At 50.7% G+C, this 57,421-nt stretch carries 57 protein-coding genes and 1 other annotated feature; of the genes, 41 read left to right on the top strand and 16 right to left on the bottom strand.

Annotated features, from left to right (window positions below):
• Window positions 1-109 precede the first annotated feature (109 nt).
• Both AC0LWF_RS06365 and AC0LWF_RS06360 read right to left on the bottom strand, forming a co-directional pair.
• Complete coding sequence (locus AC0LWF_RS06365) at window positions 110-442, bottom strand: DUF1980 domain-containing protein (RefSeq protein ID WP_474650717.1); 333 nt, start codon at window positions 440-442, stop codon at window positions 110-112.
• A 21-nt stretch (window positions 443-463) separates the two neighbouring features.
• Window positions 464-1,384, bottom strand: coding sequence for a permease (locus AC0LWF_RS06360; protein WP_474650716.1), 921 nt, complete (start codon window positions 1,382-1,384; stop codon window positions 464-466).
• A gap of 248 nt (window positions 1,385-1,632) precedes the next feature.
• Here AC0LWF_RS06360 and AC0LWF_RS06355 point away from each other — a divergent pair, with 248 nt between their 5' ends.
• The 3 genes from AC0LWF_RS06355 (at window position 1,633) to trpS (ending at window position 7,221) form a co-directional block, all read left to right on the top strand.
• Window positions 1,633-3,645 (top strand): hypothetical protein, encoded by a 2,013-nt coding sequence (locus AC0LWF_RS06355; RefSeq protein WP_474650715.1) that lies wholly within the window; start codon window positions 1,633-1,635, stop codon window positions 3,643-3,645.
• A 4-nt stretch (window positions 3,646-3,649) separates the two neighbouring features.
• Complete coding sequence (locus AC0LWF_RS06350; RefSeq protein ID WP_474650714.1) at window positions 3,650-5,617, top strand: beta-propeller fold lactonase family protein; 1,968 nt, start codon at window positions 3,650-3,652, stop codon at window positions 5,615-5,617.
• A 323-nt stretch (window positions 5,618-5,940) separates the two neighbouring features.
• Window positions 5,941-6,183: a binding site (T-box leader), on the top strand.
• 51 nt (window positions 6,184-6,234) lie between these two features.
• Entirely contained in the window at window positions 6,235-7,221 is a 987-nt protein-coding gene (gene trpS / locus AC0LWF_RS06345) for a tryptophan--tRNA ligase (RefSeq protein ID WP_474650713.1), read from the top strand.
• A 63-nt stretch (window positions 7,222-7,284) separates the two neighbouring features.
• Here trpS and AC0LWF_RS06340 read toward each other — a convergent pair whose 3' ends face one another.
• Window positions 7,285-7,473, bottom strand: coding sequence for a DUF5325 family protein (locus AC0LWF_RS06340; protein WP_474651210.1), 189 nt, complete (start codon window positions 7,471-7,473; stop codon window positions 7,285-7,287).
• Window positions 7,474-7,603: 130 nt separating this feature from the next.
• Between AC0LWF_RS06340 and AC0LWF_RS06335 the strand changes: the two genes are divergently transcribed.
• Window positions 7,604-7,834 carry an alpha/beta-type small acid-soluble spore protein gene (locus AC0LWF_RS06335; RefSeq protein WP_474650712.1) on the top strand — a complete coding sequence of 77 codons (231 nt, stop codon included), beginning with the start codon at window positions 7,604-7,606 and terminating at the stop codon, window positions 7,832-7,834.
• A 126-nt stretch (window positions 7,835-7,960) separates the two neighbouring features.
• On the opposite strand, the gene AC0LWF_RS06330 is transcribed toward AC0LWF_RS06335, so the two are convergent.
• Window positions 7,961-8,947 carry a metal-dependent hydrolase gene (locus AC0LWF_RS06330; RefSeq protein WP_474650711.1) on the bottom strand — a complete coding sequence of 329 codons (987 nt, stop codon included), beginning with the start codon at window positions 8,945-8,947 and terminating at the stop codon, window positions 7,961-7,963.
• A 165-nt stretch (window positions 8,948-9,112) separates the two neighbouring features.
• Here AC0LWF_RS06330 and AC0LWF_RS06325 point away from each other — a divergent pair, with 165 nt between their 5' ends.
• Window positions 9,113-9,412 (top strand): hypothetical protein, encoded by a 300-nt coding sequence (locus AC0LWF_RS06325; protein ID WP_474650710.1) that lies wholly within the window; start codon window positions 9,113-9,115, stop codon window positions 9,410-9,412.
• On the opposite strand, the gene gerQ is transcribed toward AC0LWF_RS06325, so the two are convergent.
• Entirely contained in the window at window positions 9,390-9,941 is a 552-nt protein-coding gene (gene gerQ, locus AC0LWF_RS06320) for a spore coat protein GerQ (RefSeq protein WP_474650709.1), read from the bottom strand. The genes AC0LWF_RS06325 and gerQ overlap by 23 nt on opposite strands.
• A 47-nt stretch (window positions 9,942-9,988) precedes the next feature.
• Window positions 9,989-10,411, bottom strand: a complete 423-nt coding sequence (locus tag AC0LWF_RS06315) for a cell wall hydrolase (RefSeq protein WP_474650708.1) — start codon at window positions 10,409-10,411, stop codon at window positions 9,989-9,991.
• Between the two features lie 215 nt (window positions 10,412-10,626).
• Here AC0LWF_RS06315 and cyoE point away from each other — a divergent pair, with 215 nt between their 5' ends.
• The 3 genes from cyoE to AC0LWF_RS06300 are packed head-to-tail and all read left to right on the top strand — an operon-like array spanning window position 10,627 to window position 13,057.
• Window positions 10,627-11,487 carry a heme o synthase gene (gene cyoE, locus AC0LWF_RS06310; protein ID WP_474650707.1) on the top strand — a complete coding sequence of 287 codons (861 nt, stop codon included), beginning with the start codon at window positions 10,627-10,629 and terminating at the stop codon, window positions 11,485-11,487.
• 13 nt (window positions 11,488-11,500) lie between these two features.
• A complete protein-coding gene (locus tag AC0LWF_RS06305) occupies window positions 11,501-12,121 on the top strand; it encodes an SCO family protein (protein WP_474650706.1) in 621 nt (206 codons plus the stop codon).
• A gap of 12 nt (window positions 12,122-12,133) precedes the next feature.
• The gene (locus tag AC0LWF_RS06300; RefSeq protein ID WP_474650705.1) at window positions 12,134-13,057 is read left to right on the top strand and encodes an AEC family transporter; all 924 of its coding nucleotides are present in this window, start codon (window positions 12,134-12,136) and stop codon (window positions 13,055-13,057) included.
• 12 nt (window positions 13,058-13,069) lie between these two features.
• On the opposite strand, the gene AC0LWF_RS06295 is transcribed toward AC0LWF_RS06300, so the two are convergent.
• The 3 genes from AC0LWF_RS06295 to AC0LWF_RS06285 all read right to left on the bottom strand — a co-directional run bounded on the left by AC0LWF_RS06295 (window position 13,070) and on the right by AC0LWF_RS06285 (window position 15,026).
• On the bottom strand, window positions 13,070-13,447 hold the full coding sequence (locus tag AC0LWF_RS06295; RefSeq protein WP_474651209.1) for a toprim domain-containing protein: 378 nt from the start codon (window positions 13,445-13,447) through the stop codon (window positions 13,070-13,072).
• A 122-nt stretch (window positions 13,448-13,569) separates the two neighbouring features.
• Window positions 13,570-13,689, bottom strand: coding sequence for a YjcZ family sporulation protein (locus AC0LWF_RS06290; protein ID WP_474650704.1), 120 nt, complete (start codon window positions 13,687-13,689; stop codon window positions 13,570-13,572).
• A gap of 128 nt (window positions 13,690-13,817) precedes the next feature.
• Window positions 13,818-15,026 (bottom strand): MFS transporter, encoded by a 1,209-nt coding sequence (locus AC0LWF_RS06285; RefSeq protein ID WP_474650703.1) that lies wholly within the window; start codon window positions 15,024-15,026, stop codon window positions 13,818-13,820.
• Between the two features lie 186 nt (window positions 15,027-15,212).
• On the opposite strand from AC0LWF_RS06285, the gene AC0LWF_RS06280 reads away from it, so the two are divergent.
• The 13 genes from AC0LWF_RS06280 (at window position 15,213) to AC0LWF_RS06220 (ending at window position 30,003) form a co-directional block, all read left to right on the top strand.
• Window positions 15,213-15,656, top strand: a complete 444-nt coding sequence (locus AC0LWF_RS06280; protein ID WP_474650702.1) for a hypothetical protein — start codon at window positions 15,213-15,215, stop codon at window positions 15,654-15,656.
• 44 nt (window positions 15,657-15,700) lie between these two features.
• The gene (locus AC0LWF_RS06275) at window positions 15,701-16,879 is read left to right on the top strand and encodes a transglutaminase domain-containing protein (RefSeq protein ID WP_474650701.1); all 1,179 of its coding nucleotides are present in this window, start codon (window positions 15,701-15,703) and stop codon (window positions 16,877-16,879) included.
• A gap of 24 nt (window positions 16,880-16,903) precedes the next feature.
• Window positions 16,904-19,018: a peptidoglycan D,D-transpeptidase FtsI family protein gene (locus tag AC0LWF_RS06270; RefSeq protein ID WP_474650700.1), complete on the top strand. Its 2,115-nt coding sequence runs from the start codon at window positions 16,904-16,906 to the stop codon at window positions 19,016-19,018.
• 786 nt (window positions 19,019-19,804) lie between these two features.
• A complete protein-coding gene (locus AC0LWF_RS06265) occupies window positions 19,805-20,557 on the top strand; it encodes a Cof-type HAD-IIB family hydrolase (RefSeq protein ID WP_474650699.1) in 753 nt (250 codons plus the stop codon).
• A gap of 8 nt (window positions 20,558-20,565) precedes the next feature.
• Window positions 20,566-21,042, top strand: a complete 477-nt coding sequence (locus tag AC0LWF_RS06260; protein ID WP_474650698.1) for a DUF456 domain-containing protein — start codon at window positions 20,566-20,568, stop codon at window positions 21,040-21,042.
• A 27-nt stretch (window positions 21,043-21,069) separates the two neighbouring features.
• Window positions 21,070-21,792, top strand: a complete 723-nt coding sequence (locus tag AC0LWF_RS06255; RefSeq protein WP_474650697.1) for a ThuA domain-containing protein — start codon at window positions 21,070-21,072, stop codon at window positions 21,790-21,792.
• Between the two features lie 27 nt (window positions 21,793-21,819).
• Window positions 21,820-23,463 (top strand): putative polysaccharide biosynthesis protein, encoded by a 1,644-nt coding sequence (locus AC0LWF_RS06250; protein ID WP_474650696.1) that lies wholly within the window; start codon window positions 21,820-21,822, stop codon window positions 23,461-23,463.
• Between the two features lie 71 nt (window positions 23,464-23,534).
• Window positions 23,535-25,187, top strand: coding sequence for a copper amine oxidase N-terminal domain-containing protein (locus tag AC0LWF_RS06245; RefSeq protein ID WP_474650695.1), 1,653 nt, complete (start codon window positions 23,535-23,537; stop codon window positions 25,185-25,187).
• 32 nt (window positions 25,188-25,219) lie between these two features.
• Complete coding sequence (locus AC0LWF_RS06240; protein ID WP_474650694.1) at window positions 25,220-25,564, top strand: thioredoxin family protein; 345 nt, start codon at window positions 25,220-25,222, stop codon at window positions 25,562-25,564.
• A 164-nt stretch (window positions 25,565-25,728) separates the two neighbouring features.
• Window positions 25,729-26,670, top strand: a complete 942-nt coding sequence (locus AC0LWF_RS06235) for a COX15/CtaA family protein (RefSeq protein WP_474650693.1) — start codon at window positions 25,729-25,731, stop codon at window positions 26,668-26,670.
• Window positions 26,667-28,433, top strand: coding sequence for a UbiD family decarboxylase (locus AC0LWF_RS06230; RefSeq protein ID WP_474650692.1), 1,767 nt, complete (start codon window positions 26,667-26,669; stop codon window positions 28,431-28,433). The genes AC0LWF_RS06235 and AC0LWF_RS06230 overlap by 4 nt, the downstream gene beginning before the upstream one ends.
• Before the next feature lie 39 nt (window positions 28,434-28,472).
• Entirely contained in the window at window positions 28,473-29,177 is a 705-nt protein-coding gene (locus tag AC0LWF_RS06225; RefSeq protein WP_474650691.1) for a Cthe_2314 family HEPN domain-containing protein, read from the top strand.
• Between the two features lie 28 nt (window positions 29,178-29,205).
• Window positions 29,206-30,003, top strand: a complete 798-nt coding sequence (locus AC0LWF_RS06220) for an SDR family oxidoreductase (protein WP_474651208.1) — start codon at window positions 29,206-29,208, stop codon at window positions 30,001-30,003.
• A gap of 82 nt (window positions 30,004-30,085) precedes the next feature.
• On the opposite strand, the gene AC0LWF_RS06215 is transcribed toward AC0LWF_RS06220, so the two are convergent.
• On the bottom strand, window positions 30,086-30,331 hold the full coding sequence (locus AC0LWF_RS06215; RefSeq protein WP_090578360.1) for a NifU family protein: 246 nt from the start codon (window positions 30,329-30,331) through the stop codon (window positions 30,086-30,088).
• An 89-nt stretch (window positions 30,332-30,420) separates the two neighbouring features.
• Between AC0LWF_RS06215 and AC0LWF_RS06210 the strand changes: the two genes are divergently transcribed.
• A complete protein-coding gene (locus AC0LWF_RS06210; RefSeq protein WP_474650690.1) occupies window positions 30,421-30,693 on the top strand; it encodes a YuzB family protein in 273 nt (90 codons plus the stop codon).
• Window positions 30,694-30,754: 61 nt separating this feature from the next.
• Here AC0LWF_RS06210 and AC0LWF_RS06205 read toward each other — a convergent pair whose 3' ends face one another.
• A complete protein-coding gene (locus AC0LWF_RS06205) occupies window positions 30,755-31,822 on the bottom strand; it encodes an NAD(P)/FAD-dependent oxidoreductase (RefSeq protein WP_474650689.1) in 1,068 nt (355 codons plus the stop codon).
• Between the two features lie 128 nt (window positions 31,823-31,950).
• Window positions 31,951-33,054 (bottom strand): aminofutalosine synthase MqnE, encoded by a 1,104-nt coding sequence (gene mqnE / locus AC0LWF_RS06200; protein WP_474650688.1) that lies wholly within the window; start codon window positions 33,052-33,054, stop codon window positions 31,951-31,953.
• Window positions 33,055-33,505: 451 nt separating this feature from the next.
• Between mqnE and trhA the strand changes: the two genes are divergently transcribed.
• Both trhA and AC0LWF_RS06190 read left to right on the top strand, forming a co-directional pair.
• Complete coding sequence (gene trhA, locus AC0LWF_RS06195; protein ID WP_474650687.1) at window positions 33,506-34,150, top strand: PAQR family membrane homeostasis protein TrhA; 645 nt, start codon at window positions 33,506-33,508, stop codon at window positions 34,148-34,150.
• 126 nt (window positions 34,151-34,276) lie between these two features.
• Window positions 34,277-34,639, top strand: coding sequence for a HesB/IscA family protein (locus AC0LWF_RS06190; protein ID WP_474650686.1), 363 nt, complete (start codon window positions 34,277-34,279; stop codon window positions 34,637-34,639).
• 73 nt (window positions 34,640-34,712) lie between these two features.
• Here AC0LWF_RS06190 and AC0LWF_RS06185 read toward each other — a convergent pair whose 3' ends face one another.
• Window positions 34,713-35,237 carry an ankyrin repeat domain-containing protein gene (locus AC0LWF_RS06185; RefSeq protein WP_474650685.1) on the bottom strand — a complete coding sequence of 175 codons (525 nt, stop codon included), beginning with the start codon at window positions 35,235-35,237 and terminating at the stop codon, window positions 34,713-34,715.
• A gap of 340 nt (window positions 35,238-35,577) precedes the next feature.
• Entirely contained in the window at window positions 35,578-36,525 is a 948-nt protein-coding gene (locus AC0LWF_RS06180) for an aldo/keto reductase (protein ID WP_474650684.1), read from the bottom strand.
• Between the two features lie 146 nt (window positions 36,526-36,671).
• On the opposite strand from AC0LWF_RS06180, the gene AC0LWF_RS06175 reads away from it, so the two are divergent.
• The 3 genes from AC0LWF_RS06175 (at window position 36,672) to sda (ending at window position 38,506) form a co-directional block, all read left to right on the top strand.
• A complete protein-coding gene (locus AC0LWF_RS06175) occupies window positions 36,672-37,199 on the top strand; it encodes an accessory gene regulator B family protein (protein WP_474650683.1) in 528 nt (175 codons plus the stop codon).
• A gap of 233 nt (window positions 37,200-37,432) precedes the next feature.
• A complete protein-coding gene (locus AC0LWF_RS06170) occupies window positions 37,433-38,107 on the top strand; it encodes a YheC/YheD family protein (RefSeq protein WP_474650682.1) in 675 nt (224 codons plus the stop codon).
• A gap of 255 nt (window positions 38,108-38,362) precedes the next feature.
• Entirely contained in the window at window positions 38,363-38,506 is a 144-nt protein-coding gene (sda, locus tag AC0LWF_RS06165; protein WP_474650681.1) for a sporulation histidine kinase inhibitor Sda, read from the top strand.
• Window positions 38,507-38,885: 379 nt separating this feature from the next.
• Here sda and AC0LWF_RS06160 read toward each other — a convergent pair whose 3' ends face one another.
• Window positions 38,886-39,887 carry an NAD(P)/FAD-dependent oxidoreductase gene (locus AC0LWF_RS06160; RefSeq protein ID WP_474650680.1) on the bottom strand — a complete coding sequence of 334 codons (1,002 nt, stop codon included), beginning with the start codon at window positions 39,885-39,887 and terminating at the stop codon, window positions 38,886-38,888.
• A 331-nt stretch (window positions 39,888-40,218) separates the two neighbouring features.
• On the opposite strand from AC0LWF_RS06160, the gene AC0LWF_RS06155 reads away from it, so the two are divergent.
• Window positions 40,219-41,412 (top strand): NAD(P)/FAD-dependent oxidoreductase, encoded by a 1,194-nt coding sequence (locus tag AC0LWF_RS06155; RefSeq protein WP_474650679.1) that lies wholly within the window; start codon window positions 40,219-40,221, stop codon window positions 41,410-41,412.
• Window positions 41,412-41,666, top strand: a complete 255-nt coding sequence (locus tag AC0LWF_RS06150; RefSeq protein ID WP_474650678.1) for a hypothetical protein — start codon at window positions 41,412-41,414, stop codon at window positions 41,664-41,666. Before AC0LWF_RS06155 ends, AC0LWF_RS06150 begins: the two co-directional genes overlap by 1 nt.
• Before the next feature lie 225 nt (window positions 41,667-41,891).
• Here AC0LWF_RS06150 and hemQ read toward each other — a convergent pair whose 3' ends face one another.
• Window positions 41,892-42,638 carry a hydrogen peroxide-dependent heme synthase gene (gene hemQ, locus AC0LWF_RS06145; RefSeq protein WP_474650677.1) on the bottom strand — a complete coding sequence of 249 codons (747 nt, stop codon included), beginning with the start codon at window positions 42,636-42,638 and terminating at the stop codon, window positions 41,892-41,894.
• Window positions 42,639-42,796: 158 nt separating this feature from the next.
• On the opposite strand from hemQ, the gene AC0LWF_RS06140 reads away from it, so the two are divergent.
• From AC0LWF_RS06140 to AC0LWF_RS06085, 12 genes are all read left to right on the top strand, one after another.
• Window positions 42,797-43,102: a YuiB family protein gene (locus AC0LWF_RS06140; protein ID WP_474650676.1), complete on the top strand. Its 306-nt coding sequence runs from the start codon at window positions 42,797-42,799 to the stop codon at window positions 43,100-43,102.
• Between the two features lie 103 nt (window positions 43,103-43,205).
• The gene (locus AC0LWF_RS06135) at window positions 43,206-44,081 is read left to right on the top strand and encodes an alpha/beta fold hydrolase (RefSeq protein WP_474650675.1); all 876 of its coding nucleotides are present in this window, start codon (window positions 43,206-43,208) and stop codon (window positions 44,079-44,081) included.
• Between the two features lie 118 nt (window positions 44,082-44,199).
• Window positions 44,200-45,747: a replication initiation and membrane attachment family protein gene (locus AC0LWF_RS06130; RefSeq protein ID WP_474650674.1), complete on the top strand. Its 1,548-nt coding sequence runs from the start codon at window positions 44,200-44,202 to the stop codon at window positions 45,745-45,747.
• Between the two features lie 24 nt (window positions 45,748-45,771).
• A complete protein-coding gene (dnaI, locus tag AC0LWF_RS06125) occupies window positions 45,772-46,725 on the top strand; it encodes a primosomal protein DnaI (RefSeq protein ID WP_474651207.1) in 954 nt (317 codons plus the stop codon).
• A 189-nt stretch (window positions 46,726-46,914) separates the two neighbouring features.
• Entirely contained in the window at window positions 46,915-48,537 is a 1,623-nt protein-coding gene (locus AC0LWF_RS06120; RefSeq protein WP_474650673.1) for a response regulator transcription factor, read from the top strand.
• 27 nt (window positions 48,538-48,564) lie between these two features.
• Window positions 48,565-50,358 (top strand): sensor histidine kinase, encoded by a 1,794-nt coding sequence (locus tag AC0LWF_RS06115; protein WP_474650672.1) that lies wholly within the window; start codon window positions 48,565-48,567, stop codon window positions 50,356-50,358.
• A gap of 228 nt (window positions 50,359-50,586) precedes the next feature.
• Entirely contained in the window at window positions 50,587-51,798 is a 1,212-nt protein-coding gene (locus tag AC0LWF_RS06110; RefSeq protein ID WP_474650671.1) for an ABC transporter substrate-binding protein, read from the top strand.
• 18 nt (window positions 51,799-51,816) lie between these two features.
• A complete protein-coding gene (locus tag AC0LWF_RS06105; protein WP_474650670.1) occupies window positions 51,817-52,806 on the top strand; it encodes a Gfo/Idh/MocA family protein in 990 nt (329 codons plus the stop codon).
• A gap of 339 nt (window positions 52,807-53,145) precedes the next feature.
• Window positions 53,146-54,597 (top strand): ABC transporter substrate-binding protein, encoded by a 1,452-nt coding sequence (locus AC0LWF_RS06100; RefSeq protein WP_474650669.1) that lies wholly within the window; start codon window positions 53,146-53,148, stop codon window positions 54,595-54,597.
• Between the two features lie 99 nt (window positions 54,598-54,696).
• Window positions 54,697-55,653, top strand: a complete 957-nt coding sequence (locus AC0LWF_RS06095; RefSeq protein WP_474650668.1) for a carbohydrate ABC transporter permease — start codon at window positions 54,697-54,699, stop codon at window positions 55,651-55,653.
• Window positions 55,654-55,669: 16 nt separating this feature from the next.
• A complete protein-coding gene (locus AC0LWF_RS06090) occupies window positions 55,670-56,506 on the top strand; it encodes a carbohydrate ABC transporter permease (protein ID WP_474650667.1) in 837 nt (278 codons plus the stop codon).
• Between the two features lie 6 nt (window positions 56,507-56,512).
• Entirely contained in the window at window positions 56,513-57,403 is an 891-nt protein-coding gene (locus AC0LWF_RS06085; RefSeq protein ID WP_474650666.1) for a sugar phosphate isomerase/epimerase family protein, read from the top strand.
• Window positions 57,404-57,421: the final 18 nt, after the last annotated feature.

Genomic DNA, 57,421 nt, shown 5'->3' with positions numbered 1-57,421 from the left:
TGCCGTTCTCGTGTATCTCACCGTCGTTTCTTCTTGCGTTTAGTATGGTTGCTATGGCGGTTTCTATACGAAAACGGATTCAACTATTTCAATGTAATTTTTTCCAATTTTATAGAAGGAAGCCAAGCGCTAGCGGAAGAACGAATAGACTGTAAATACCGAGATTCGCGAGCAGTGATGCAGAAGGCTCATGATTGCAATCGCAGAGAGCAGCAGTGACACCTTGCCATTCCTGCAAGGCAGAATGGAGCTGATAGATGGCAGTGGCAAACAGTCCAATTGCTGATAGCTTCACATACACGGACAAGTTAGGCTCGACATATTGCGCTAGCGTATGGGTTTGAACGAGAAAAATAATATAAAGCCCGAAGCCGGTTAATATGCCGCTCCGAACAAGATGGTGAATGATTGCTCTGCGCTGAGCGGTAGAAAGTGTCCGCATGACTCGTATACCTCCTTCAGGTTAGAGATGGAAAAAGAGCTTCTCCGTTAGGATGGATAGCGCCCAGACACTGACGACCAGGAAGAGTACGATGCCAATCACGACTTTGCTGCGGAACGTAGAGAAGAGCATGAGCAGGCTCTTCACATCAACCATGGGTCCGAAGACGAGGAACGCGAGAAGGGCGCCAGGTCCGAAAATGCCGTGAAACGATGAAGCGACAAAAGCATCCGAGGTGGAGCAGAGCGACAGCGCGAAGGCGGCACCCATCATGAACAGATTGGCAATGCCCGGATGGCCGCCAATGGACATGAGGACATCCTGCTTCACGAGTGATTGCACAATCGCTGTAATGAAGGCGCCGATAATTAAATATTTGCCGATATCGAAGAACTCGTCCGAGGCATGGTTGAAGGTTGCTTGAATCCGTCCGCGGATGCCGTCATTCATGCTGCCATAATTGTAGTTATGACCGTAATCGGATTCGCGCGAGCGTCCGGATAGCGAGTGGATGCCGAGCTTCAACGGACTTCGCTTCATGAATCGGTACATCAGGAGCCCAAGCAGGACGCAGACCACAAGTGCAAGTCCCATTCGCGAGTATGCGATAAGGGGTTCGGACTGAAAAGCGCTGTACGTGGATGTGAATACGACGGGATTAATAATTGGACCTGCAAAAATAAACACCATCCCGATATATGGCGGCATCCCTTTGCGAATCAGCCGGCGTACGACCGGAATCATTCCGCACTCGCATAGCGGCAGCAGCAGACCGAGCAAGCTGCCGAACAGGACGCCTGCAATAGGATTTTGAGGCGTAATCCGGTCGATCATCGAGTCCGAGACGAATACTTGCAGAAGCGCCGAGATGAGGACGCCAAGCAGGATGAACGGGAATGCTTCAACGATGATGCTTATAAAAATATGCTGAAAGTCATGCATGACTGCTCTTGGTCTCCTTTCCATGAAAACAAGTGCCCGATGCTGTTTAGGTCAAGCTGTTCGCGCTATGTATTAAGTTATGCGCGCGTGAAGCGAGGCAGGACAGCCCAGTTATTAATTTTATGAAGAAACGTATAAAACCATTGCCAACATTTTAGTAAAGGAGTAGAATTCGCAATATGTGATATTTTTTTGATAATGATTCTCATTATTACTGCAGTTGGGAGATTGTGGAGATGAAGTGGGAAATGGGGAAAAGAACAAGAAGCGCCGCTGCGTTATCAGCCGTTCTTGCATGTTCGGTTGCAGTAACAGGCTGCGGCTCTGAAGCACAGGTGAAAGTAACGGATTATAGCTTCGACACAGCCGGAAATATGTTTGCATATGCGGAATTTGAGCTTTCGGGCGAACCGCTCGCGGAATCCCTTGGTGCTGATCTGGACGTTCTGGATGCAGGCAAGCCGGATTCACCGACAGCGTTCGATTACATAGCTGGCATTGAGTCCTATGAGTACTCTGAGGAAGCGATGTACGAAGTAGTGGAGAAGTCCGGTCTAGGGCTTCATCTCGTGAACGGTCCTGCTGTTGCGGAAGAAGCGCAGAAGGCCGGCGTGAAGAATAACGAGCTGCTTGCGTCACGTTTTGTGAAGATGGCAGACAGTGTAGGTCAACCTGCGGATCAGATCCAGCAGAACATGTATCCGACTTTTATTGAGTACTCCGCAGGCGATCCGCATTACGTACAGAAGCTTGCGACAGATAAATTCGCCGATGGCGAGGATGGCGCATATATTCCGAAGATTCAAGTGGATTTCGGCACGCTTCGTTGGAGCCGTGACAAGATGAAGAAGCAGCTCATTCCAGCAGCTTATGGCGGCACGATGCTGAAGCAATCGCTGTGGGCAGGCGACTTCCTTGGCAACCTGCATGACGCGAAGTCCGACGAGGAGGTCGACGCTTCTACTGCAACGGAAGGTCCTGAAGGCGACCAAGGACTGAAGCTCGGCGTAAGCTCCAGCGACGGGATGCAAGGGATGATTTTGACAGAGGAAGTGTGGAATAAGCTCTTATTCGTACGCGATCATCTGTTCTACAATCCATCGGCGAAGTCGCTTGGCACGCTGGCAGCAGGCGCGTATTTGCCGCATGCCGTTGATGTAACGGAGGATGGAGATAAGGATTACCCGAATTTGAAAAGCATGAGCGTATCCGATGGACGCAGCTTGCTGCAGGATCAATGGCTGATGCTGTGGCCGGCGTCCGAGTTCTTCGGCATGACGGATCAGCGGGCTGCGAATCCGAGCCGCAATCCGGCGTTTGCACGTGTATTTGACGGTGATCCGTTCCCGGCAGCACCGGCAGTAAATACGGATGCAGATGCTTCGAACGATGTCGCGTCCAGCGATCCTTACACGGTTTCCCGCGATGTCTTGCTCGGCGTCTTCGATAACGTGAAGACACGTCACTGGAATGAGAAGGCTGGCGCTTTCGTGACGGAGTCGGACGGAGATAAGCAGGGCACGACGGTTGATACGTTCCAAGCGGGCTATACGATCGAGGCGCTGCGGATGTTCGAGCGGGCGATCGACGGCTTGCCAGTTGGCTATGCAAACGGGGATGCGGCGGAAGGCATGGGCACAAAAGAAGGCGCAGATGCAAAAACAATGCTGGTGAAGCAAGCGGATTTCATCTTGCAATCGTTAATTAATAAAAACGGCTTGGCAGTCGACAGCTACGATACAGCGAAGGGCGAGGCAAGCTCGAAGACGACGCTGCAGGCGCAGATTGGCGCCATCCGTGGTTTAACGTCCGCGTTCCTTGCGACTGAAGATGAGAAATATCGCGATGCGGCACGTAAGCTGTATACGGCAATGGATGAGAAGCTGTGGGATGATGGCCTTAAAGCATACAAAACAAGCGGCAAAGATGCAAAATATGACGCATTCACGGTTGGCGGCGTGTCTGCTGTGCTTCGTCTTGCTTTGTCCAACTTGAAAAATACGAGCGAAGACACAGACTCGCCGAAGGCTCTGGATCAAAGCGCGATTCAGGAGCGCTATGTGACGTTCTTCCGCCAAGTGGTGGACGGTCCGACCCTTGAGGAAGGCATGCAGGCGAGCGAATTCTGGGATACCGGCGACGTATACAAAGTAGGCGACGATTCCGGCAACACAGACGGCGACAATGTACCACAGCTCCAGAAAGGACATGGTGAGTATGGCATTGCTCCAATCCTTTTACCGGTATCGGTGTCCAAATAAAGGTTTGAGAGGTTTCAAGCTGGCGGCGAGTGCAATTGCACTTGCCGCTTTGGCTGCGTTTACGACAGGCTGTGGATGGTTTGGAGATCGGCATGAGGCGACGCCTGCGCCGGTCTCCGGCAGCAGCATTGTAGCTTCGCCGGACGGGAAGCTATTGTATGTAGCGAATGGAGATACGAATACGGTGTCCGTCGTTGATGTGGCTGACCGCAAAGTGGTGAAAGAGATCGCAGTCGGCAAGGAGCCGCGTGAGCTTGCGGTTTCACCGGACGGGAAGACGCTGTATGTGACTTGCCGTTATGCAGGCAGTGTCGAGTGGGTCGCATTGGGAGAGGGAAAGGTCATTGGCACGGCGAAACCGGGCATTGAACCTTACGGCATTGTGGAGAGCCCGGACGGGAAGCGCCTTTATGTGAGCAGCTATCGCTCTGGGACGGTCTCCGTCATTGATGCTGTGAGCCGCAAGGTGTTGAAGCAAGTGAAGGCTGGCGATAATCCGCGTGCATTGGCGCTGACGGCAGATGGCGGGACATTGTATGTGTCCGATTATTTGCATGCGCGGACGATGCGGTTCCGCACGGATACGATGGAGCAGCTTGGAGAGAGCCAGCTTGCGGCGTCACCGGATATGAAGGATAGGAAGAAGAGCCAGGGAACCCCGAATACGGTGGAACAGCTGCGGCTGACGCCTGACGGCAAGTCGCTCTGGGAGACTCATCTGCTGACGAATACGGATACGCCGATCCAGTTTGAGGAAGTGATCTTTCCAGCATTGTCAGTTGTGGATGCAGGGAGCGGCGCGGAGGATACGCGGGCGCGCAAGGAGCTGTTTAAGGGGATTGATGTGAAGGATAAATTTAGTAAATCAACCATCGTCTCGAATCCAACCGATATCGTGTTCACGCCAGAAGGCAAGAAGGCATATGCGCTTATGGGCGGCAGTGAAGACTTGATCGTGTTCGATCTGGATCGAGGCGGCAGGGCGAGTCAGATGATCCATCATTTGCCGGGAGATCTTCCGATTGGGATGGTTATGGCACCGGATGGTCGCGAATTGTATATTCATAATTCGAACTCGCATGATTTGACTTATGTATCGCTGCCGTCTCCTGATGAGGAAGGCGGGCGGGCTCAGGTGAATGGCAAGCCGCTGCGCTTGATCGCGGCGGACCGGCTGAATGCACAGCAGCGTCTAGGCAAGACGCTGTTCTACAGCGCGAATAGCGATGATAATCCGCTCGCGGGCAACAATTGGATGAGCTGCGCTTCTTGCCACTCCGACGGCGAGGTGGACCAGCTCACGCTGACGACGGGAAAAGGGCCGCGGAACGTGCCGAGCAACGTGCTGGCTTTTGAGACGGGGCTGTTCATGTGGGATGGCAGTCGGGACGACTTTACCGACTACATCCATACGGTACAAGGCGAGATGGGCGGCTTGCCCTCCGTAGATCCAGCGAAACCGATGCCTGCGGATAAGCAGAAGCTGTTCGATGCGCTGGAGGCGTATATGCGGATGCCGGATGCTTTTCCGGTGCCGCAGAGCCCGTACCGGACAGCGGACGGGAAGTTGACCGCCGCAGCCGAGCGAGGCAAGGCGCTGTTCGAGGGCAAGGCGATGTGCATCGCGTGCCATGCGACCGATGCCTTGACGGATAGCATCAAGGCGGTGGGCGGTGACGGCAAGCTGACGACGGCGAATACGGACTATCTGCACGACGTCGGCACGGTGAGCAAGACGGACACGGACTATGCGGGCGATGCGCGTGGCAGCTTCTTGAACAAGCGTGTCCGCGGTCTGTACGACACGCCGACGCTGCGCGGCATCTACGCGACCGCTCCGTACCTCCACGACGGCAGCGCAGCCACGCTGGAGGACGTCATCAAACGGGCAGGCGACCAGCACGGCCACACATCCGAGCTATCGGATAAGGAAGTGCAGGATTTAGTAGCATATTTGATGCAGATTGAGTAAGTATATTACTGCCGGGAGTCGATCGTGACTCTCGGCTATTTTTGTTGTTTGGAGGTATAGTAGCGAAAATCCGCAGGGACGAAAACGAGGATACGTTCGAAAGAATGCTATAGCGCCGCTGTAGCAGCTCAAGACAAACCTTCCGGTGTCCAGAGGGTGGAAACCCTCGGGGTCCCCATTCTAGGGGGATTTAGGGGGTGTCAGTGCGATTTAGGAGGTTTTAAAGGTATAAAGGGAATTAACTGATCTAAAGCTGTTTAAACGAGGGTACAGTCATAGGGCACCAGCCCTTGACAAATCCCCCGGAGGGAGTATAATCGGTTGCAAATGCAATGACGGGAATAAGTAAGCTTGGATTGTACGCTTCAGAGAGCCGGTGGTTGGTGGGAACCGGCGCAAGCATCCGATGCCGAATGGGTCCCTGAGCCGCGATGAGGAAAGCCGCCCTTCTGGAGGACTGCCGTATATATCGCCGATTCGCTCCACGTTATGGAGCTTGGAGATTTGCTTGTTATTTACTCATCAAGCGAATAAATTAGGGTGGCACCACGGTCCTCGTCCCTTGCGACGGAGGGCTTTTTTTGTGTTCAAAAAAGTGTATTTGAGGAGGAACTCGCATGCCACGCGTACTATCAGGCATTCAGCCTAGCGGTCAGCTGACGCTAGGCAATTACATCGGCGCGATTCAAAATTTCGTCAGGCTGCAAGAAACTCATGAGTGCTTCTTTATGGTCGTAGACTTGCACGCCATCACGGTTCCGCAGGAGCCAGCAGCACTTCGCGAACAGACAGAAGCGGTAGCTGCGCTGTTCATCGCAGCAGGCATCGATCCGGCGAAAGCGAGCGTATTCGCGCAATCCCACGTTGCCCCGCATGCGGAGCTTGGCTGGTTGTTTACGACGCTTGCTTATATGGGTGAGCTGGAGCGGATGACGCAGTTCAAAGATAAATCGAGCGGCAAAGACTCGGTTGGCGCAGGCTTATTCGTCTACCCGACGCTGATGGCTGCGGACATCCTGCTATATAACGCAGATCTCGTTCCTGTCGGCGACGATCAGAAGCAACATTTGGAGCTGACACGCGATCTGGCACAGCGCTTCAACCAGCGCTATGGCGACATGTTCACTGTTCCACAGCCTTACATTCCGAAGGTCGGCGCACGTATCATGTCACTTGATGACGGCACCAAGAAGATGAGCAAGAGCAATCCGAACCCAGCGAGCTACATCGCACTGCTTGACCCGCCGGACGTGATCCGTAAGAAGATTAGCCGCGCGACAACAGACTCCGGCCGCGAAGTGAAGTTTAACCCAGCGGAGAAGCCGGAAGTGAGCAACCTGATGAGCATCTACGCGCACTGCGCAGACTTGACGCTGGAAGAGATCGAAGCGCGTTACGATGGCCAAGGCTACGGCGCGTTCAAGAAGGATCTTGCGGAGGCAGTCGTATCGAAGCTCGAGCCGCTGCAGAAGCGCTATGCGGAAATCCGCAGCTCCGGCGAAATTCATGATATCTTAAAGCAAGGCGCGGAGAACGTATCTGTTATCGCGCACCAAACGCTTCGTGAGGCAAAAGAGAGAATGGGCTTCCTTCTCCCTCGCTAACCGATGCCCCGTGGGCAGCAAGCTCACGAAACTAAGAAAAAAGGAAGTATAGCCGCGTAGCAGCTATACTTCCTTTTTTTCTTCCCCATTTTGCCCGTTAAGCCGTCTCGTTCTGGCTTTCACAATAAAGCCTGATCCGATACAACATATCGTGAGCAAGAAGAACAGCACGGTGAGCCACCCACTATAGCTTATGGAAATAGCTGTCGCACACATCAGAAGCACCGACAAAACCGCGAAAAACAAGGACATTAGCTTGGACATAAAAGAACCGTCTCCTTAACCTGATAAATTCTTGATGAATGTTAGCATATTCTTCTCGCAAACGAATCATAATAAGTTTGCAACACACCATCGTAAGAGATGAAAGGAGAAATACCACATGGCAGGACAACAATCTCGAAGCAGCAATACGCTGGTCGTACCGCAAGCAACAGCAGCACTTCAACAAATGAAGTTTGAGGCGGCGCAGGAGCTCGGTATTCAGATCCCTCAAGATGGTTACTACGGCAATGTCTCGACTCGTGATGCAGGCTCACTCGGAGGATACATCACACGAAAACTCGTCCAAATTGCTGAACAGCAACTGTCGGGTGGCTCGTCATACCGCTAAGCGGCACACCAATCTCCAAAGAGTAATGGTCAGAAGCTCAAGGGCAGCCTTGAGCTTCTGCTTTTTTGCTTTAAGATAAGCCCGAAGAAAAACCTCTTCTATTGTGCAAGAAGAGGCTTCTTCAAGTCAATACGTATTCATGCGCAGCCGTTTCTGCAGCCGATCCTCGCTCAGCCAGCCGACGTAAGAGCCGAGAGTCTTGAACTCGGTATCCATGAGCAGCACGCCGACGAACGGATACTGCTTGCGATGCCTGTAGCGAACATCCGACCAGCGCACCTCGTAGCCCCAAGGGTGCTCCTGTACCTCTGCGCAAGCGAAGGAGGTGAAGTAGAGAAAAGCGCGGATCGAATGGTCATTCTTCGATTTCTCGACGGCAGGATGATTGGAGCACTTAGCCCGATCCATCCAGCGGAGCTTGCCGTGCCGGAAGTCGCCGATATAGAAGGAGCCATCTGATCTTCGTTTCACAACGTTCCAATCATAGAGCGAGATGGTCGGGATCAATATATATTGATCGCCTTCCTCATGAACGGAATCCAGCCGGATCATCCTCGTGCTAAGCGTGCGATGGACGACGGTTCGCCAGATGTAGTAAACAATAAGGAACGCATACAGCGAAGGGAAAATAAACGTCGGATCGCCGATCCGCAGCGCCCATAGCACGATAGCGATGAGGTGGGAGACGAAGATGACCGGATCAAAGATGTGAATAATGTTCCAGGAGATCCATTTTTCCGTAAAGGGCCGCGCTGCTTGAGTACCGTACGTGTTGAACAAATCCGAGAATACGTGGACGACGACTGCCAAGAGCACCCAGCCTCCAACATGCAGCCAAGGCAGGTGGAATCCGAATATAAGCTCGAGTACGGCAGTTATGAGCACCGTCCAGATGAGAATGGCTGGAATGGAGTGAGACGCGCCGCGATGGTTACGTATATACAAGGCGTTGCTTTTGAGCCTGAGCACCCCATCCAAATCCGGGGCTTGAGAGCCGACGACCGTGCCGATTAATACGGCAGCATGCAGCGTCTGGTCTGTTGCGAGAACGGGGTCAACAGAGGCAAGCCCCGCAAGTCCAAGTCCCATGACTAAATGCGTTCCGCTATCCATGTTAGGGGGACCTCCTCGTGAAGTTAAACATAAATGTGCGAATGCGGTTATACTCCATATATGTACGCTTAAGTATTTTCTGAATCGTGGGCGTTTATTACGAAAACTTCGCTCTGCGCAAATTTAGGCGGGGCTGCTAATTGTTACAGGGAGGACGAAGCTGACATGTTTATCTGTTTTGTGGAATATCACATCGCACCGGCCTTTGAGGACAAGTACCGGAGCTGGATGGCTAAGAAGCAGCACGATTTTAATGGGGCATTTCAATTGTACGAAGGGACGGACCAGCCGCTTCTCTTCGTCGAGGTTTGGGAAGCTGCGACGGAGGAAAAGGCTTCCGGCATAAAAAAAGAACGCTGCGATGAGCGTTCTTCTTGGTATGAAATGTCGGACTGGGTGCCTGGAGGAAGCGCCAAAGTCCATGCATGGACGTTTAAGCCGATTAGCGGCCCATTGGGGCTGTAGCTGCCGTTGGATTCATAGCTGTTGTATTCGAGATCGTGACGCCGTTAAACGTGTATTCGTAGTTGATTGGACCATCGAACGTAACATAGTCGAGGTTCAGCGTGAGCAGTAAGTAGCGCATGCCAGTCGAAGGATCGCTAATGATGATATGATCGCGTCCAGCTGCTTCGATGATGCCGCGGAATACTTTCGCATTCCATTCGCGGTTGTTCTCGTACGTCATATAAAACGTAGCCATTTTGCCTCTGTTCAGACGGAGGATGTTCTCTACATAGGACTCCTCTGTTGCCGGAACCGTAACGACGTTACCGCCCATCGGTGTTACAAAAGAACCGCTTGGTACGCTAGGCGGCATTGTGGAAGCGCCAGCTACGAATGGCGTTGGCACTGGAGCCGGGAGCGGAGTTGGCATTGGCATTGGCATTGGCATTGGCATTGGTTGTTGCTGCGGATAGTAGCCATAACCACCGAATGCTGGTCCTGTGTTTGCTGGACTTACCGCTGTTTTGTACCCGTAACCGTTTGACATAAGTTTAAATTCCTCACTTTCAAAAAATGATTCAATTTAAGTTGAAGTTAATAAACCGCTGGACATTCACCAGGCTTCGGCACGTAGAAGCAATGAGCCTTGAACTTGCCTTCGAACCGTTGGTCCCACCATGTAGGCGGACAGCTGCCGGCCGGCCGGAAGTACCATAAAGCATTACTCGAAGGCCACAAGCGTTCACCGTTGATGACGCGCTTCGCAAGTGCAATCTCATTGTCTCTGGCAGCCTGATAGAAGTAGCCTTTCTGCGTAGCTTCGAATCCTCCGGGGCTTTGGTACACCATTTGCTGAATGGTACGGATGTTTTTGAAATCGATACAGTTACCAAGGACACGGTTGACGCCGACGTTGCCGACCATCAGCATGCCCTGGTTGCCTTCGCCTTCAGCTTCCGCACGGAGAAGCCTAGCGAGCAGCTTGACTTCCTCAGAGTTCGATTTAATGGCTGCCATGTCTCTGACCTTCACTTCCTTTCATCCACTTGGGCCAATAACCACATTGCTAGTGTATTGATAAATGGGCAAAATGGTTCCAAAGGGTGTCAAATTCATGAACTGGACCCGCGAACATTGTCAACAGCTTGTTTTTTCGGTATGATTAAGAGCGATTTTAACTCAGAAAATGGGCGAAAGAAGGCTCATGCAGGAGTGGAACGGGGAGGCTCGCTGTGTTTAAAGAATATGTGGCCCTGACGAAACCGAAACTCATACGATTGAATGCTTTCGCAGCGTTCGGCGGGTTCTGGGTCGCTTCAAAATGGGATATTGATTGGGTGCTTATGATCTACATGCTGATTGGCTCGGGTCTAGTAATGGCGTCAGCTTGTGTCATTAATAACTACTGGGATCGCGAGCTGGACAAGAAGATGGAACGGACGAAGAACCGGGCGCTGCCGACGAATCGGCTGAAGCCTGCGAATGTGCTGATCTACGGCATCATTCTAGGGATTATCGGATCGGTCATTCTCTTCACGCTCGTCAATCCGCTGAGCGGCTGGCTTGGTTTGCTTGGATTCTTTGTTTATGTTGTGGTATACACGATGTGGCTGAAACGGACATCGACGTGGAGTACGTCCATTGGCGGTATTTCCGGCGCAATGCCTCCTGTCATCGGATACTGTGCAGTAACAGGCTCTGTAGATGCAGGCGCTTGGATTCTATTCGCGCTATTGTTCCTGTGGCAGCCTGCGCATTTCTGGTCTCTTGCCATCCGCCGCGTAGAAGAATACCGTGAAGCCGGGTTCCCGCTGCTTCCGGTCGTGAAAGGCATTAAGCGCACGAAGCTGCAAATGCAGCCGTACATTCTGCTGCTCATCCCGACTGGGATTTTGATGTTCACTTACGGTTATGTCGGCTATGCGTTTCTCATTATTTCGCTGCTAGGCAGCGTGCTGTGGCTTGTTCATACGCTTGCTGGCCTTAAGACAGCAGATACGAACAAATGGGCAAGAACGAATTTCTTTATCTCGATTAACTATTTGATGATCGTGTTCCTCGTTATGATTGTGGATACGAACGGTGCAGTGTAGGAGGGCGGAAGTTATGCCTGTAGTACGTAAATACGGCTTTACCATTGCGGTGCTGGCGCTATGCGCGGTAATGGCGGTATATTTATACTTATCGTCTTCGAAGGGTACGAAGGTGAACTTGGATCAGAACCTGAAGGCGCCTAGCTTCTCGCTGAGTGATCTGGACGGCAACGATGTGACGCTTGAGAATACGAACGGCAAAGTGCGCGTGATCTATTTCTTCTACGCGAACTGCCCGGATATTTGTCCGCCGACGACTTATCTGATGACGCAGGTCCAGAACAAGCTGAAGGAGAGCGGCAGCTTCGGCAAAGACGTGGAATTCATGTCGATTACGTTCGATCCGAAGCGAGACACGCTAGATGCGATGAAAGAGTTCGCCGGCAAGTTCGATATTGATGCGAGCGGCTGGAAGTTTCTGCGCGAGGACAGCGAGGAAGCGACTGCTCAGCTGATGAAGGATTTTGGGCTCGGCCTTGCAAAAGACCCGAGTACGAACCTGTTTACACATACGGACACGATTACGTTCGTAGATAAGCAAGGCGTTGTACGAAAATATTTAACTGGCTCCATCGATGAGACACAGAATGCAGACAAGATTACGAAAGTCGTGGATGCACTGTTGGAAGAGTAGAGGACGAATCAGGTGGCCATATTTTTATCTATACTATGGAACAACATTATCCCGCTTGCGGTCATGATTGCTTTAGGCATCACGCTGCATCGGGCTTTTTCTTTAGATATCAAGACATTATCCAAGCTGAATTTCTATCTGTTCTCGCCAGCAATTATGTTTAAATTATTGTATACGACTGAGGTTTCGCTGCAATCTGCGGTTCATGTCCTGCTGTTCTTCGTCGTATTCATGCTGCTGCTCTACAGCTGCGTGGAGATTGCCATTCGGGTACGGGGGATCGAGAAGGGGCGGCGCGGGGCGATGCGCAACAGCGTGTTGTTCTACAACAGCGCGAATTACGGCATTCCATTGAATGAGCTGGTGTTCGCTTCGAACCCGTTTACGCTGTCGGTGCAAGTGCTGATTATGATGATGCAATCGCTCCTGCCGAACACTTACGGGATCTATAGCGTGAATGCGCATCGCATCAACGGCAAGCAGATTGTGCGGACGATATTGAAGCAGCCTGTTATCTACGCCATTCCGCTCGGGTTTCTGATGCGCGGGTTCGGTGTGCCGATTCCCCATCCGCTGCAGGTGCCGCTCGATTATTTGGCGAATGCTTTCATCGGCGTTGCGCTCATCACGCTCGGCGTTCAGCTCGGCAGTATGAAGATATCGCTGCGCAGCCTCATGCTCGGAGACGTGCTGCTATCATGCAGCCTCAGGCTGATCGGCGGTCCGATGCTCGCAAGTCTCGTCGTCTGGCTGCTCGGCATCGATGGGCTAATGGCGAAGGCGCTCATCGTTTCTTCATCGGTGCCCACCTCGCTATCGAGCGTATTGCTCGCGGTCGAGTTCGACAATGAGAAGGAGTATGCTTCGCAAGCGGTGCTTATTTCCACCTTGTTAAGTATTGTGACGGTCACGTTCGTCATCTATGTGATGGGCTAACTGATATGACAGCTAGAATTTGAAATCATCCTCTTTACTCCATATGGCGGCGCTTTGAGTTGGGTACATGATGTACTCCTCGAGGCCCGCTTTTTCTAATTGCTCGATCAGATAATCCTCTGGCGTCTTCTCAACTCCGGGGTAGCCGCGGCGTGTATGAATATGCTCCGCATCGGGAAATGTATCGCGCAGCATCCCTCTGATCCGTTTGCCGGAAGCGTCATTGTCGGTGAAAATATACGCTTGCTTGTCGCCGACCTGCCTGCGCAGCTTCTCCAACTGAGTAACGCCCGGAGTACCCATCGTACAGAAAATATCCACTCCCTCGTTCAGTACACGGCGCAGTCGGCTCTTGTCGTTCTTGCCTTCCACAATGATTGCGATGTCCATCATAAGGTTCACCTCTTGCTGTTATCATACCTTATTTGCTGCGAGAAGATGACATATCCGAAGGACGAAAAACGGCCTGCCTTAGTAGGCAGACCGTATGATCGAGATTGGCTCGGGGATGATTACCAGCCGCCACAGCCGCAAATAACAATAACGAGCAGGATGAAGAGAACAAGGATCGCACCTGCAGAAGTGAAGCCGTGGTGATGTCCTCCGCGTTCAGCATCTACGAAATTTGACATTGTGAATGTCACCCCTCTTTCGCAAGATGATTATCATAGGCGTTTGGGATGCTGCTCTATTTGTTAAAGCAACTTAGCCACTTGCCACACTGTAATGTATGCCCCTGAATGATAATAGCCCTGTGCAACTACCCAGTTCGCGAAAAATGGGCGTTAGAGCCTCCGGTCCTCGCCGTATAGGAGTAGAACGGGAGCACGGAGACTGCGATCATCAGGCTGAGGAAGGCGATATAGTAAGGCGAAATATAATTGCGCAGCTGGCCGGCGAGCATGGGTCCCATAAACGCGCCAACCGAGAAGGCGACCGACAAGAACGAGAAGGTGCGGCCGTATCTGGTACCCCCGGTGCGCTCGATCAGCAGCGAGGAGAGGGCGGGGAAGATGACGCCTTTGCACATACCGACGACGAAGAGCAGGCTCATAAACGGCAAAGGGACACCGGCAGCTATTGCAAAATACGTGATCGCCAGCATGAATGCTCCCCAGAGCGAGCGGAGAAACGGCGATAGCTTGTTCAAGAACAGCATGCTGAGCGTGAGCAGCGCTCCGAGACTGACAACGGAGAATAGCAGTCCCGTCGTCATCATCGCTTCTTTGCTCGTTGCCATAAGCGGCAGCTCGAAGGAGAGAATGCCTTGCGCGCAGCTCATCGCTACTGGAAGCAGGTAGATCAACCACGGGACAGATGGCGGCTTCTCTATTTCCTTGAACGCCTTGCCGCGCATGCCGAGCTGCTGCGCATTCATATGCGCGGCAAGCGGCTGCGTGAGCGCGGCCGCTTGCGGCGTGACCGGAATATCGCGGATGAAGAACAGCGCGCAGGCAGCGGTGACGATCAGAATCCAGCCCAGCACGAAAAAAGCGGTCGTGAAGCCGATCTGGGCGACGAGATAGGCTCCGGCAGCTGGCGAGATGACGGATGCGATCGTATGCATGAGGCCGTTGCCCGCCATCAGCTTGCCTTGTTTAACCCGGTCGGAGGTGATGCGCGCGAGCAGCGACATGCAAGCCGGCGAGAGGAAGGCGAGGACGAAACCGCTAATCGAACGAAGCGTCAGCAGCTGCCAAGGGTCCGTTACGCGCGACTGCAGAAGCAGAATGCCGCCCGCGGCGGCAAGGCTGAAGACGATGAACAGCCGGCTGCCGAATCGGTCGACGCCATAGCCAGCAATGATATTGCCGGGCAAATGCGTGATGGAGTAGAGTCCCATCATGAGTCCGATGAACGATGGCGCGGCTCCGAGCGACACCGCGAACGGTGTTAGAATCGGATATTGGGCATGCAAATCAAAAAAAGCGATGAACAGAAACAGATAGAGCCAGATAGCGGTTTTCAACTAACGCTCACTCCTTCCACTTTCGCGGGAACAGGTTGTTACTACTTGTACGCAAGGGAGCCGCTTGATATGTCTAGCGCCCGTCCATAGCACTAGCAAACAGGCACCGTTTACGCTTATAGGGTCATAGGGTATAATATTTTGTAATGAAACTTTTTGACGGGTATAATGGAGGAGTGCGTGAGGATGAGCTTGGATTTCAATTATGATATGGACACGTGGATTCAATTTTTCAAGGACAAATGGCTGTTTCTCGTCATTGCGCTCGTTGTGCTGTTCATCGTCCTTCGTATTGTGAAGACGGTTGTGAAGTGGCTCATCGTCGTGGCGATTCTATCCGTTGTCGTTGTTTATAGCGGTTATTCGCTGGAGGATGTCAAGTCGATCGGCACGAAGGTCGCAGACAGCGTGAAGCAGGAAGCCATTACGGCTATGGCTGGCGAAGCGGCTGAAGCGACATTCACGACGAACGGCGACGGGACGTTCACGGTAAAGACGAAGAACCTGGAATTGACCGGCACGCCTGGAGATGGCGAAGTGAAAGTCAAGTTCCACGATACGTCGCTCGGCACATGGAAGATTGACTCTACGATTCAAAGCTTGATTGATCAAGCGAAAAAGAACGTCTAGCAAGCAGCAGCTGCTGCTTCGGGAACGAATGAGGAGGGTTCATCATGTATAGCTGGTTTCTGCCGATGCTCAAACCAGAACCAGTTGCGCTCATGGTGCTGATCATCCTGCTTGTCTCTATCATTCAAGGTATGAGAAGAGGTGCACCTCGCAGCGCGAAGCACCTTTTCTTTTTTATTTGGCAGGCGGCAACTGTCGTGCTGGCGTTAGTCATAGCAGGCAAATTAGCGACGAGACTGTCGCCAGTCATACGCGATCTGCTTGTGGAGCGGCACATTGTCGTGCCTCAGGAGGAGCTTAGCTCCGTGAAGCAGCTGTGGTATACCTTCATTACGAGCTTGCGGGATTTCGAGCTGCTGCGATTCAGCGCACTGTTTCTGCTTATTTATGCCGTCGTACGGAGCTTGCTCCAGTTCATAGAGCCGTTGTTTGAAGTGATATATGATAGACTTGTCCGCTCGGAGCAAGCAACCGATTCTCGCCAATTGTCCCGAATGCCGCAGCGCATGCGTTCAGGTACGGCAAGCCGGGCGACCGGGGCGCTGCTTGGGGCATTGCTAGGCGCGGGACGAGCCTTCCTTGTCATCGCGATTCTTTTCGTCTATGTGTCGCTGCTGCCGGGGGCGGCAGGGGTGGATTCGATCCGGGCTTCGGCGCTGTACAAGAAGACGGCGGCAGAGATATTGACCCCGGTAGCTGGCGATGTACTGAAGCAAGGTCCGGTGTTCAGCGATGCGGTGCAGGCGGAGTTCCGCAAGGTGCTGGAGCGCAAGTACGAGGTGATCGACGCAGCGGTTCCGCAGAACATTGAAGCGGCAGCTGTGAAAGTAACCATAAATGCGCACACTGATGAAGAGAAGGCGAGAGCGCTCTACGATTGGATCGGCACGCGCATCGTCTATGACTGGGATAAAGCGAATAATTATGTGAATAAAGGCATTTGGAAAGAACAGACGCCAACTGAAACTTTTGATACCCGAAAAGGCGTCTGTATAGATGTGGCCAGACTATATGCCGTAATGGCGAGGTCGATTGGGCTAGATGCGAAGGTCGTTACAGGGCTTGGCGCTACAGGAAATGGAAGCTATGGCCCGCACGCGTGGAATGAAGTGAAGCTTGCCGATGCAGGAGGCAAGTGGATTCCGCTCGATGCGACATGGGCGTCTTCCGGTGCCTGGTTCAATCCTAAGGGATTCGCTTCTTCGCATATCCAGCAAGCTTGATCGTAAGGAGAAAGGAGATTTACAGTGGTACAGCAAGACGATCCGCAGAAGCGGGAAATTACGAACCGGCGAAACTTTTCGTTCCGGCTCAATCTTTTCTTTTTCGTTACGTTTTTTGTGTTTAGCGTCCTTATCGTCCGTTTAGCTATTCTGCAGTTCGTTGAAGGCCCTTCCTTAAGGGAAGAGGAGGAGAAGCGGGGCTCGACGAACGTGCTTATTCCGCCGATCCGAGGCAATATCTATGATTCCGGCGGCAAAGCAATTGCTTACTCCACATCGACGCAATCGCTTTATTACAGCATCGAACCGGGAACGAAGAAAGAAGATTCGATTGAGACTGCAAGACAGCTGTACTACGTGTTCCAGCAAAAGGGCGAACAGAAGGCAGCCATATCTCTCGAGACAATCGTCAAGAACATGGACCTCGACTACAAGAAGAACAACGTATCGGTTCCGCGCCGTATCAAGAGCGGCCTCTCTGAGAAGGAGATCGCTTATTTCATGGAGAACCGCGACCATTACAAGGGTATCGACATCGTAGAAGAGAGCATTCGCCATTACGATTCGACCAAGACGGCTGTCCAGCTGGTCGGTTACTTGAAGAAGTTCGGCGGCGGCGCCGAGAATAATCTATACAAGGACCGCGGCAAGACCGACGATCCGCGCTTGAAATATTTGCAGACCGAGGATGTTGGCTTTGATGGTCTGGAGTATTTGTACCAAGATATCCTTCGCGGCAAGAACGGCCTTAAGACATATCCGGTGAACGCGGCTAGCCGTATCATCGGGCCGCCCGTCATTACGAAGCCGGAGAAGGGCGACAACGTCTACCTGACCATTAATCGGAACGTGCAGGAAGCGACGGAGCAGGCGATTATGGATCAGCTGCATTTCTTGCAGACCACGCCTGACCGTGATCGCCACCGGGATAATGCGAAGACCGGCTATGCCGTTGCAATGGAGGTCAAGACAGGGAAAATCATCGCGATGGCGAGTATGCCGGACTATGACCCGAACATCTGGGAAGGCGGCAAAATCAGCACGGATGACTACGATACGATCAGCAGCGTGCTGCAGAACGGTACGATCAGTCCGGTTATCGGACCGTATAAGGATCCGAAGGAGCAGCGTAAGCATCCGTCTTCCGTTGTGTTCCTAGGTTCCACGCAAAAGCCTTTGTCGATCTTGATCGGCCTCAATGAGAAGCTGTTTACGACTTCAAGCACATATACAGATACAGGCTCGTTCTTCTACGGTAAAGGCTCGTCGCGCAGACGGATCGGTAACGCGAAGGGGCATGCCTATGGAACGCTTGATCCATCATCGGCGATTTCCCATTCCTCGAACCCGTTTATGGCTAAGATGGTCGGGGATGCGCTTTATCGCAAAGACTCGAGTAACGGCGTAGATATTTGGGATAGCTACGTGAAGCAGTTCGGTCTTGGCGTCGATACGGAGAGCGGCCTGCTTAACGAGAGCAAAGGCGTTATCGGTTACTTCCATGAGCGAGAGGCAGCATCTTCGCAGTCCGCGCTCATTCTGGCCTCCTTCGGCCAGATGGGACGCTACACGACGCTGCAGCTGGCACAATATGCTGCAACGCTCGCGAGCCACGGCAAGCGGATGAAGCCGCAGTTCGTGAAGGAGATTCGTGACGCGGACGGCAAAGTAGTGCAGTCCTATCAGCCGGAAGTGCTTAATACGATCAACTTCCCGGATGAATACTGGAAAGAAATTGAGAAAGGGATGCTTAACGTAAGCATCACGGAGTTCAATAATGCGCCATACAAGGTGCTTCGCAAGACCGGTACATCGCAGCAGCAGGTAAGCGGCGCTATCGTTGAGAACTCCGTATTTATTGCATCTGCCCCAGCCGAAGACCCTGTCATTGCGGTTGCGGTTGTCATTCCTGAAGGCGGCTTCGGCGCTTACGGTGCAGCACCAGTTGCACGCAAAATCTTCGATGCGTACAACGATGAGATCGGTCTCCACGGCGTACCGGCGAAACCGAAAACACCGGCAATGCCTCCTGCGAATGGAACGGCGACGGGAACACCGACGAATGGTGCGACGACGGGAACACCGGCCAACGGTGCGGCGACGAACACGAATGCGAATGCTGGCAAGCCTCAAACGTGATTTGAAATAGTAAACGTAGGTTTAACATACATGCTGGCAGCGACCTGTGGTCGCTGCTTTTTTGTTTCGCGAACAGTATGAGGGTCTGCTTGGGCTAACGAAACGTAATGACCTTGTTCAGTCAGATTGGCCTTTAGCTAAATTTAACGAACCTCAGAAGCGTTATCGAAGCGTTGTGGTGCCAAAGGAGACAGGATTGCAATGAATAACGACTCCTCGATTCGTTAGAAATCAAGAAGGTGGCTTTTTGAAACGAATAACGATTGTGGAGTTCGTTACGAGGCGAGGCTGCGTGGGCTGACGAGGGAGGAATGCAAATCCACTCTCTCAGGAAGGGATATCGCAGAAATCGCGGCGATCAGCCAGCCTCCTCAATTCGCCTAGTTTGCGTCTCATGTCTTTCCATCCCATTCAGGAGGTCAAGTCCGCCCCGCCAAAATTTATACGCTGCCCGTCCCAATGTTGCACAGTGGAAACACTGTTGCATAACATAAACCAAGGCCAAGATAGCATGTCATCTGCTTAAGCCAAGGAGGGGATTCATATGCGACGCCATAAGAAGCATGCCGCGCTTCGCCGGCTGCTGTATGCCATTCTTTTTCTAACGGGAACATTAATTGGAGTGTAAGCAGCAAGATGGAACACAAAAAGCACAAGATTGAGTAGCGCGCATTCGCGAATCTCTCACTATAATTAGAATCGTACATGAACGTCAGTTTGGATTCTCCATGTAATGTGCTAAAATGAACGCTAGCTGGACAATGTTGTTTTTGTTTGGGAGGTCTCATGGGAACGATTAAACTGGTAGCGCTTGATATGGATGGCACGCTGCTGAACGAACGTCAGGAAATTAGCAGCGAGAACGCAATGTGGATCCGCAAAGCAATGGATGCAGGGGTCACCGTCTGCTTCGCAACAGGACGCGGCTTTCAAAGCGCGGTGCCTTACGCCGAGCAGCTGAAGCTAGACACGCCGATGATTACGGTGAATGGCGGAGAGATATGGCATCGTCCGCATGTGCTGCACAAACGTACGCTGATGTCGCCCGATATGCTTAAGCGGCTGCATGAGCTTGCGCTCTCGTATCCGGAATGCTGGTACTGGGCATACACAACGATGGATATTTACAACAAAGAGAAATGGATAGAACCCGCTTCTGATTTCGATGCGCATCACTGGCTCAAATTCGGCTATCATATCGATGACACCGAGGTGCGTGACGCAATTTTGAAGGAAACGTCTTCATGGGGCGGGCTTGAAATTACGAACTCATCTCCGTGGAATTTGGAGATGAATCCGGAGGGCGTGTCTAAAGCAACGGCAATTCGCGAGCTGTGTACGCTGCTGGATATCGACATGTCGCAGGTTGCTGCTATGGGCGACAGCTTGAATGACATTGCAATGATCCGCGAGGTAGGGCTTGGCGTTGCGATGGGCAATGCACAGGAGGAAGTGAAATCGGCTGCTGATGTCGTGACCGTGACCAATGAAGAGCACGCCGTCATGCATCTGATCAGAGACTACGTGCTGAAAGGATGAGTGCGTGAATGGAGATTGCAGGCTGGATTATCGTCGTCATCCTGTTTGTTGTAGGCATGGGAGGCGCTATTTTTCCGATATTACCGGGCGCGCTCGCCATTTATGCCGCTTTCTTCGTTTACGGCTTTTTTATTTCGTTCGAACCGTTCGGCTTCTGGTTCTGGACCATACAGACGCTGATCGTCGCGTCGTTGTTCATCGCCGATTACGCGGTGAACGCATGGGGCGTCAAGAAGTTCGGAGGCTCGCGCGCATCCATAATAGGCAGCACAATCGGTATCCTGATTGGGCCATTCGTCATTCCGGCCTTCGGATTGCTGCTTGGACCGCTCCTCGGCGCAATTATTGGCGAGCTAATTGTCGGCTCCAAGTTGGACGAGGCACTCAAGGCAGGCTTCGGCGCAGTAGTAGGCTTGTTCACCAGCATGGTAGCGAAGATAGTGCTTCAAGCTGCCATGATTATTATTTTCTTTATTTGGATTTAAACTAATTTATTGGGAGGCTGTGCAAAAATGGTAAAAGTAACAGTATGGAATGAGTTCCAGCACGAGAAGAGCAATGCGGAGGTTATCGCGGTTTATCCAAACGGTATCCACGAAGCGATCAAAGCGGGTATCGGTACGGACGGCTTCGAGGTTCGCACAGCTACGCTTGACGAGCCGGAGCATGGTTTGACTGAAGAAGTGCTTGAGAACACGGACGTTCTGATCTGGTGGGGCCACATGGCACATGACCGAGTTGAAGATGTGATTGTAGAGCGTGTACATAAGCGCGTTATGAACGGCATGGGCCTTATCGTCCTTCACTCCGGCCACTTCTCCAAAATCTTCAAGAAGCTCATGGGCACAGGCTGCGACCTGAAATGGCGTGAAGCGAACGAGAGAGAGCGGATTTGGACCGTAAACCCAGCTCACCCGATTGCAGCAGGCATTCCAGAATACTTCAACCTTGAGCGCGAAGAAATGTACGGCGAGCACTTCGACATTCCTGCGCCGGACGAGCTTGTATTCGTAAGCTGGTTCGAAGGCGGCGAAGTATTCCGCAGCGGCTGCACATGGCACCGCGGCCAAGGCAAAGTGTTCTACTTCCGCCCAGGCCACGAGACATTCCCGACTTACTACAACCCAAATGTGCTTCAAGTTATTAAGAACGGTATCCGCTGGGCAACTCCATCGGGTGTAGCAGCACCAGTTCGCGGTAACCACAAGCCGCTTGAAGAAATTAAAGCGAAGTAATTACAGCAAGGAGATTAGATAGGCATCATGGTGAAAAAGGACTCCTTGATTAAAGGTACAATCATTCTAGCAGCGGCAGCGCTGGTTGCCCGGTTCCTCGGGATCTTCCAGCGTATTCCGCTGGATTATATGACGGACAGTCACGGCGGCGGTTATTTTACCGTCGCTAATAATATTTATTTGATGCTTCTTATTGTTGCGACAGGCGGTATCCCGAGTGCGATCAGCAAAATGGTGTCCGAGCGCTATGCGCAGGGCCGTCCGGATGAAGCGAAGCGGATTTACAAAGCGGCGCTGCTGTTCGGCTCGGTAACCGGCGTGCTCATTACGGTGCTGCTGCTCGTGTTCGCTCCGTTATATGCGACGCATGTCGCAGAGAAGCCAGGCGCTGATCTTGCGGTGCGGGCAATTGCGCCGGCGCTGCTGTTCTTCCCGATCATTGCGATGATGAGAGGCTACTTCCAAGGGCGTCAGCTAATGGCGGCAGGCGGTGTCTCCCAGATCATCGAGCAGATTCTCCGCGTCATAACCGCGGTTGGACTTGCTTATATGGTGCTGGCATGGGGCTGGGGCCAGCGCTGGATTGCGGCTGCCGCAACGTTCGGCAGCGTATTCGGCAGCGTTGGAGCGTTCATCGTCATGCTGTCGTACGCGCGCAAGCTGCGCCGGCAGGATGCGCTGGACAAGTCGGCTGCGGCTCTCGAGAAATCGACGATGACCGAGAAGCGTTCCACGCTATCGTTCAAGTCGATATACAAAGAGCTGTTCAAAATATCGGTTCCGATCGTGATTACGTCGATGACGGTGCAATTTATTTATTTCTTCGATACGTCGTTCTTTATTAAGCTGACACACGGCTACTACAGTGTGCCGGATGCAGACCAGATGCTTGACTGGCTAGGCGTGAAAGCACAGGCGCTTGCCGGCATTCCGCCGATTCTGGCCATTGCGCTCAGCCAATCGATGATTCCGGTTATTTCGTCCGCGTATTCGGTTCGGAATATGAAGGAAGTCGAGCGTCAAGCCTCGCTTGTTATGCGAATCGTTGTATTTACAGGCGTGCCGGCTTCGCTGATCATGACCGTTGCGGCTACCTCGATCACCGGTCTGCTGTTTGCTAACACAGGCGGTAGTCTTGCAGTCGCGGCTCTGACGGCGGGTACGATCTTCCAAATTACGATGATGACAAGCAATACGATACTGACGAGCATGAACAAGCCGACGATGCCGATGCGACACGCGTTGATTGGTATCGCGGTGAAGGTCGTGACGAGTCTTGCGCTTGCTCCGCTATTCGGCGTGTACGGCTTGATTCTGTCATCGACGATCTGCTTCATGACGATTGCATCGCTTAACTTCCGGATGATTCGCAAGGAAATTACGCTGTCGATTCTCGGTACACGCTGGATCGGTTATGCGCTGACGATTGCGATCTCATCAGGTGCAGGCTGGGCTGTCGATTATGCTTGCCGACATTACATTACCGGCATTCCGGTCAAGCTGACCTATGCCTTGTCGTGTATCTTAACCGGCGGCGTTTCGTTCGGACTGTACGTCGCGCTGCTCATTCTGCTTCGCGTCATTACCGCTGCCGATGCGGCAAGCTTCCCAAGACCGCTTCGCAAGGCGCTGAATCCGCTTATGAGAATAGCATCGCGTCAAGCTAACTAATCTACCAAATATATCCTCTTCATGTTAGAATAGTCCTCAGGTCTAATCTATCATGGAGGGGTGTTTTTATTTTGACAACACGAAGATTTAGTACCAAATGGGTAGGAATACTGCTATTATCGCTCGTTCTTATTATTACTGCAGGCTGCCAGGCGCTTGGCGGCGTAGATTTCAATGCGATGCTGAAGCAATCGCTGAAGGTAACCTCGTTTGAGAGCAAGGAGACGATTGAATTGAAGCTGCTGCTGAAAGACGAGGCGTTAAAGCAGCTGCCGAAGGAAGATCAGGAACTGATCAATCTCATTTCTCATGTTACATTGCAGCTCGATAATGTGAGGACTTCGAAGAATGGCGACATGTCGGCGGCAGGGAAGCTGGCTCTCGGCGATAAGGAGATCGGGTTCAACCTCGCTATAGATCAGAAGCTCGTCGCTCTTAATCTCGAAGGGGCAAAGGAACCGATCATCATTCATTTGACAGAAGCCCAAGAAGAGGCGGTAGCCTCAAGTACGACAGGTGCAGCTGGTGCAACGGGTGCAGCTGCTTCAGAGAGCGTGACGGAGACAGGTATCAAGGTGATGGATTCGCTCAGCGGCTTCACGATCAATAATTTGCCGAATCCGACTCATCTCTCGGTAGATGCTGGGCAGGATAATGTTAACGGCGAGTCCGTAACCGGGATGAAGATTCATGCTGAGCTGACGGGCAGAGAGCTGTGGGATTGGATAAAGTCGTATATCGACGCATTGTTGAAGGACCAGGATGGACTGAAAGCGATGTTGACAGGCGTATATGAGGCTTTAGCTAGCCAGGCGGATGCGCTGCAATCGACGGGGGCAGAGAGCATCTTCGGTTCCTTGCCTGAAGAGGAAGACTCGGCGGAGCAAATCAAGCAAGCTGTGGACGAAATCACGCAGATGTTGACGGAAACAAGCGACGAGCTGAAGAAAGCGGAGCAAGAGAATAAGGAGCTAGTTGACGGCATCTTCAATGACGGTACATATGTGTTAGGTGATGTCTTCATCGACAGCAAGCTTGATATCCGCAAATCGGTCATCGAGGCATCGATCAAGCCGGACCTCGCTTCACTCGCAACTCGTCCTGAAACTGCAGCCGATGAAGAGGATGAGGACGTTCTCGCGGTTCAAGACGAGCTGGATGAAATGCCTTTTGAAGGGTTATGGGTCAAAATCACGACTGAGCGCTGGAACGTAAACGGTGATGTAGTACCTGTGAAGCCGACAACGACAGCTGAGTCGTTCGATGTGAACCAGCTGAACAAGATGCAGGGCTACGAAGTGCTCCGTCAATTTGAGCCGAATTCAGTGGTATATGGGCTGCTCCATAACCAGCTGCATATTAGCGAACAAACTGTATTTTTGGATATGAATTACAGTCGTCCTGCACCTATTCTGACACCGGCAGGCGTAACGCTCATTCCGCTGCGTGACGTTGCGGGCTCTCTTGGCGCAAGTGTAACGAAGGACGCAAGCGGCAAGCTGACCGTTGTTGATCCAGCGACGCACACAACGATCGTCCTGAAGACAGGCAGCAGCAATGCGGTTGTGAACGGGAAGACAGTGAAGTGGAGCTTCCCGCCGACAATCGTGAACGGGACGACGTATGTGCCTGCAAGACCATTCGTTGCTGCACTCCATGGCAGCCTGACCTGGGATAAGAGCTTCGGAGATGACACGCTCGTAATCACCCGTGAACCGGTATAAGCCAATCAATAGAGAGGAGAGTTCAATCCACGATGAATATCATAACGACAGACGAAGCCTTTCGAGAAGCAGTCTCAGGTGACGGTGTCACGATTGCGATCTTCAAGACCACCTGGTGCAAAGACTGCCATTATATCGAGCCTTTCATGCCAGAGCTCGAAGTGAATTATGCGGGTCGGATTCATTTCGTGCAAATTGACCGCGATGATTTGCCAGATCTGTGCAGCGAGCTGAACATTCTTGGCATTCCAAGCTTTATTGCCTTCAAGCAAGGCCGTGAGCTAATAAGATTCGTCAGCAAGCTTCGCAAGACAAGAGAGGAAATCGAGCAGTTTCTGGATCGCGCGATACAAGTGGGAGAAGCGCTGCCAGGCTAACCGCTTGGGACTGATGGGGAAGCCCGCAAACGGCTGCAATATAGCCGTTTGCGGGCTTTCCGCCGCTTCATGTAAGGTTCGCTTCCTGTTCACAAGTTGAACATGGTATTTGCAACATCAGTTCGTTATAATTGGAGTTGATTCTTCTCGGAAGTTAGGTGATTATGTTGAATTTTAGCCGATATCGTGCGCTTGTGATTGCAACTTGCATCGGCATGTTATGCGTTCTTCTGGCTGGCGCACTTGTGACGAAGACCGGTTCAGGAGATGGCTGCGGCACCGATTGGCCGCTTTGCAACGGAAAATTTGTACCTGCTCATACGCTTGAATCTTTAATCGAATATAGCCACCGGTTCATTACCGGCATCGTCGGCATGCTTGTGCTGGCATCATTCATTGCGACGCTGATGATGTATCGCACTAACAAAGAGCCGATCGTTTACGCCTCCGGCTCGGGCTTCTTCACGCTGTTACAAGCACTGCTCGGTGCACTGGCGGTGAAATTTCCGACTTCACCGGCTGTAATGGCGCTTCACTTTGGCTTCTCGATAATGGCGTTCACGTTTACGCTGCTGCTCGTCATGTGGACAAGAAGGCTGAAGAATGGCCAGCAGGCTAATGATAAGGCGTTGCGAGGGGTACCGGTTTCGGTGTATGCCTTCTCGCTCTCGATTCTAGTTTACAGCTATTTCGTCATTTATCTCGGAGCTTATGTTCGCCATACCGTATCATCTGGCGGATGCGTAGGCTGGCCGCTTTGCAACGGGGATTTGATCCCGACGATGGAAGGGGCGACCCGCATCGTCTTCATTCACCGCGTGGCTGCTGCCGTACTTTGGCTGCTAATCTTGCTGTTCTTGATTCATGTGAACCGCGTCTGCAAAGGCAAGCAACACGCGAATATGCGGAGCACGGCGGCTCTCGTGTTCATTCTTGTGTGCTGCCAAGTGCTGAGCGGTGCGCTGCTAACCATTACAATTCGCAACAATGACTGGTTTATTTTTACGAGCATTTTGCACAACCTAATAATATCCGGCTTGTTCGGCATCCTATGTGATTTTATGATTCGAGCTTGGAAATGGCGCGAAGGGCGGTTTAATGCATGAGTTTTACAGATTTGCGCGGATTGATCGACACGCTTCGGCGTGAAGGCGATCTGGCAGTTATAGATACTCCGGTTGATCCCTACTTGGAATTAGCCGAGATACATAGACGGGTCATCGATCAGGAGGGACCGGCACTTCTATTCACGAACGTAATTGGAAGCCCCTTCCCTGTAGTGACGAACCTGTTTGGCACGATAAGAAGGGTTGACCTTGCATTCGGACCGCGTCCGGAAGCGTTCATGAAGCAGGTCGTCGGCGCGATGGATCGCTTGCTCCCGCCGACACCGAAAGCGATTTGGGGAGAGCGTTCGCTTATCTGGGATGCGTTAAAAGTGGGCATTAAAGAAGTACCGGCGTCCTCGGCACCGGTACTTGGCGCTCTCAAAGCAGAGCGACCGCTCGAAGGACTCCCTGCAATTACGAGCTGGCAGCTTGATGGCGGACCGTTCATTACGCTCCCGCTCGTCTACACGGAGCATCCAGAGCACCGCAAGCAGCATAACCTTGGCATGTACCGGATGCAGGTTTTTGACCATTCGACGACTGGGATGCATTGGCAGATCCACAAGGGTGGCGGCTTCCATTACCATGAAGCCGAGAAGCGTAATGAGGCTCTGCCCGTATCCGTCTTCTTAGGTGGTCCTCCTGCGCTCATCGCCTCGGCGATTGCGCCTGTGCCGGAGCATCTGCCAGAGCTGCTGCTGTCTTCGTTAATAATGGGCGGCAAGCTGCCGGTTGTACAAGATCCGCGCGGCAGCCACCGGATTCCGGCGCATGCCGAATTCGTCATGAGCGGTAGAGTAGCGCCTCATGTGCGCCGTCCGGAAGGGCCGTTCGGCGATCACTATGGCTACTATTCGTGGACGCATGACTTCCCGGTCTTCGACGTTAGCCATATGTGGCACCGTAAAGATGCGATTTATCCGGCGACGATCGTGGGCAAGCCGCGACAAGAGGACTACTACCTGGGCGACTTCCTGCAGCGGTTGCTGTCGCCGGCGTTCCCGCTTGCTATGCCAGGCGTGAAAGACTTGTGGACGTACGCGGAGACAGGCTTCCATGCGCTGGCTGCTGCGGTTGTCCGTGAGAGCTACTCGCGTGAAGCGCTCGGCACTGCGTTCCGAATTCTTGGCGAAGGCCAGCTGACGCTGACAAAATATTTGATGATTACGGACCAGCCGGTTGATCTGGCGAACTTCCCGCAGCTGATGGAAACGGTGCTGGAGCGTTTCAGACCGGAAACCGATTTGTTTGTCTTTGATAAGACCTCTCATGATACACTGGATTATACAGGCGGTAAGCTGAACCATGGCAGCAAAGCCGTTATGCTTGGCGTCGGGGAGCCGGTGCGCGAGCTGCCAGCCGTCTACGACGAAGGGCTGATCGACGAAATCACAGGCATCAAGCCTTACTGCCGCGGCTGCCTAGTCGTATCCGGAGCAGCCTTCGCCGATGAGCCAGAGCTGCCGCAGCGCCTGCTTGGGCGGTTGCGCGAGAAGGGAACACGTTGGCCGCTCGTTATTTTGTCGGATGATGCCGAGATTGCCAGCGCACAGACTCCGTTCCTGTGGACAGTCTTTACCCGCTTTAATCCTGCAGATGATATCTATGCAGAGACAACGCTCAAGCGCCATCATGTCGGCTATGAGCTGCCGCTTGTCATTGATGCGCGGATGAAACCGGGCTACCCGGATGAACTAATCCCGCGTGAGGACATTGTAGAGATGGTCGACCGCAAGTGGAAGACGTATTTTCAGGCATAACCGTCTACGTCATCACGAGGACATCAGGAGGGATCGGACATGCTCAGAGCATTGTTTGGCGAACCGCCGCGCAAGTCAGAGGGAAAGCTGCTTGAAGCGATGCAGGCGATGGAACGGTATGCGGATCTGCTGAATAAACAGATTGCAGGCGGACATGACCAGGATCATAAGCTGCGCAAGTACGAGATCTATACGCTTGGACTGATTGCTTCGCTGGATGAACTGGAGCAAAGCCACTATGTTGCAGGCAAGTATGCGGCAAAGATCAAGGCGACGACGATTGAAGCCCTGTCGGCTGAGGAACGGATGGACTACAACCGATACGTCTATTTTGACAAAAATGCGTTCATTCGGCTGTTCTCCTTGCTTGATAAACTCGGTACGCTCATGAATGAATACTTGGGGCTGCAGACCGAGCGAGTGAAGCCGCATTTCTCGTATTTCACCGTGATCCGTAACATGCTGCACCGCAATCAATATCCCGAACTCTATGTGCCGCTTCAGGAGCTGAAGGAGCATAGCAAACCGGCGATGAATCGGCTTCGCAAACGGCGCAATACGGAGATCCACTTTATGAATTCCGAGATGCAGGATGATCTTCGTCAAAGCCATGATGCCTATTCTGAGCAGCATCATCTTGAGGATATCGCGCAGCAGGTCGATGACATGAACCTAATGATGGACCTCGTGCTGGACACACTTAAGCTGACCTTTCATCATGCTTATCGCCAGATGAGAAAGTGATAGGAACTTAGGGGGAAAGCCCATGGAGCTGAAAGGCAAGACTGCTTTAGTGACAGGCAGTGCGAAAGGGTTAGGCAAAATGACAGCGCAAACGCTCGCCCAGATGGGCTGCGACATTGTGCTGAACTATAAGTCGAGCGAGCAGGAGGCCTTGCAGCTCGCCGCTGAGATTGAACAGCAGCACGGCGTCAGGGCGATAGCCATCGGCGCCGATATTGCTGTGCAGAGCGACGTGAAGCAGCTTGCAGCGCAGGCGCTTGCGTGGTCGCTGACGGGCAGCATCGATATTCTGATCAACAATGCTGGACCCTTCATTCGCGAGCGGCGGCTGTTCGCCGACTATTCCGCGGATGATATTATCGGACTTGTAAACGGCAATTTACTTGGCGTTATGCTGTTGGACCACCATCTGCTGCCAGGCATGCGGAAGCAGCAGTGGGGTAGAATCATTCACTTCGGCTTCGGTCATGCCGGAGAAGGTCGGGCTTGGCCGCATCGGGCAGTCTATGCCAGCGCGAAGACGGGGCTCGTCTCATTCACGAAGACGCTCGCCGTCGAAGAAGCGGCGAGCGGCATTACGGTGCATATGGTATGTCCGGGCGACATTCGCGGCGTGAACAAAGAGCGGACGATTGCAGATGTCTCCGGCGAGCAGGATGAGGAATCGCCGCGCGGGCGGCCGGGAAGCGGCGAGGACGTTGCGCGCGTAATCTCCTTCTTGTGCTTGCCGCAGTCGGACTACTTGACTGGCAATATTGTTGACGTCACGGGCGGGTTCGACCCGATCAAGACGTCCATCAAGTCCTCTGGTACATCCCGGACGTGATAAACAACAACAAAAGAGTCTTGCCTCCAAGCTGCTTAGAAGCAACCGGATGGCAAGACTCTTATTTGTAAATAATAGAAGACTAGAATACTTGCATAACTTCTTGTACGCCTTCGACTTCCTCAAGCAGAGCACGTTCAATACCTGCTTTAAGTGTAATCGTCGAGCTTGGGCAGCTTCCGCAAGCACCAACCAAACGCAGCTTAACGATGCCGTCCTCAACATCTACGAGTTCAACGTCGCCGCCATCGCGCTGCAAGAACGGGCGAAGCTTATCCAGTACGTCGAGAACCTCGTCGTACATTGTGCTTTGTGCATTTTCACTCATTGCAATCCACTCCTTTCTCCCCTATTATAATACAAAGTGAATCAATTGAAAATGGATATCAAACAACTAGGGCTGGTGAAACAAACAAGATGTTAAAACCAATGATAGAATTTTGCGCGAGCAACATGCATCACGGCACAGACCGTCTAATGAAGAAGCTCGAAGCGAATCCAGACTACGATGTTATCGAGTACGGCTGCTTAGGCAATTGCGGTGAATGTTACATGGTACCGTTCGGGATGGTCGATGGTACGATCATCGCCGCAGAAACAGTAGATGAACTGGAACAAGAGATAATGAAAGCCATAGAGAAGCAGAAGGCAGAACGTGAAGCGCTTGATCGGCTCATTGATGATATGTAAGGCGTAAGCCGCCTAGACGGCAGGGAGCCAGCACTTCACGAAAGCACATATACGTCTTAGTTTAGCCAAAATGGCGCTTCGACATCCAGAGCACGCCGCTCTTCATGACACGCGGAATGCGGCCCATCATCGGTGTTTTGCCCATAAGGCCGAAGCCGGATTTCTTACCTAGCGAGCCGAGCACGCCTTTGAGCTTGATCTTGCCGAGCTTAGGCGTCTTGCCTGCCCAGATTGCTTGCATCACTTCAGCAACCTGTGCGCCTTGACCTTCCGCCGCTTGTGCGCTTGGAGAGAATGGCAGGGAAGCACAGTCACCGACGATGAATACTTCGTTATAATCAGGCAGCTGATGAAGCTCATTGATAATGAGACGGCCTTGATTATCCTTGGGAAGGTTCATGCGCTGCACGAGCGCTACAGGCTGAATGCCAGCGGTCCATACCGTAACATCAGACAGAATTGGCGCAGTATGGTTCAGATCGTACAGAGCGCCTTCCTCCAGCTTATGCAGCGAAACATGTCCACGCATTTCCACTTCATGCTCGATAAACCACGAAGACACAAATTCCTGCAGCTTGCCAGGGAATGCGGACAGAATGCTTGGACCGCGGTCGATGATCCGAATGTTAAGGTCCGGACGGCTTTCACGCAGCTCCGAAGCCACTTCAACGCCGCTAAGACCGCCGCCGACAATATTGATCTGGCCATACGGCTTCACATCGTTCAGCGCCAAGTAGGTTCTGCGCGAAGCAGAGAAGGTTTGAATGCTATTCGAGTACAATTCCGCGCCATCAATGCCGTGGAACTTATCCGTACAACCAAGCGCCACGACGAGCCACTCGTAATCGAGCGGGTCTTGTCCGGCCATTTGGATCTGCTTCGCATCCAAATCCACATCGGTTACTTCACCGTACATAATAATGAGCCTTGGATCGGACGGGAAGGCAACACGCAGCTCAACATCCGAGCTTGTTCCGGCAACAAGCGCATAATACTCTGTTTTTAAACCTTGATAAGGCATACGGTCAATCAGTACGACGACGGTATCGTCCGGCAATTCGCCCTCAAGCAATTTATGCGCAACAGTCAATCCTCCATAACCGCCGCCAAGAATGACAAAACGTTTCATAAGATAAATCCCAACTTTCTTTGTGCAATAAGTTCTACGCTGCTTTTGGATGATTATCCGTAGTATATGCCTAACTGACCCGGACCATCAGTGCTTGTCCGGGCCGAAGCCGTGGCAATACCTGCTTGCTATTCGTAAACTTTAACTTCGTTGTAAAATGTATCGCGCTCAACCGGAATACGGCCTGCGCCTTTAATAAGCCAGATCAAGTCCTCGCGAGTGATGCCTTCTGGCGTAAGTGCACCGGCAGCATGGCTGATCCGTTCTTTTACCATCGTGCCGTGAACGTCGGAAGCGCCCATCGTAAGCGCGACTTGCGTAAGCTGCGTGCCGATGTTGATAAAATAAGCCTTAATGTGCTTAATGTTATCGAGCATCAGGCGACTGATCGCAATGGCCTTCAAATCATCGAACGCCGAGTTGCGGCGGCGAATGCTTGCTTTTGGGCTGATCGGCTGCATGGACAGCGGGATGAATACTTGGAAGCCGTTCGTTTCATCCTGCAGCTCGCGGATTTGGAGCATATGGTCGATCCGATCTTCCTTCTTCTCAACGGAGCCGTACAGCATCGTCGTATGCGTGCGCAGACCGAGGTCATGCGCCGTGCGGTGCACTTCGAGATACTGGGAAACGTCCGCTTTGTCGACCTTCATCTTCTTGCGGTACTCGTCGGACAGAATTTCTGCGCCGCCGCCTGTGAGCGATATCAAGCCGACTTTCATCAGCTCTTGAATGACTTCGCGGTAGTTTAAGCCGCTGATGCGTGAGAAGAAGTCAATTTCTGCTGCGGTATATGCTTTAAGTGCGACTTCCGGAAAACGTTCGTGCAACGCTTTGAGCGAATCTACGTAGTACTGGAATGGTACATGCGGGTTATGTCCGCCAACGATATGGAATTCGCGCACGTCCGGATGGATGTGCTGTTCAACGTAAGCGATCATTTCTTCGCCGCTCAGCGTATATGCGCCATCTTGGCCTTGATCCTTGCGGAAATTGCAGAACGCGCAATGAGCTTCACAGACATTCGTGAAGTAGAGGCTCATATTCTCGATAAAATAAACTTTACGTCCGTTTTTCTGCAAATTCACTTCATTGGCAAGCTGCCCGATTGTGAGCAGATCGTCTGTGTGGTACAGAAACACGCCATCTTCGCGGTTTAGGCGCTCGCCTGCACGAACTTTCTCGACGATGGACTGCATTTGTTTCGCTTCTGTCGGTATTGCAATATTCATAACGGCTTCCTCCTAGTCCGCCGGGCACGTACTTGACCATGCATAAAGGGATGAGCAGCAACGCAAGCTGTTCATCCTGAAGCGATGGCCTTCGTACAACAACGAATCCGCCCGCATATGCATGGTTGGCGAAGACGTTCAGTTTGAGTCCGGTGTATGATGTGAAATAGTTTGAAAAGAATAGAAAATAAACAACATTGTGAAAAAAATTACTTGCGCCGACTCTAAAAAACCAATTGACAATGACTTAACTTATTATAAACCTCATTATGGTGAGCGGCAACTATTAAGTCATGCCAACGTATCATGACATTGGAAGGTACCGGACTTAAGTCGGTTGGCACAAAGTGAAATGACGTGGTACGCTATTCCAATAGGATAGGACTGGCTGCTGCATATGGCTGCTGCAACCAAGCAGCTGCTGTTCAGCGGAAGAAAAGAGGTTTAAGTTATGGCAAACACCCATACGTATTCGCGCAGGGAAGAAGTGGCGAACGCCATTACGCACGGACTTGGCGCGGCACTCAGCATTGCTGCGCTCGTCCTACTGATTGTTTTTGCAGCGCTAAAAGGGAATGCTGAACATGTCGTCAGCTTCACGATTTACGGTTCGATGATGCTTCTGCTATACGTCTCTTCAACACTCGTACACAGCTTTCCAGAGGGGAAAGCGAAGAAGTTTTTTGAAATTATGGATCATTCCTGCATTTATCTCTTTATCGCTGGAACGTATACGCCAATCGTGCTTCATAGGGTACAAGGCGCGGCAGGGTGGACATTATTCGGCATCGTCTGGGGGCTTGCGCTATGCGGTGTCGTGTTTAAAGCTTTCTACGCGTCCAAATTTCTGTTCACTTCTACGGTGCTATACGTCCTTATGGGCTGGATTATCGTCTTTGCTTGGGGACCGCTAAGGGAGAATCTTGCTCCGACCGGACTTCATTTACTCATTGCCGGCGGCGTGCTCTATACGGTAGGAACTATCTTCTATGTATGGCGCAGCTTTAAATATCACCATGCGGTATGGCATATGTTCGTGCTCGGAGGCTCTACGCTTCATTTCTTTGCGATCTTGCTGTACGTCTTGCCGCGCTGACGCGATGAAGGGGAAGGCATAATGCAGGTTGTTCGTGTATTGAGTCTATCTTCGAAGTGGAGTATAATTAACTTACGAATGTAAAGTGAGCTTTGATTTTGTTAAACAAGCCCAAGGAGGGATAGCATGATTACAATTAGCGATTCAGCGAATGAGAAGATAAAAGAAATGCTTGCAGCGGAGGAAGCTCCGGAGCTGTTCTTGCGCATCGGCGTGAAGGAAGGCGGCTGCAGCGGATTCTCTTATGGCATGGGCTTCGACGATGAGCTTGCCGATACAGATAAAGAGATGGCCTTTAGCGGCTTGAAGGTTGTCGTAGATAACGACAGCATCAAGTATCTGAACGGCCTCATTATCGACTACAAAGAGTCCGCCATCGGCGGAGGCTTCACCATCGAGAACCCCAATGCTAGTGCTACATGTGGCTGCGGCTCAAGCTTCCGCACAGCTACGGATGCAGGTAAGCCGGCAGCAGCTGGCGAGTGCTAATAATTGAATTAGTGGCGAGGCGATAGCCTCATACGCGAAAGCCCTGACAGCTCTGCTGTCAGGGCTTTGCTGTTTATTCGATTCCAGCTCCATTGCTGCGAAGCAGCTCGGCTACATGGTGATTGCCTTGCTTCACAGCAAGAGCCAACGCGGTTTCTCCACCCTCGATTGCTGCATTAACTTCGGCTCCATGTTCAATCAACAGGCGGATAATCTCGATGTTATCGTCATGGAAGGAAGCGCTGTGCAGACAAGTATGACCGTTGCTGTCAAAAATCGTTGTCTGCGCTTGCCGTTCCAGAAGTAACCGAATGACATCGATGCTGCGTTCCCCGGCAATTGCCGCGTGCAAAGCGGTATTCGACGGGATATAAGAAAGCTTGGAATGAGATACCGCATCAACATTCGCGCCATGCTCCAGCAAAACCTGCACAGCAGCTTTGTTTCCAAAGTGCGCTGCATATCCAAGTGGTGTCAGTCCTTGTTCATTTTCTGTATTCGCAAGCTCTGGATGCAACTCCAAAATTTCTCTTAACCGCACAGCATTACCCGACTGCGCCGCTTGAAATACATCCTCAATCTGTTGTTTGAGCTCCATTATTAGGTTAACCCCCCATCTTGAATTTGGTCATATGAAGAAGAATACGATAGAATTCATTATCTTATAGATTTCTGAATGGAGGATCGATTCTCCTGCTTTATTTTGCAGGAAATGGAAGTGGGGATAGTGTCGAATGGAGTGTCGGGGTAGACTTCGGTGCATTCAATGAAATCTACAAAGAGTATTTCAAAGAGCCTTATCCGGCGCGGACGATCTCGCCTTCTCCAATGGGATTCATGGTGCAGATCGATGCCATTGCACATATCGCTTAAATAAAAAGGGCTGCGAAGAGCACGAACGACGTACCTGCCGTTCACTCCTCGAAGCCCTTTATTCATTATTCCGCCGCAGCGATGGCACGGATTTCCGCAAGCGTTGCTTCATCCAGCGTAACATCAATGGCTGGCAATACGCCAAGAATATGGCTCGGTTTGCGCACGCCTACGATGGCGCTCGTAATTGCCGGATGCGCGAGATCGTATGCGACAGCAAGCTGAGGGAGCGTAATGTCATACCGCGCAGCGATCAGCTTCAGCTTCTCGGCTCTGTCGACATTGCTGCGCAGCCCTTCGCCCGTATGCGCCTTGTTGCGCGAGCGCCAGTCGTCCGGTCCGAATGTCGTCTCGTATGTATAGTTGCCGGATAGCAGGCCGGAAGTGAGCGGGCTGTACGCAACGACGCCAATGCCGTTTGCTTGGCAGAACGGAAGCAGCTCCTTCTCCGCGGCAGGTCTTAGAATCGAATAAGGCGGCTGCAAAGAGTCGACGTGTCTAACGGTGAGCGATTGCTGAAGCTGTTCCACGTTGTAATTGCTCACGCCGACATAGCGCACTTTGCCGTCCTGTACGAGCTTATCCATCGCACGCATCGTCTCTTCAGCTGGTAGTTCCGCATCCGGCCAATGCATCTGGTATAGGTCGATGTAATCGGTGCCGAGCCGTTTAAGGGATGCTTCCGCTTCGCGAAGGACGGATTCATAAGCGCCGGTACGTGTAATGGCGCCATTCTCATCCCACACGAGACCGCATTTGGTCGCGATGATGACACGGTCCCGGTCTTTGCTCAGCGCTTTGCCGAGCACTTCCTCTGAATGGCCGAGCCCATAAACAGCTGCCGTATCATAGAAGGTAATTCCTGCATCGAGTGCGGCGCGCACGCTCTCCGCCGACATGTCATCGTCTTGGCCGCCCCAGGCGCTCGCCCAGCCTGCACCGCCGATTGCCCAAGAACCGAAGCCGATCACGGAGATTTCAGGGCCGTTCTTACCTAATTTGCGGTATTTCATCGTAAGTATCACTCCTTATCCATTTTACGGACTGGCATTTCCTATTCATTATAATCAGGATGTGGCAGTGTAAACAACTTTGGTATACTATGGAGAAAATGCGAGATTCACAAAAGCAGCAATCAACAATAGAGAGGGTCGTCGATATGCTTCAGAGAGCAGCCGCAGCATTGCATGCTAGAATCAAGGAAAGCGGTGCAGAAGCGCCTTCTGTTCCGGTCATTGTCTATGCGCTCGAAATTGTGTTCAATACGGTTGCCATCGCGATGCTTGTTTTGCTGGTAGGGCTTGCGACAGGCGAGCTGCTTCGAACTGCCGAGCTGCTCATTCTATTCGCCGTTGTCCGGTTTATCTCTGGCGGTTATCACCTGCCCTCTAACTTATACTGCATAATCGTATCAACGATCGTGCTGGCAACGCTGCCGCATATCAACTTGCCTGATGCAGTCATGCTCGGCCTCACTTGCGCATCTCTGCTCATGATGATCATCTTTGCCCCGGCCAATTACGATACTTATGCGCGCATTGCACCCAAGTATTATCCACTAATGAAGCTGCTTGCCTGCCTCATCGTCGCGGCTAACTTGCTGCTACAATCGGACATGCTTGCGCTTGCTTTTGCCGTCCAAGCGATACTGCTGCCATTCAAGAACAAATCCGCATCGGCGGCTTAACTTCATACGATAAGAATGCTAGAACCTTGCTGGATGGATGAGAGAGACGCATCTGTCAGCAAGGCTTTTTTGTGCTGCAAATCTGCTTATTGCCCGGGCAATAGCGGTTCTATCGTTCTATCGTTCTATCAGCCTATTAAATCAGGCGACTTGACCCTTACAATCATCCAAGAGACTCCTGTCTTTGAGGCATATGCTGTCTCATATAACGGTACGAAAGTGAGGCTTGGCGCATGGGCGATGATCAAGGAAGGCAGTTGGCCAGCAAATGGGCGAAGACGGAGGCGCTGCTGTCCCACTCGGGTATTGCTCCGCATATCCCGCCAACACGGATGTTTACGAAAGCGAATTTGAGCAGTATGCTGCAGGCGCATGGGATGGTTGTGGTGAAGCCAGTGCGCGGAGCAGGCGGTCACGGTGTCATTAAAGTAACGCGAGACAATGGGAGCTACGCGTATACGTATTACTCCAAGACGAACCGCTTCGGGAGCTTCGATGCAATGTACCAATCGCTGAATGGCAAGAAAGGGGCACGCCGCTATTTAATTCAAAAAGGAATTCGGCTCGCAACCATCGGCGGCAGACCAATCGACTATAGGGTGAAATATGTCAAACAAGCGGACGGACATTGGGCGATTACGGCAATTGTCGGCAGGCTGGCGAAACCTGGCTTATTCGTGACGAATATTTGCCGCGGGGGCACGCTCCTGAGCGGATCAGAGGGGATTCGCAGATCGTTCTCAAGCAGTAGCGTCGTGCCGAAGAAACGGCTCATGCGCCAGCTGACACAAATGTCGACAAGCGTGCTGGAAGGGCGGTTTCCGGGTATTGGACAGCTCGGTTTTGACTTCGGAATTGATCGGAGCGGGAAGATTTGGATCTTCGAAGTGAACACAAGGCCACAATAATTGAATCACTGATTTGATAGTTTAAGTTAATAGATTAATAGAGTGTCATTAAAGTTTTTTATCAATTGTGCAAATTGTCGGGCTGTGTATAAACGTATCCACAATATCCTCATTGAGTTTCCTCAGTATTCGACGATTACACACAAGTTGCACACATGCTGTCCACACAGGGATGTGGATAATCGGAACGCTTGTTCCATCCTCTTTGGACATGCTAAGATGAATTTGGAATTAAGAGGAAAGGAGTTGAGCGATATGGACCAGCTGTCTGACGAGCTGTTGCTTGATGCGTTCCAAACGGCGAACAAGTATAACTTGGATCAAGAATTTATCCAGCTATTGAACGCCGAGATCAAGCGCAGACAAATTAATGCGGAAGGCTACCTCCACACTGCTTAAACCTACTCCTCGTCCTCGCACGATTATGGCCATTTCGAAATATGTACCTCATACGTAGCCGAACAGTTAGGACAATAGACAACATGACTACAGTTATTCCCTACAAACGACAATGATGGAATCGTCTCGCTATTGGTAATCGTGTCAGGCTGATAAGGTGCATATGGACCGGTGAAATCGTCAAGCCGTCCACAATCTTCAGTTTGTAAGGAGCATACGGGGCAAAGCGCATAGAGCTGCTCCAATCCGTTACAAATGGGACATAACATATAGAAAAGGGTACCCTCCTTTGCCACCTGTGAATGGTTCATTTCAAGATCGGCTAAAGTCTAGGATACCCTTTTTATTTTGAAAATCATCCGCTGTCACGCTGTAATGGTTAAAGCTTCATGCTGCTGCTATGACCTGGCGAGAGCTTCGCGGTCGGATCTACATACACCTTCGCATTGTTAATCGCAGTCGGCGCTTCGCCGAACCCGACGGCAATCAGCTTCAGCTTGCCTGGATAGGTCGTAATATCGCCTGCTGCGAATATACCCGGCACACTTGTTTCCATTCGGGAATCTACTATGATTGATCCGTTGTCGATCTCAAGTCCCCATTCCGCTATAGGACCAAGGGAAGATACGAACCCGAAGTTAACGATGACGGCATCAACGGGCAGCTCCTTCTTCTCGGCAGTCTTTCCGTGCTGCAAAGTGACAGATGCAATCTCGTCCGAGCCGTTCAATGAGATCAATTCATACGGGGTAAGCACGTTCACTTTGGAATTCTTCAAGTTCTCCACACTATGCTCATGAGCTCGGAATTTATCCCGCCTGTGTACGAGAGTGACACTTGCTGCAATCGGCTCCAGCATCAGTGACCAATCTACAGCCGAATCGCCACCACCGCTTACCATCACATGCTTGCCCTGAAACTGACTGAGATCATTAATGAAGTAATACAAATTCCGCTTCTCGAATTTGGCTGCCTCAGCAAGCTCCAGACGACGAGGCTCGAAAGCGCCAACGCCAGCCGTAATGATAACCGCTTTGGCATAATGTACGGTTTTGTCAGTCACAATCTCGAAGTCGCGTTCGTCCCGCTTGTTCACGGAAATAACCTTTTCCTCTAAATGAATTTCCGGCTTAAACATATCCATTTGCTTCTTCAACTGCTCAACTAATTCTCCAGCGGTCACTTTCGGAAACCCGGCAACATCATAGATGTACTTCTCAGGATAGATAGCGGCAAGCTGTCCGCCCAGCCCAGGCATGCTTTCGATAATTTTTACGGAAGCTTGGCGCATGCCGCCATAGAAAGCGGCGAACATACCGGCAGGACCTCCGCCAATGATCACGATATCGACGACTTGTGCAGGAGCAACAGAACTAGACATGAGTAACACCTCCGAAATGAAATTCAGGAACCCGTGTTTCAGCGCTAGACAACTGGATAAATCTTCTTGTACATTATATCGTTTCGACAAGCCTCGGGGAAATAAGAAAATTGGATGTTGTTCTAAATATTTTCGTATATTTTACCCTTGAACTTTATTGAAAAAGTTTGTAAACTGTGAGGTATTAGTATCGGTTTTTCGAACTGGACACAGACTTTTCATAAAAGCACGACTCGGGTTACACACTAACATTATTCATTGTCAGTGTTTGTGTAATTTTTCACAATGTTATGAAAAAGACAAAGAAATCACGAATGGATGGGATTCTGCGATGAGCAACATACCGAAAATTGTTATTCTAGGGGCCGGTTACGGCGGTGTTTTGACCGCACTTCGTCTTCAGAAAGAACTGAACTACAACGAAGCTGACGTAACACTCGTGAACAAGCATGATTACCATTACTTCACGACACATCTTCACATGCCAGCTGCGGGCACAGACAAGACAGAAAACGCACGTGTTAGCATCTCCAAGCTGATTGACGAATTCAAAATCGACTTCGTTAAATCGACAGTCGTACAAATCCGTACGCAAGATAAGAAAGTTATTCTTGAAGACGGTACGCTTTCGTACGATTATCTCGTAATCGGCCTTGGCGGCGAGCCTGAAACGTTCGGTATCCCAGGTATGCTTGAATACGCAATGAACATTCGTTCGATTAATTCTGTTCGCTTGATCCGCGAACACATTGAGTACCAATTCGCACGCTTCAAGCGTGAACCACACCGTACAGATTACCTTACTTTCGTTGTCGGCGGCGCTGGCTTCACAGGTATCGAATTTGTCGGTGAGCTGGCAGATCGTCTTCCAGAGCTTTGCAAGCAGAACGACGTTGATCCTTCGCTTGTAAAGCTTTACAATATCGAAGCTGCTCCAACAGCGCTTCCTGGCTTTGATCCAGAGCTCGTTGAGTATGCCATGCAAGTACTGACGAAGAAAGGCGTAACATTCCGCATCGGCACACCGATCAAAGAATGTACTCCCGACGGCGTTATCGTTGGCGACAACGAAGAAATCAAAGCAGCTACAGTTATCTGGGCAGCTGGCGTTCGCGGTAACCGCCTGATCGAAGAAGCAGGTATCGAAGTTATGCGCGGCCGCGTTAAAGTTGACGAGTCGCTTCGCGCTCCAGGCCATGAGAACATCTACATTGTTGGCGACAACTCCCTGATGTTCAATCCGGAAGGCCGTCCGTACCCGCCAACAGCTCAAATCGCTATGCAACAAGGCGTAGTTTGCGCGCATAACCTGGTTGCTTCGATCCGTAACCAACCGCTGAAGAAATTCGAATTCAAGAACAAAGGTACTGTTGCCTCCCTTGGAAAAGGCGAAGCAGTCGGTCTTGCGTTCGGCAAGAAATATAAAGGCAGCGTAGCGGCAATGCTGAAGAAAGCAATCGACATCCGTTACCTGTACATCATCGGCGGTATTCCACTCGTTGTTAAAAAAGGTAAGTTCCTGTAATGAGACACTGCAGCGTGCAGGTTCGAGGGTTACTGACGCGTGAGGAGCTAGATCGCTACAATGCGCTGATGGAAGTTGGCTCTTACTTGGAGTCGCAGAACCGTTACGACTTGGTATATACGGTGCAGAAGGAAGTGGATATTCTTATTCTTCCGGGCATTGAACGGTTGAAGGAGAAGGGCCGCGAGCGCGACCGGCAGACGGAAGCGTACTTAGAGATGAAACGTCTACTCGAAGAGGATGACGAGGCTTAAATAATAAAGCGGATGGAGCGTCTGGGAAGACGTTACATCCGCTTTTTTTATAATGCGACAAGCCAGTGCAAAGTGGCCGAAGAGTCGGTATGGAGTTGGAACAGCGATAGCGCTCGCCTTTGTAGGCGGATATACTTCATATTAAAAATTACATTCCAATATATCCGACTACAACAGCGAGTGGAAACCCATACCGACCGAAGGCTACGTGCATCCACTGGTTCCCTAGATGCTGAACAGCTGCTGAAGCTTCTCGTCTGTGATGCGATTGCCGACGTAGAATTCACCGAATTCGCCGAAGCGCGCGCTTACTTCATCGAAGCGCATTTCATAGACAAGCTTCTTGAATTGAAGCGCATCTTCTGCGAACAGCGTAACGCCCCACTCCCAGTTGTCGAAGCCAACGGAGCCTGTAATGATTTGTTTCACTTTGCCCGCATACCCACGGCCGATCATGCCATGGCTGCGCATCATGTTGCGGCGCTCTTCCATGCTGAGCATGTACCAGTTGTCGTTGCCTTCGCGGCGCTTGTTCATCGGGTAGAAGCAGATGTGGTTCCATTTTGGCAGAATCGGCTTCAATCTTGCGAGAATTTCCGGACTTTGCATCGGGTCTGTTCCCGGAGGCGCCATGTAGTTGCTCAGCTCCACGATGCTCACGTACGAGTGCGCCGGAATAGTGAATTGTGCGAAGGTTGTCTTATTGAACGCATTCTCGATGGCATTCAGTTCTTCGAGCGTTTCACGCAGGTGCATCAGGACGAAATCCGCCTTCTGCCCTACGATGGAATAGAAAGCGGTGCTGCCTTGTTTATTATCTTCAACGGACTGCCATTCAGACAGGAAGGATTGAAGCTCGTCCAGTGCAATGGCACGCTCTCCTTCGTCTGCTAATTTCCAAGCCGTCCAGTCAATTGTGCGGAAATCATGCAAGGCGTACCAGCCTTCCAGCGTTTGAGCTGCTTCACTCATCGGTATCTCTCCTCTATAGGTGTAATTGTCGTCTACATTGTAACGTAATGGAACAAAGGAGAGCAAATGACGGACTTGTGACAACAGCTGTGAATGAATTGACTTCCTCGAAGCCATCTACTACACTTATTCGTAGCGAAAGGGGAATCAAGCAAGGCATGAACGGTGACGTTAATATTCTACAGCTTATTATTGCAACGGTATTGTTTTTTGTAATGGTGTTCGGTATCGGATTTATATTGAACATGCTGCTCAAAACAACCTTTTTCCCGATTTATCTATATGTTCTGGTAGGGATTCCAATCTTCATCTGGCAAACGTGGGATAAAACGAAGACGTTTGCGGACAACTTCTCCGCCTTTACGTTCGTCGATATTGTTCCAGCAATCGGAGCGCTCATTGGCGCATACGTAAGCGGTGTGACGATTCGGGCATTACGGCGTGGCGGATACAAAATGTTCTAAGATGAAATTACAGACGGCAAGGCCATACTAAGGATCAAACGAAGAAAGCTAGCTGACTTTAAGCTCCGCAGCTGCAGCTTTCGAAGAGCCGAGGTGATGTGCATTGCCGTTTTTTCAATTGGGCTTGCATTATGAACGTACTGGCAAGGATAATGGGGGGCCGCCGATCTTAACGGTTCATCCGCCTTGTCTGACAAGCCGCCTATTCGTCCCGCTCGGGGAGAAGCTGGCAGGCGATAGTGAGCTGATTAGGTTCGATATCCGTGGACATGGCGCAAGTAACGCAGGGAGCGGGAAGCTTACGATTGGCTTAATTGCCGAGGATATGCGGCAGCTGCTCGACGAGCTTGGTGAGAAAACCGCCTATCTATGCTCGTATGGCGCAGGGTCGTTCCCCCTGTTGACGGCGCTGCTGACGTATCCGGAGCGATTTATCGGCGGCATCCTCATTAATGGGACAGCTGGCTATACCGACATTGTAACCCGCTCGAAGCTGCAGGCTTCTTACATTTCAAGCAGGCTTGCTCCAAAAGATCCGATTGCGTACCATTCTGCACTTGGCGAAGCGGGGAGCAAAGCGGAGGTTCAAGCGCTCTACGAGGAAGCGAAGCAGGGAGATGCGGCCGAATGGCGGGAGTATACGGCAGCATGCTTGGACAGCTCCGTGCAGAAGCGGCTTAGTCAGCTTCGGCAGCCGGTGCTTCTTATCTATGGAGCAGAGGATCAGGTCAGTCAGCATTATGCCAGTGCGCTGCGGAAGAGACTGAAGAATTGTGAGCTGTACGGTATTAAAGGAGCGAGTAAGCAGCTGCTTATGAAGCATCCATCTACCACTGCTTTTATCATATCGCAGTGGATTGATAAGCAGGAGCATCCGGAGCTTGCCGATACGTTCGAGGAACGGTCAGCGCTCCTGGAAGAGCTCGTGAGCCATGGCGTTATGGAAGGATTAAATGAGGATTATCATCCACAGCACTAGAGCACAGTCAGGACTTCATAATAAGTTCCCTCGAGAGGGGGAATTTTCTTTTTTTTCTGCGGCTTATCCTATGGTAAACTAGTAGAAAGAATAAAAGGCGGATGGAGTCGGTAGTGAGATGCGGATTGGAAGCTTACATCAATTTACTGAGCATCATCGTTATTATACCTTTCGCGATTTTTCGTTGAGTGCAGTCGATCGCAAAATGATCGCGCTCATCTATCAATCTATGATTGGCGCATTCGCAGCAGGCTTGTACCAGCTGCTTTATCAGCAGGCAGCTGATGACAAGGTCGGCTATTCGCCGCTTGCACCGCAGAGGAAGCTGCTGCTTGGCCTTGGGTTAGAGATGAGCGAGCGCAGCAGGCAGGAGCTTGTTCTTCATGCTTCGCGGCTGGAAGCGGTCGGGCTGCTGCAAGTATCGAAGCTCGGTGTGCTCGATAATGATGATGTTGTTTATGAATATGAACTTATTAAGCCTTTATCGCCGGATGAGTTTTTCGGAAGCCCGCATCTGACGATGCTGCTGCGTGATAAAGTTGGCAAGCATTCCGTTATTGCACTGCGGGAATGCTTTTATGCGAAGGAAGATGATGAGCTCGCAAGCGCTGAGCTGCAGCGGGAGAACATTACGGTGCCGTTCTACGAGCTATTCCGCTTGAATACGCAAGGCATTGATCTTGAGCTGGAGCAGGCGCTTACCGAAGTAGCGCCGGCAAGGCAGCCAGCACCTAAGCCGCCAACACTGGAGACAGCAGGGATCCAGTATGGCGATATTATTATGCGGTTCCCGCGCAACTCGGCGAACCGTCAATATGTGGAGCGTCTGCGCGGAGATCAGGAAGCGATTGCGCAGCTCAATTACATCGCGTACAAATATAACTTGGACGCGGCTGATCTAAGCCGATTGCTCGATGAAGACAACATCTTTACGAGCAAAGGCGAGATGCTTATTGATGAGCTGCAGCTGCGGGCGAATCAGATGTACCGCCAGGACCGCAAGCGAACGGACGAACGCCAGCGGATGTACGGTAGAATGTCCGCTGCGAAGGCGGAGAATGAGCAGACGGATGATGGCAGCGACGATATGCCGGATGAAGTGGCGGTTCAAGCTGAATATTATATGGAAGTGCCTGCGCAGCTGGCAGGCCGGTGCGACATCCACCAGTACAACATGCTCATGCGGAACGAGCCGCATACCCGATTTATTGCGCGTTTCTTCCCAGGAGCAGTACCGGAGTGGCTCATTCGCGTATTTGAAGTCATCGATCATAATTATCGTTTGCAAGGTGCAGTCATTAACGTCCTCATTCATTATGTTCTTGGTTTTAACGACGCGCAGCGCGTGACGAAAGCTTTTATTGATACCGTAGCTTCAAACATGCTGATGAAAGGCATCGATTCCTTCGAAAAAGCCGTCGGCTACGTGCGCGATCAGGTGAAAGTCGAAGCGGATAAAGAACGCCGCCGCGAGGGTGGCATCGGCGCGGCGAATGCTTCTTCGGGAGCGCCGCGGAGTCAGCGAGGCGGCTCGCAGCGAGGCGGCGGGACTCGTAAGCCATCTATTCCGATCATGCCCGAAGCGCCAAGCGGATCGCCGCTGTCGGCGGAGGAGATGGAAGAGATTCGGTTGATGGCACGTAAATTAGATGGTAAAACAACGTAAACAAGAGGTGAGGCCCATATGGCGATGGAATCGCTAGGCGACCTGTTAAAGCGAATGCCAGGCGGCAGCAATGCGCTGCGTCAAGCCGACAAGCTGATGGAAGATTTGCTGGCTGACCCGTTGGTCGGGCTGCTTCGCAATAAGTATCCGGAGCTGGATGATGAAACCATCCGGCTTAATATGAACAAGATTTATCAATGTACGAAAGAATACCGCAACTGCTCGAATTGTCCGGGACTTGACGCTTGCCCGAATGATTTTGAAGGGCATTATACGGAGCTGTCCTGTGAACGCAACGGTTCGCTTATTCAATTGAATGACCGCAAAGTATCCTGCAAGAAGCTGCTCGCAAAACAAGGCGAGAACAAGATTCGCAGCCGGATTCGCAGCTTCTATGTAGATGACCGCGCGCTGTCTCAAGGCTATTCCGCGGATGAAATCGTGTCTAAGGATGTAGAGCGAATGAAAGCGGTCGGTCAATTGATGCGCTATATCAACATCACGAAGGAGAAGGGCTTGCAGCAGGAAGGGCTGTTCATGACAGGCTCGTTCGGCACGGGCAAAACCTTCCTCATGTGCTATATGCTTCATGAGCTTGCGAAGGCAGGATTCACGGGAGCGATCGTATATATGCCGGAGTTCGTGGAAGACTTGAAGTCCCTTATGATGGAGCCGCTCAAGCTGAAGGAAACCGTCGATCTGATGAAAGAGACCGATCTGCTCATCTTCGATGATATCGGCGCGGAGAATTTGAACCCATGGGTGCGCGATCATGTGCTTGGTTCCATTCTTAATTACCGGATGAATCGCAAACCGACGTTCTATACGTCGAACTATGGACTCGATGCGCTGGAGCAGCATTTCAGCTTTACGAACAAGGATGGCGATGAGCTTCATAAAGGACAACGGCTTATGGATCGCGTTCGTCCTTATGTTGAGCTTGTCCATGTTACAGGTCATAATAAGCGCGGGCGCTAACTGTACTTTGAGAGCCGGAAGCAGCAGCTTCCGGCTCTTCGTACAGGTTATTGCTTCTATTAATAAAAGGAAATCGTTTGACTAAAGTGCCATTTTCCGACAAATCATTTACGGGATAAATAATATAATATAATATATTCAATAGATTTAGCGATCGGTTCCTTTCATTGTTTAGAGGAGGCGCAGTTGATGTACTCAATGCTTATCGTTGACGACGAGAAATGGGTTCGGCAAGGGCTGAAACAGACCATCGATTGGCAAGCTCACGGTATTGAGCTGTGGGGCGAAGCGCAGAATGGCGAGGAAGCGTTTACATGGCTTTCTAGAAGCAGACCCGATATTCTCATCACCGATATTAAGATGCCAGGTATGGACGGCTTAACCTTGCTCGAACACATTAATAAACAGAAGATGCACACGAAGGTAATCATCATGAGTGGTTACAGTGATTTCTCATATGCACAGAAAGCAGTAAGATGCGGAGCTTACGGATACGTGCTGAAGCCGGTCGAGGAGCACGAGCTGCTTGAGATTGTTCATAAATGCGTGGAAGACTTGGAGAATGATTCTAAGCAAGCCAGCATCCTCGAGGAAATGCAAGGTCAAATTCGTGAAAGCATGCCTCTGGCAAGACAGAGATATCTTGAGCAGTTGTTGCGGGGGGAAAGCACCCCGAACATCGGTGATGCGGAGAATATTTGGCGCGCATTGAAGCTGTCCATGAATCCTGAAGAAATACAAGTCGCAGTTGTTCGCGTTCACGACTGGGGAATTAAAGGAGAAGCGAGGAGCAGCAGAAGCTCTATGCTTTACGCAATTGGGAACATCGCCGAAGAATTGTTAAAGGGCAAAGGATATCGCTCGTTCTTCTGCAAGCTAAGCGACGAAGATGGAGATGCTGCGCTCGTATTTTCACCGGAATTGGGAGCGGGCTTTGATAAGAAAACGATTGTGCCTTCCGTCTTGCTGGAGGTGCTTGAGGAGAGCAGCCGATTATTGCAAGTGACCGCAAGCATTGGCCTTAGCCGTAACGTTGGATGGGATAAACTTTCAAATGCTTATACCGAAGCTGTCTATGCTTGCAGCTATTCGTTCTTTAAGGGTAAGGGCAAAATTTATGACAGCGAGCAGCTTCCGCCACTTCGAGCCGATAATGAAATTCCATCGGTAGTTCCGAGTCCAGAATGGGAAAACCGAGTCACGCATGCGATTAAAGTTGGTGACAACGAATTAATCAAACAAACAGCGTTAGAACTCCAACAGCATATCGAGGGGATTATTCCCAAGTATGCGCCTTTGCATATCATTCAAGGTTTGCGAATATTGCTGGCCAATATGTTCTTCAAGCTGAAAGGCTGCCTTAATAAAGAGGAAGCAGTCGAACGAAGCACACTCAAGGAATTGCTTCCGAACAGCTTCCAATTAGAGAGCTTGAGCACCCAACTAGTCGATGAATTATTGAAGTGGAGCACGAGAATCCGAGAAACGGGAAGTCGCTCCAGAATTGTCGAGTTGGGGCTTGAGTACATTGGCAAGCATTTCACAAGACAATTCACTTTGCAGGATGTTTCCAATCACCTTTATGTGAACGCTTCCTACTTCAGTAGGCTGTTTCATGAGGAAGTAGGAGAGACGTTCGTTCGTTATGTAGCGGGCATGCGCATTACGAAAGCAAAGCAGCTTCTGAAAGGCACGACGATGAAGATCTATGAAATCGCTGATGAGGTCGGATACAACGATTTCCGGCATTTTGTAAAAACATTCAAAGAAATTGTAGGGCTTACACCTACGCAGTACCGGGATAGTGTCTAGCCAGAACAACAATGGGGCTGAGCGAACATGAGATTTTTGCAGCGCGAAGTTTTTTGGAATTCAATTGGATTTAAAGTGTTTGTGCTCTACTTTGTTTCAATGTCGCTTACTGTTGCCATAATGGGTTTTCTATCCTTTACGAAATCGACATCCGTAATTCAATCGAATGCTGGGTCCATTGCGCTTCAGACGATCGAACAAGCGGAAAAACGATTGCAGATGATCTTGGAAGAATATGATAATCGTTCGCAGATGATACTCGGATATCAAGACCTTCAGAAGGGAATAACAGGGGGCTTCACCGATTATTACGATCGAGTTAGAAATACGACTACGATCTCAAACTTCATCACGAATTTGGTCAATTCCAAGAACGATACGGTCAGCATGAACATCATCGGCAATTACGATACCTCATATCGTTATTCCATCATTACATCCACAGGGTTTACGGTGCTGCCTAAAGCAGATCCGTCGTTGTGCCAGCAGGATTGGTGCCGCCGAATTGTTGAGGCTGATGGGAAGGTTGTCAGATTTGGAATCGGATACTCCTTCATGCCGATCAACAGCCCGAATTACGAGAATACGCCCGTATATTCTTTCGGAAGAGCGCTTAAGAATCTTCAAGGCCGAGGAGAAGTTATCGGCGTTCTACTGTACGAAATTAATCCGGAAGAGATCGAGAAGATACTCCGTGAGATTGATTTCAGTACTTCCGGCAATACATTCATTATGAAACGATCTGGCGATATTATCGCGCAAGATCCGGGAACGACTCTGCCTAGGGAGTTGTCGGAGCTGTCGTTGCCTAAGAATGCTCAAGGCACTTATAGTGCTCGCATCCAAGGTGAGGATAAGCTGATCGTATACCGGGAGATGGAAGGAACGGACTGGTTATTGGTCGGCATGGTGCCGATGAAGAATCTAGTCAAAGATACCCGGCAGATCAAGACGTTTACCGTTTATCTTGCACTCGCATTTGTCGTCGTAGCGATCATCTTGTCCTTTGTCGCGGGACGATTCGTTCACAGGCCTGTGTATACACTGATGTATTACATGAAGAAGGCTCGGGAAGGGGACTTTGATGTGAAGATCCCCCGCAGCCGCAATGATGAATTCGGCATCTTGTTTGAAAGTTTTAATGTCATGCTGTTTCGCATCAAGCAGCTGATTGATGAATTGTACGTCCAGCGGCTCTTGAAGAAGGAAACGCAATTGAAAATGCTTGCCTCGCAGATCAACGCGCATTTTATTTATAACACGCTTGATTCCATTCACTGGATTTCGCGCATCTACAAGATTGATACGATCAGCACGATGATTTTCGGCTTATCGAAGTATTTGCGGCTAAGTTTAAGCGATGGCAGAGAGTTTGTTACGGTAGATGAAGCTGTTGAACTGGTGGAGAGCTACTTATCTATTCAGAAGGCGAGATATGAAGATAAGTTTACAGTGGAAGTTGTTGTAGACCGTTCGGTCAAGTACAACAAAGTGTTAAAGTTTCTGTTCCAACCCATCGTCGAGAATGCGATCTATCATGGAATTGAGAACTTGACAGGAAAAGGCGAGCTTCATATTTCTTGGGCGCAGCAAGATTCCGGACTATTGTTTACGGTACGGGATAACGGGGTAGGAATACCTGAGGATCAACTGGAACAGATTAGAAGCACACTCGAGCAAACCGATATTAGAGAGAATTTCGCATTACGGAATATTAACGCGCAAATTAAATTGACATATGGGACGGAATACGGGCTTACGCTCGAAAGTGAAGTTGGCGTAGGGACTTGTGTTAGTATGTTTATCCCCCTTGTTGATTAAAGAAACAAAAAAAGCTACTAAATCTCAAATCCCGCCACTTTTTCCGGAGTGTTGGAAACGTATACAATATTGAGGGAGGTCCATAGTGTGGAGGTGAAGTTAAGCTCTCGCTTTATTCTCGTTTTCCTGCTAGTTTGGCCTTTGATTGCCGGGTGTACGGATAATGTATTGCAATCGTCTGGTGGAGCGAGCTCGGGCGTTGGTGCAGGAAGCGGGGGGAATAGCCCCGTGAAGCCTGTAACAATCGACTTCTGGTTCCCCTGGGGTGGAGAATACAAGAAAGAATTTAAAGCGAATGTAGTCGACGAGTTCGAGAAGAGGAACCCGAACATTAAAGTAAACATGACATTCGTTGAGACAACGGGAAATACGCAAGCATCGGATAAGCTGCTTACGGCAATCGCAGCCTCTAACCCTCCCGACGTAGCATTGTTCGACCGGTTCCTAATCGCTTCATGGGCTTTCAAAGGAGCGTTAACAGACCTGACCGGGTATGTTGATGCATCCGGGATTTCCTCTAGCGACTATTATGATGCGATATGGAAGGAAGCCCAATACGAGAACAAAGTATATGGCCTTCCATGGGGTACGGATAACCGGGAAATGTATTACAACAAGACGTTAATGAAAGCAGCTGGTCTAAATCCGGAAGTTCCGCCTTCCTCGATTGAAGAGCTTGACGCAATGGCGGCCAAGATGTTTAAGAGGGGAGTAAACGGCAGGTACGAGCAGGTTGGATTTATTCCATGGTTGAATCAAGGATTCCTATACACGCAAGGCTGGAACTGGGGCGGCAGTTGGGAGAAGAATGGAGAGCTGGTTCCGAACGACCCGCAAATCGTGAAGGCCGTGGATTGGATGACTTGGTATGCGAAGACGTACGATATTGAATCTTTGGACAGCTTCACCCACGAAATCGGACAAACCGGCATGAATGCTTTCTTGACGGGCAAGATTGGTTTTGTCTACGACGGCAACTGGCTCTTGAACGATCTAAAGAAGTACTCAGCTCAGTTTGACTGGGGCGTCGCTCCTATGCCTGCTCCTAGCGGTAAGAAGCCTGCAACTTGGGCCGGCGGCTGGTCCTTCGTAATCCCGAAGGGTGCGGTGCATGAGAAAGAAGCATGGGAATTCATTAAATTCGTCGCAGGCAAGGAAGGTACACTGCTCTGGGCGAAGCGCCAAATGGATAACAATGATATAACTGCAATGCCAGCCGTGAATGAGGAGCTGAACCTGGAAGGGAACCCTAACCTTAAAGTGTTTTTGGATCAGATGCCAAAAGCATACACGAGGCCTGTTACACCTGTCGGCTCATTCTTGTGGAACGAGACGTTCAGGATCCAAGACCTCGCGATTAACGGAAGAGGTACACCGCAGGAACTGCTCAAACAGTTGAAGAAGAACGTGAATGCCGAATTGGCTAAATTGAAGCAATAACCTTAGGAGGGAAACAAAATGGGGAAAGTTCGTTTCTTAATGATTGGCGTCGGCGGAATGGGAAGAGAGCATATCAGAAGGCTTCTGGAAGTGCCTGAGGCTGAAATCGTGGCATTGGCGGATCCTTCTGAAGGAGCTATTAGCCAAGTGAAGGAACGTTTCCCTCAGCTGAGCGATTTGCCGGTTTATACGGATTATCGCGAAGCTATTGCTCAAGCGGGCGCGGATGCTGCAATCATCGTCTCGCCGCATAGCATGCATTTCGAGCAAGGAATGGCATGTTTGGACGGCGGCTTGCATGTGTTGATGGAGAAGCCGTTTGTTGACGGCTCCGAGAGCGCCGAGAAGATTATTGCACGTGCGGCAGAAGTAAACAAACATCTCGCGGTTGCTTACCAGCGTCACCTTATGGGCCAGTTTATCTATATCCGTAACTTGATCCAGAGCGGTGAACTCGGTACAATCAACTACATTAATGCTTATCAAGCGCAAGCATGGCTGAGTGGTGCGAGAGGGACTTGGAGACAAAACCCGGCGCTATCCTGCGGCGGGCAACTGAACGATTCCGGCAGCCACCTTCTCGACGTAGTGCTGTGGGTAAGCGGCCTGGAGCCTGAGACCGTAACGGCTACAATTGACAACCGCGGAACAGAGGTCGATATCGATTCGTCCGTAACCGTTCGTTTCCACGGGGGAGCAATCGCTTCTTTCAACGTGGTCGGAAGCGCAAGCATCGGCTGGCAAGAGGATCTTTCCATCCATGGAGACAAAGGATCGGTGCTGTATCGCAACGGTAAAATTCTAGTCGCTAAGGAAGGCCAAAGAGAGCTGACCGAAGTGAACGATGAGCTGCCTGATTCCAGTGATCCGAACCGCGACTTCGTCGATCTGATCCTTGGTAAGGTTAGCGAAGCGGCAGCGCCATCCAGCTGTGGCTTGCGCATTGCTCGTTTGACCGAAGGCGCTTGGAAAAGCGCTGCTAACGGCAGCCAGGTCATCCACTTATAATTGTAACGGGAATCTTTAATCCAATAGACTTATGTACAGGCTGCCGCATTGTTCATTGCGGCAGCTTTTTTTATTAACGTCAGGGGGCCGATTTCATTCATTTATTGTCAGACAAGCCCGTCATTCAGGGGATAGAAATGTCATATAATTGGGGCTATGAAATGATTCAAAGAGGAATCATTTCTTTTTTTGTAGAAGTGGGGCGAATAGTGTAACCAAACAGATAGAAACAGTAAAAAATAACACACTAAAAGCAAAAGTAAACACATTATGCGATTAAATGAAAACGCATACAATAAGGTTGTACTCGGGAACGAGTAAAAATAGGGAGGTTACCAGATGGAGAATGTAAAAGTGCAGGCAACGAACAAAAACAAAAAGTTTGTAGCATTGTCATTAACTGCAATTACAGCACTGTCTTTAACACTGGCAGGTTGTGGTAGCAGTAATAACAACACAGCATCCACCGATGGGAACACAAACACCAAGGCAGCTAACAACACAGCAGCTGCAAACAACACAGCTGATAACAAGGCTGACAACACAGCTGCAGCAGACAATACTGCTGCGACTGATGAAAAAGCTACAATTGATTTCTGGTTCCCGTGGGGCGGAGACTTCCAAAAGGACTTTAAAAAGACAGTAGTCGATCCTTTTGAAGCAGCACATCCAAACATTAAAGTAAAAATGACTTTCGTGGAAACGACAGGTCAAACGCAAGCGTCTGATAAATTGCTAACTGCTATCGCAGGCGGCAACCCACCTGACGTTGCATTGTTCGACCGCTTCCTGATCGGTTCATGGGCAGCTAAAGGCTCCCTGACTGATATTAAAGCAATGATGGACGCTGACGGCGAACTGAAAGCTGAAGACTACTACCCAGGTCTGTGGGCAGAGGTCGTTTACAAAGATGGCGTGTACGGCTTGCCGTGGGGTACTGATAACCGCGCTATGTACTACAACAAAACGTTGATGAAACAAGCCGGTCTTGATCCTGAGAAGCCGCCAACTACGCTCCAAGAGCTGGATTCAATGGCGGAGAAAATCTTCAAAAAAGGCAAAAACGGTAAATATGATACAATCGGCTTCATTCCTTGGATGAACCAAGGCTTCTTCTATACACAAGCTTGGAACTGGGGCGGTAAGTGGGAAGATGCAGACCACAACCTGACTCCTAACGATCCGCAAAACGTAAAAGCTCTTCAATGGATGGCAGATTATGCGAAGAAATATGATATTGCCAACCTGACTAGCTTCTCCGATGCAATGGGTCAAACAGGTATGAACCCAATCTGGTCCGGTAAAGTCGGCTTCGCGTTCGATGGTAACTGGGTACTTAACGACTTGGCTAAATACAAGCCAAACTTCGAGTGGGGCGTAGCTCCAATGCCAGCAGCTGAAGGATACCCTTCGGTTACATGGGCAGGCGGCTGGTCGTACGTTATTCCTAAAGGCTCCAAGCATGAGAAAGCAGCATTTGAGTTCTTGAAATACGTAGCAGGTAAAGAAGGTACGCTTGGCTACGCTAAACGTCCTAACGCAGGTAACGACATTACAGCAATGCCAGCTGTTAACGATGAGCTGAAACTTGCTGACAATCCGAACCTGAAAGTGTTCCTTGATCTGATGCCAACAGCATTCACAAGACCGGTTACACCAGTAGGCTCCTTCCTATGGAACGAAACAATGCGCGTACAGGATTTGGCGATCCATGGCAAAGGCGATCCACAAGCACTTCTTGACGAAGTTAAGAAGAACGTTGATGGCGAACTCGCTAAACTTGGCGGCTAAACCTAAGCATGCATAAATAAGGAGTAAGAGGGCTGGGCGGAGACATTCCGCCCTCTCTCTCTTTATACAGAATTGAACCGATAGAGGGAGGTAATGGGAGTGGCAACAGTCGGAACTACCGCCAAAGATAATACGGCTGCCCTTGTGCAGACGAAAAGTAAGAGAGCTACTAAGTTCGAGAAGAAACTCGCGCTGTTCGGTTTGCTGTTTGCATCACCTTGGATTCTGGGCTTGCTGTGTTTCAATATTTATCCATTACTAGCGTCAGCTTACTATAGCTTTACCACGTACAGCATCCTAGAGCCTGGTAAGTTTGTCGGATTCGAGAACTATACGACATTGTTCAAAGATGATGTATTCTGGAAAAGTATATCTAACACGTTGTACTACACATTTATTTTTGTACCATTGAGTATTGTGCAAGGTGTAGCACTAGCGATGCTTCTGAATTTGAAAATCAAAGGACAGGGCATTTATAGAACACTGTTCTTCATTCCTAGCTTAGTTCCGGAAATAGCGACAGTTATCATCTGGCTGTGGCTGCTCAACCCGCAATTCGGGCTTGTGAACTTCTGGCTAGATAAAATTGGAATTTCTGGACCGCCGTGGATCGGCAGTGAAGTCTGGTCCAAGCCATCGTTGATTCTCATGAGTCTGTGGGGCACGGGGCAAGCGGTCGTTATATATTTGGCTGGTCTGCAAGATGTGCCGCAGGATTATTATGATGCTGCACAAGTGGACGGAGCCAATGCTTGGCAGCGTATGCGGACGATCACATTGCCGCTGCTCACGCCAGTTATCTTCTTTAACATGATTATGGGTATGATCGGCGCGTTGCAGAACTTCGTTCTGCCATACACACTCACGAACGGACAAGGAACTCCGGCCAATTCCATGATGTTCTACGTCATGTATTTGTACACGAATGGCTTCGCTTACTTGAAGATGGGATATGCTTCAGCGATGGCATGGATTCTGTTCATCATCGTTGTCGCCTTAACGGCGATCATCTTCGCAACGCAAAAACGCTGGGTCCACTATCAAGGAAGAGAATAGAGGGGAGAAGTCTTTCATGGAGACAAGTAGCAGAATGTCGTTCTTTCAGAGGGGATTTGCCCATGCTGTTCTAATCATAATGGGCGCATTTTTCTTATCTCCTTTTCTATGGATGGTTTCCACATCGCTCAAATCGAACTCTGAATTGTTCCTTTGGCCGCCGAAGTGGATTCCAAGTGTTATGGTATGGAGTAACTATCCGGATGCCATTAATTACATTCCGTTCTTCAAATATTTATCCAACTCTCTGATTATTTCAGGTCTCGCTACAGTAGCGGTATTGCTCTCTTGTCCGCTTGTTGCGTACAGTTTGGCTCGTATTCCTTGGAAAGGGGCAAGACCGTTATTCGGAGCAACTCTGATTGTCATGATGATGCCTTATCAAGTGACAATGATCCCAATCTTCATTACGTTCAAAAATATTGGTTGGGTAGGAACGAACATTCCATTGTGGCTTCCAGCGCTATTCGGTGCTCCGTTCTATATTTTCTTGCTTCGCCAGTTCTTCATGGGCTTGCCTAAAGAGCTTGAAGATGCTGCTCGTATTGACGGCGCATCTGAGCTGCGTATTTACTCGCAAATCATGCTTCCGCTTTGTAAGCCTGCTTTGCTGACGATCGCATTGTTTCAATTCATGGGCAGCTGGAAGGACTATCAAGGTCCGCTCATCTACTTGTCCGATGAGAGCCAATATACGCTCATGCTTGGTATGCAGGCGTTCAAATCTCAGCACGGTGCTGAGTGGCAGTTGATGATGGCGACTCTTGTAGTGATTACGTTGCCAATTATGATTCTTTATTTCTTGGTCCAGAAGGCGTTTATCCGCGGTATCACATTCACAGGTATTAAATAATAGCATTTGCCAAGGGAGAGGAATGTCATTAAGCTGCAAATCGGAACACGCATTCCACCGAAGATCGGTGCGCAAGGGTTGGAGCAGACGGCGGCATGGGCTGCTTCTGTAGGACTGGATACACTGGATGTCCCACGGTTAAATCCAGAAGTTAAGCAAATTCTCGATGCTGCCGGACTCGGCATTGGATCTGTTGATGCTTCCGGAACTGGAGCATTGCTTGGCAAAGACGACGCTCGTCGGGAAGCGGCAGCAGAATCTGTTAAGAAACAGATAACGGAGATGGCTTCACTGGGTGGCAAGGCTATGTTTATGTGCCTTGTGCCAGAGGATCATACAGCACCGCGTAGCGAGAGCTTCGCGATCTGGAAAGATAGCTTCCCTGAAATTGTCCGTCATGCGGAAAAAGAAGGCGTATATATCGCTATTGAAGGTTGGCCAGGTCCTGCTCCGCACTATCCGACAATCGGATGTACACCGGAGATGTGGCGTGCAATGTTTGAAGCGATCCCTTCCAAGCACTACGGCCTCAACTACGATCCTTCGCACATGGTGCGCCTTGGAATCGATTATTTAAGAGCGCTTTCAGAATTCGGCGAGCGAATCAATCATGTTCACGGTAAAGATACAGAAATTCTGACCGATGAGCTGTATGAGTGCGGCGTTCTGCAAGCAACATTCGGGGCGAAGTACGGATTCTCAGAAGGCTCATGGCGTTACACAATTCCAGGCCACGGTGCAGTGGAATGGAGTAAAGTAGCGGTTAGACTGGATCGCCTCGGCTATCAAGGCGCCATCGGTATCGAGCTTGAGGATCACCGTTTCTGGGGAACGATCGAGAAAGAGCAAGAAGGCATTATTAAGGCTAAGGAGCATTTGGCTCTTTATTTCAAATAGGTATCTGTTCGAAGGTGG

The sequence above is a fragment of the Paenibacillus sp. sgz302114 genome (genome assembly GCF_056120345.1).
Note: the sequence above shows the minus strand (reverse complement) of the source record. Positions and strands in the feature narration are given on the sequence as shown.

Bases quoted from the DNA above. Each gene is read 5' to 3' on its own strand.
- AC0LWF_RS06365 (WP_474650717.1), bottom strand. From the start codon at position 442: ATGCGGACACTTTCTACCGCTCAGCGCAGAGCAATCATTCACCATCTT.
- AC0LWF_RS06360 (WP_474650716.1), bottom strand. From the start codon at position 1,384: ATGCATGACTTTCAGCATATTTTTATAAGCATCATCGTTGAAGCATTC.
- AC0LWF_RS06355 (WP_474650715.1), top strand. From the start codon at position 1,633: ATGGGGAAAAGAACAAGAAGCGCCGCTGCGTTATCAGCCGTTCTTGCA.
- trpS (WP_474650713.1), top strand. From the start codon at position 6,235: ATGCCACGCGTACTATCAGGCATTCAGCCTAGCGGTCAGCTGACGCTA.
- AC0LWF_RS06340 (WP_474651210.1), bottom strand. From the start codon at position 7,473: ATGTCCTTGTTTTTCGCGGTTTTGTCGGTGCTTCTGATGTGTGCGACA.
- AC0LWF_RS06335 (WP_474650712.1), top strand. From the start codon at position 7,604: ATGGCAGGACAACAATCTCGAAGCAGCAATACGCTGGTCGTACCGCAA.
- AC0LWF_RS06330 (WP_474650711.1), bottom strand. From the start codon at position 8,947: ATGGATAGCGGAACGCATTTAGTCATGGGACTTGGACTTGCGGGGCTT.
- AC0LWF_RS06325 (WP_474650710.1), top strand. From the start codon at position 9,113: ATGTTTATCTGTTTTGTGGAATATCACATCGCACCGGCCTTTGAGGAC.
- gerQ (WP_474650709.1), bottom strand. From the start codon at position 9,941: ATGTCAAACGGTTACGGGTACAAAACAGCGGTAAGTCCAGCAAACACA.
- AC0LWF_RS06315 (WP_474650708.1), bottom strand. From the start codon at position 10,411: ATGGCAGCCATTAAATCGAACTCTGAGGAAGTCAAGCTGCTCGCTAGG.
- AC0LWF_RS06305 (WP_474650706.1), top strand. From the start codon at position 11,501: ATGCCTGTAGTACGTAAATACGGCTTTACCATTGCGGTGCTGGCGCTA.
- AC0LWF_RS06295 (WP_474651209.1), bottom strand. From the start codon at position 13,447: ATGGACATCGCAATCATTGTGGAAGGCAAGAACGACAAGAGCCGACTG.
- AC0LWF_RS06290 (WP_474650704.1), bottom strand. From the start codon at position 13,689: ATGTCAAATTTCGTAGATGCTGAACGCGGAGGACATCACCACGGCTTC.
- AC0LWF_RS06280 (WP_474650702.1), top strand. From the start codon at position 15,213: ATGAGCTTGGATTTCAATTATGATATGGACACGTGGATTCAATTTTTC.
- AC0LWF_RS06275 (WP_474650701.1), top strand. From the start codon at position 15,701: ATGTATAGCTGGTTTCTGCCGATGCTCAAACCAGAACCAGTTGCGCTC.
- AC0LWF_RS06265 (WP_474650699.1), top strand. From the start codon at position 19,805: ATGGGAACGATTAAACTGGTAGCGCTTGATATGGATGGCACGCTGCTG.
- AC0LWF_RS06260 (WP_474650698.1), top strand. From the start codon at position 20,566: ATGGAGATTGCAGGCTGGATTATCGTCGTCATCCTGTTTGTTGTAGGC.
- AC0LWF_RS06255 (WP_474650697.1), top strand. From the start codon at position 21,070: ATGGTAAAAGTAACAGTATGGAATGAGTTCCAGCACGAGAAGAGCAAT.
- AC0LWF_RS06250 (WP_474650696.1), top strand. From the start codon at position 21,820: ATGGTGAAAAAGGACTCCTTGATTAAAGGTACAATCATTCTAGCAGCG.
- AC0LWF_RS06240 (WP_474650694.1), top strand. From the start codon at position 25,220: ATGAATATCATAACGACAGACGAAGCCTTTCGAGAAGCAGTCTCAGGT.
- AC0LWF_RS06235 (WP_474650693.1), top strand. From the start codon at position 25,729: ATGTTGAATTTTAGCCGATATCGTGCGCTTGTGATTGCAACTTGCATC.
- AC0LWF_RS06230 (WP_474650692.1), top strand. From the start codon at position 26,667: ATGAGTTTTACAGATTTGCGCGGATTGATCGACACGCTTCGGCGTGAA.
- AC0LWF_RS06225 (WP_474650691.1), top strand. From the start codon at position 28,473: ATGCTCAGAGCATTGTTTGGCGAACCGCCGCGCAAGTCAGAGGGAAAG.
- AC0LWF_RS06215 (WP_090578360.1), bottom strand. From the start codon at position 30,331: ATGAGTGAAAATGCACAAAGCACAATGTACGACGAGGTTCTCGACGTA.
- AC0LWF_RS06210 (WP_474650690.1), top strand. From the start codon at position 30,421: ATGTTAAAACCAATGATAGAATTTTGCGCGAGCAACATGCATCACGGC.
- AC0LWF_RS06205 (WP_474650689.1), bottom strand. From the start codon at position 31,822: ATGAAACGTTTTGTCATTCTTGGCGGCGGTTATGGAGGATTGACTGTT.
- mqnE (WP_474650688.1), bottom strand. From the start codon at position 33,054: ATGAATATTGCAATACCGACAGAAGCGAAACAAATGCAGTCCATCGTC.
- trhA (WP_474650687.1), top strand. From the start codon at position 33,506: ATGGCAAACACCCATACGTATTCGCGCAGGGAAGAAGTGGCGAACGCC.
- AC0LWF_RS06190 (WP_474650686.1), top strand. From the start codon at position 34,277: ATGATTACAATTAGCGATTCAGCGAATGAGAAGATAAAAGAAATGCTT.
- AC0LWF_RS06185 (WP_474650685.1), bottom strand. From the start codon at position 35,237: ATGGAGCTCAAACAACAGATTGAGGATGTATTTCAAGCGGCGCAGTCG.
- AC0LWF_RS06180 (WP_474650684.1), bottom strand. From the start codon at position 36,525: ATGAAATACCGCAAATTAGGTAAGAACGGCCCTGAAATCTCCGTGATC.
- AC0LWF_RS06175 (WP_474650683.1), top strand. From the start codon at position 36,672: ATGCTTCAGAGAGCAGCCGCAGCATTGCATGCTAGAATCAAGGAAAGC.
- AC0LWF_RS06170 (WP_474650682.1), top strand. From the start codon at position 37,433: ATGGGCGATGATCAAGGAAGGCAGTTGGCCAGCAAATGGGCGAAGACG.
- sda (WP_474650681.1), top strand. From the start codon at position 38,363: ATGGACCAGCTGTCTGACGAGCTGTTGCTTGATGCGTTCCAAACGGCG.
- AC0LWF_RS06160 (WP_474650680.1), bottom strand. From the start codon at position 39,887: ATGTCTAGTTCTGTTGCTCCTGCACAAGTCGTCGATATCGTGATCATT.
- AC0LWF_RS06155 (WP_474650679.1), top strand. From the start codon at position 40,219: ATGAGCAACATACCGAAAATTGTTATTCTAGGGGCCGGTTACGGCGGT.
- AC0LWF_RS06150 (WP_474650678.1), top strand. From the start codon at position 41,412: ATGAGACACTGCAGCGTGCAGGTTCGAGGGTTACTGACGCGTGAGGAG.
- hemQ (WP_474650677.1), bottom strand. From the start codon at position 42,638: ATGAGTGAAGCAGCTCAAACGCTGGAAGGCTGGTACGCCTTGCATGAT.
- AC0LWF_RS06140 (WP_474650676.1), top strand. From the start codon at position 42,797: ATGAACGGTGACGTTAATATTCTACAGCTTATTATTGCAACGGTATTG.
- AC0LWF_RS06130 (WP_474650674.1), top strand. From the start codon at position 44,200: ATGCGGATTGGAAGCTTACATCAATTTACTGAGCATCATCGTTATTAT.
- dnaI (WP_474651207.1), top strand. From the start codon at position 45,772: ATGGAATCGCTAGGCGACCTGTTAAAGCGAATGCCAGGCGGCAGCAAT.
- AC0LWF_RS06120 (WP_474650673.1), top strand. From the start codon at position 46,915: ATGTACTCAATGCTTATCGTTGACGACGAGAAATGGGTTCGGCAAGGG.
- AC0LWF_RS06115 (WP_474650672.1), top strand. From the start codon at position 48,565: ATGAGATTTTTGCAGCGCGAAGTTTTTTGGAATTCAATTGGATTTAAA.
- AC0LWF_RS06105 (WP_474650670.1), top strand. From the start codon at position 51,817: ATGGGGAAAGTTCGTTTCTTAATGATTGGCGTCGGCGGAATGGGAAGA.
- AC0LWF_RS06100 (WP_474650669.1), top strand. From the start codon at position 53,146: ATGGAGAATGTAAAAGTGCAGGCAACGAACAAAAACAAAAAGTTTGTA.
- AC0LWF_RS06090 (WP_474650667.1), top strand. From the start codon at position 55,670: ATGGAGACAAGTAGCAGAATGTCGTTCTTTCAGAGGGGATTTGCCCAT.